41 protein-coding genes and 1 pseudogene are annotated in these 46188 nt (G+C 73.7%); 38 read left to right on the top strand and 4 right to left on the bottom strand.

Features of this window, described 5'->3' with window-relative positions; translation table 11 throughout:
- Positions 1-323 precede the first annotated feature (323 nt).
- The 19 genes from KBX37_RS16700 (at position 324) to KBX37_RS16610 (ending at position 23504) form a co-directional block, all read left to right on the top strand.
- Complete coding sequence (locus KBX37_RS16700) at positions 324-947, top strand: hypothetical protein (protein ID WP_210776868.1); 624 nt, start codon at positions 324-326, stop codon at positions 945-947.
- A 147-nt stretch (positions 948-1094) separates the two neighbouring features.
- The gene (locus KBX37_RS16695) at positions 1095-1556 is read left to right on the top strand and encodes a DUF948 domain-containing protein (RefSeq protein ID WP_179804301.1); all 462 of its coding nucleotides are present in this window, start codon (positions 1095-1097) and stop codon (positions 1554-1556) included.
- A 32-nt stretch (positions 1557-1588) separates the two neighbouring features.
- Positions 1589-1894: a hypothetical protein gene (locus tag KBX37_RS16690; protein WP_154938113.1), complete on the top strand. Its 306-nt coding sequence runs from the start codon at positions 1589-1591 to the stop codon at positions 1892-1894.
- Entirely contained in the window at positions 1891-4569 is a 2679-nt protein-coding gene (gene alaS / locus KBX37_RS16685; protein WP_210776864.1) for an alanine--tRNA ligase, read from the top strand. Before KBX37_RS16690 ends, alaS begins: the two co-directional genes overlap by 4 nt.
- 72 nt (positions 4570-4641) lie before the next feature.
- Positions 4642-5103 (top strand): Holliday junction resolvase RuvX, encoded by a 462-nt coding sequence (gene ruvX / locus KBX37_RS16680; RefSeq protein WP_210776863.1) that lies wholly within the window; start codon positions 4642-4644, stop codon positions 5101-5103.
- Positions 5100-6302 carry an endolytic transglycosylase MltG gene (gene mltG, locus KBX37_RS16675; protein WP_210776862.1) on the top strand — a complete coding sequence of 401 codons (1203 nt, stop codon included), beginning with the start codon at positions 5100-5102 and terminating at the stop codon, positions 6300-6302. Before ruvX ends, mltG begins: the two co-directional genes overlap by 4 nt.
- 48 nt (positions 6303-6350) lie before the next feature.
- Positions 6351-7178 (top strand): shikimate dehydrogenase, encoded by an 828-nt coding sequence (locus KBX37_RS16670; RefSeq protein ID WP_307849091.1) that lies wholly within the window; start codon positions 6351-6353, stop codon positions 7176-7178.
- Positions 7179-7280: 102 nt separating this feature from the next.
- Positions 7281-8792, top strand: coding sequence for a glycoside hydrolase family 16 protein (locus KBX37_RS16665; protein ID WP_210776861.1), 1512 nt, complete (start codon positions 7281-7283; stop codon positions 8790-8792).
- 121 nt (positions 8793-8913) lie between these two features.
- Entirely contained in the window at positions 8914-10155 is a 1242-nt protein-coding gene (locus tag KBX37_RS16660) for a hypothetical protein (RefSeq protein ID WP_210776860.1), read from the top strand.
- 301 nt (positions 10156-10456) lie between these two features.
- Positions 10457-11296 carry a phosphatase PAP2 family protein gene (locus KBX37_RS16655; protein WP_210776859.1) on the top strand — a complete coding sequence of 280 codons (840 nt, stop codon included), beginning with the start codon at positions 10457-10459 and terminating at the stop codon, positions 11294-11296.
- A gap of 82 nt (positions 11297-11378) precedes the next feature.
- Positions 11379-12320: a glycosyltransferase gene (locus KBX37_RS35620; RefSeq protein WP_210776858.1), complete on the top strand. Its 942-nt coding sequence runs from the start codon at positions 11379-11381 to the stop codon at positions 12318-12320.
- A 217-nt stretch (positions 12321-12537) separates the two neighbouring features.
- Entirely contained in the window at positions 12538-14463 is a 1926-nt protein-coding gene (locus KBX37_RS16645; RefSeq protein ID WP_374103764.1) for a delta-60 repeat domain-containing protein, read from the top strand.
- Between the two features lie 189 nt (positions 14464-14652).
- Complete coding sequence (locus KBX37_RS16640) at positions 14653-16287, top strand: Wzz/FepE/Etk N-terminal domain-containing protein (protein ID WP_210776856.1); 1635 nt, start codon at positions 14653-14655, stop codon at positions 16285-16287.
- On the top strand, positions 16280-17221 hold the full coding sequence (locus KBX37_RS35455) for a glycosyltransferase (protein WP_210776855.1): 942 nt from the start codon (positions 16280-16282) through the stop codon (positions 17219-17221). The genes KBX37_RS16640 and KBX37_RS35455 overlap by 8 nt, the downstream gene beginning before the upstream one ends.
- The gene (locus KBX37_RS34515) at positions 17214-19127 is read left to right on the top strand and encodes an O-antigen ligase family protein (protein WP_210776854.1); all 1914 of its coding nucleotides are present in this window, start codon (positions 17214-17216) and stop codon (positions 19125-19127) included. The genes KBX37_RS35455 and KBX37_RS34515 overlap by 8 nt, the downstream gene beginning before the upstream one ends.
- On the top strand, positions 19124-20680 hold the full coding sequence (locus KBX37_RS16625) for a lipopolysaccharide biosynthesis protein (RefSeq protein WP_210776853.1): 1557 nt from the start codon (positions 19124-19126) through the stop codon (positions 20678-20680). Before KBX37_RS34515 ends, KBX37_RS16625 begins: the two co-directional genes overlap by 4 nt.
- A gap of 10 nt (positions 20681-20690) precedes the next feature.
- Positions 20691-21581 carry a sulfotransferase domain-containing protein gene (locus KBX37_RS16620; RefSeq protein ID WP_210776866.1) on the top strand — a complete coding sequence of 297 codons (891 nt, stop codon included), beginning with the start codon at positions 20691-20693 and terminating at the stop codon, positions 21579-21581.
- Positions 21582-21784: 203 nt separating this feature from the next.
- Positions 21785-22963 carry a chorismate synthase gene (gene aroC, locus KBX37_RS16615; RefSeq protein ID WP_088962740.1) on the top strand — a complete coding sequence of 393 codons (1179 nt, stop codon included), beginning with the start codon at positions 21785-21787 and terminating at the stop codon, positions 22961-22963.
- 34 nt (positions 22964-22997) lie between these two features.
- Positions 22998-23504: a shikimate kinase gene (locus KBX37_RS16610; RefSeq protein ID WP_210776852.1), complete on the top strand. Its 507-nt coding sequence runs from the start codon at positions 22998-23000 to the stop codon at positions 23502-23504.
- 12 nt (positions 23505-23516) lie between these two features.
- Here KBX37_RS16610 and KBX37_RS16605 read toward each other — a convergent pair whose 3' ends face one another.
- Positions 23517-24245, bottom strand: coding sequence for an alpha/beta fold hydrolase (locus tag KBX37_RS16605; protein WP_210776851.1), 729 nt, complete (start codon positions 24243-24245; stop codon positions 23517-23519).
- An 82-nt stretch (positions 24246-24327) separates the two neighbouring features.
- On the opposite strand from KBX37_RS16605, the gene KBX37_RS16600 reads away from it, so the two are divergent.
- The gene (locus KBX37_RS16600; protein WP_210776850.1) at positions 24328-25308 is read left to right on the top strand and encodes a YafY family protein; all 981 of its coding nucleotides are present in this window, start codon (positions 24328-24330) and stop codon (positions 25306-25308) included.
- An 89-nt stretch (positions 25309-25397) separates the two neighbouring features.
- Here KBX37_RS16600 and KBX37_RS16595 read toward each other — a convergent pair whose 3' ends face one another.
- Both KBX37_RS16595 and KBX37_RS16590 read right to left on the bottom strand, forming a co-directional pair.
- Positions 25398-26165: a cytochrome c oxidase assembly protein gene (locus tag KBX37_RS16595; protein ID WP_210776849.1), complete on the bottom strand. Its 768-nt coding sequence runs from the start codon at positions 26163-26165 to the stop codon at positions 25398-25400.
- A complete protein-coding gene (locus tag KBX37_RS16590) occupies positions 26162-26683 on the bottom strand; it encodes a DUF2243 domain-containing protein (RefSeq protein WP_210776848.1) in 522 nt (173 codons plus the stop codon). The genes KBX37_RS16595 and KBX37_RS16590 overlap by 4 nt, the downstream gene beginning before the upstream one ends.
- Positions 26684-26830: 147 nt before the next feature.
- Between KBX37_RS16590 and aroB the strand changes: the two genes are divergently transcribed.
- The 4 genes from aroB (at position 26831) to nusB (ending at position 29847) form a co-directional block, all read left to right on the top strand.
- Complete coding sequence (aroB, locus tag KBX37_RS16585) at positions 26831-27907, top strand: 3-dehydroquinate synthase (protein WP_210776847.1); 1077 nt, start codon at positions 26831-26833, stop codon at positions 27905-27907.
- Positions 27904-28344, top strand: coding sequence for a type II 3-dehydroquinate dehydratase (gene aroQ / locus KBX37_RS16580; RefSeq protein WP_154938957.1), 441 nt, complete (start codon positions 27904-27906; stop codon positions 28342-28344). The genes aroB and aroQ overlap by 4 nt, the downstream gene beginning before the upstream one ends.
- Before the next feature lie 511 nt (positions 28345-28855).
- Positions 28856-29413, top strand: coding sequence for an elongation factor P (gene efp / locus KBX37_RS16575; RefSeq protein ID WP_088962732.1), 558 nt, complete (start codon positions 28856-28858; stop codon positions 29411-29413).
- Positions 29414-29436: 23 nt separating this feature from the next.
- Positions 29437-29847, top strand: a complete 411-nt coding sequence (gene nusB / locus KBX37_RS16570; RefSeq protein ID WP_210776865.1) for a transcription antitermination factor NusB — start codon at positions 29437-29439, stop codon at positions 29845-29847.
- Between the two features lie 99 nt (positions 29848-29946).
- Here nusB and KBX37_RS16565 read toward each other — a convergent pair whose 3' ends face one another.
- The gene (locus tag KBX37_RS16565; RefSeq protein WP_013285505.1) at positions 29947-30435 is read right to left on the bottom strand and encodes a transcriptional regulator; all 489 of its coding nucleotides are present in this window, start codon (positions 30433-30435) and stop codon (positions 29947-29949) included.
- A 288-nt stretch (positions 30436-30723) separates the two neighbouring features.
- On the opposite strand from KBX37_RS16565, the gene pyrR reads away from it, so the two are divergent.
- The 14 genes and pseudogenes from pyrR to KBX37_RS16495 form a co-directional block, all read left to right on the top strand.
- Positions 30724-31308, top strand: coding sequence for a bifunctional pyr operon transcriptional regulator/uracil phosphoribosyltransferase PyrR (gene pyrR, locus KBX37_RS16560; RefSeq protein WP_210776846.1), 585 nt, complete (start codon positions 30724-30726; stop codon positions 31306-31308).
- Between the two features lie 55 nt (positions 31309-31363).
- A complete protein-coding gene (locus tag KBX37_RS16555; RefSeq protein ID WP_154938070.1) occupies positions 31364-32290 on the top strand; it encodes an aspartate carbamoyltransferase catalytic subunit in 927 nt (308 codons plus the stop codon).
- The gene (locus KBX37_RS16550) at positions 32287-33564 is read left to right on the top strand and encodes a dihydroorotase (protein ID WP_210776845.1); all 1278 of its coding nucleotides are present in this window, start codon (positions 32287-32289) and stop codon (positions 33562-33564) included. Before KBX37_RS16555 ends, KBX37_RS16550 begins: the two co-directional genes overlap by 4 nt.
- A gap of 58 nt (positions 33565-33622) precedes the next feature.
- Complete coding sequence (carA, locus tag KBX37_RS16545) at positions 33623-34768, top strand: glutamine-hydrolyzing carbamoyl-phosphate synthase small subunit (protein ID WP_210776844.1); 1146 nt, start codon at positions 33623-33625, stop codon at positions 34766-34768.
- Entirely contained in the window at positions 34761-38108 is a 3348-nt protein-coding gene (gene carB, locus KBX37_RS16540; RefSeq protein WP_210776843.1) for a carbamoyl-phosphate synthase large subunit, read from the top strand. The genes carA and carB overlap by 8 nt, the downstream gene beginning before the upstream one ends.
- A 97-nt stretch (positions 38109-38205) precedes the next feature.
- The gene (locus tag KBX37_RS16535; RefSeq protein WP_210776842.1) at positions 38206-39243 is read left to right on the top strand and encodes a quinone-dependent dihydroorotate dehydrogenase; all 1038 of its coding nucleotides are present in this window, start codon (positions 38206-38208) and stop codon (positions 39241-39243) included.
- A gap of 43 nt (positions 39244-39286) precedes the next feature.
- Positions 39287-40561 carry an adenosylmethionine--8-amino-7-oxononanoate transaminase gene (locus KBX37_RS16530; RefSeq protein ID WP_210776841.1) on the top strand — a complete coding sequence of 425 codons (1275 nt, stop codon included), beginning with the start codon at positions 39287-39289 and terminating at the stop codon, positions 40559-40561.
- Positions 40562-40654: 93 nt separating this feature from the next.
- Complete coding sequence (gene pyrF, locus KBX37_RS16525; RefSeq protein ID WP_210776840.1) at positions 40655-41488, top strand: orotidine-5'-phosphate decarboxylase; 834 nt, start codon at positions 40655-40657, stop codon at positions 41486-41488.
- 170 nt (positions 41489-41658) lie between these two features.
- Positions 41659-41976, top strand: a complete 318-nt coding sequence (mihF, locus tag KBX37_RS16520) for an integration host factor, actinobacterial type (protein ID WP_088962722.1) — start codon at positions 41659-41661, stop codon at positions 41974-41976.
- Between the two features lie 25 nt (positions 41977-42001).
- Positions 42002-42535 (top strand): guanylate kinase, encoded by a 534-nt coding sequence (locus KBX37_RS16515; RefSeq protein WP_210776839.1) that lies wholly within the window; start codon positions 42002-42004, stop codon positions 42533-42535.
- 47 nt (positions 42536-42582) lie between these two features.
- Positions 42583-42846, top strand: coding sequence for a DNA-directed RNA polymerase subunit omega (gene rpoZ / locus KBX37_RS16510; RefSeq protein ID WP_007075826.1), 264 nt, complete (start codon positions 42583-42585; stop codon positions 42844-42846).
- 14 nt (positions 42847-42860) lie between these two features.
- Entirely contained in the window at positions 42861-44069 is a 1209-nt protein-coding gene (gene coaBC, locus KBX37_RS16505; RefSeq protein WP_210776838.1) for a bifunctional phosphopantothenoylcysteine decarboxylase/phosphopantothenate--cysteine ligase CoaBC, read from the top strand.
- A gap of 99 nt (positions 44070-44168) precedes the next feature.
- Positions 44169-45359 (top strand): methionine adenosyltransferase, encoded by a 1191-nt coding sequence (metK, locus tag KBX37_RS16500; RefSeq protein ID WP_179804331.1) that lies wholly within the window; start codon positions 44169-44171, stop codon positions 45357-45359.
- 65 nt (positions 45360-45424) lie between these two features.
- Positions 45425-46188: pseudogene (locus KBX37_RS16495) on the top strand (primosomal protein N'); the annotation flags it as partial.

Genomic DNA, 46188 nt, shown 5'->3' with positions numbered 1-46188 from the left:
GCGGTCCCCAGTCCGAGGCCGGGCCGCGTGCCGGGGCCCCGGGCCAGCCGGCGGTGGCCCGCGCGGCCGCCCCGGGCCTGCGCCCCGACGAGCACCCCGACCGGGCCACCGGTCCGCAGCGGCAGCCCGCTCGGCCGGACCCCGGTGGCACCGGGTCCGCCGCGCCGCGCCCGGGCGAGCCGGTGGGCGTCGCCCGCGCGGCGGTGGTGGTGCCGCCGGCCGGGCCGCGACCGGCCACCGAGCCGGCCGGCGGTCCGGGCCGGCCCGACGAGGAGGAGCCCGCCGGCGGGCTGCAGGGCGCCCGCTCCGAGCTGCGCCGGCAGATGCGCGAGCGGCGCCGGCTCCGGCTGGGCATCCTGGTGCTGGTCAGCGTGGTGCTGCTCGGCGCGATCCCGCTCTACTTCGGCATCCGTACGCTCAGCCGCGACCCGGTCTTCGACACCCTCGACGAGCTGGACGTGCCCGGCTGGGCGTCGGCGCAGACGGTCGACAACGTCAGCGGCAGCCGCTGGTGCCTGCAGGACTGCCGGCTGCGGGAACGCACCGTGGAGTCGGAGCGCGCGCCGGAGGAGACCGCCGGAGTGTACGAGGCGGCGCTGCGCCGGGACGGCTGGGAGCCCTGGCAGGTCAGCCGCTGCCCGGAGCAGAAGGAGAAGGGCCGGTACACCTGCTGGCGCCGCGACGAGCTCACCCTCGACCTGTGGGTACGCGAACCGACCTGCGCGGCGCCGCCGGCCGCCGGGCCGTCGGCGGTCCCGCCGTCCACCGAGGCGTCGCCCGCTGCGGGGACGTGTGCCGGGTCGTTGGTGTCGGTGAAGGTCCGCAACGCGATCGACGACGAACGGACCCGGCCGCAGCCGAGCACGGACCCGTCGCTGACCGGTGAGGATCCCTTCCCGACGTTCACGGAGGATCCGCTCGAGGAACTGACACGCTCACCGTCCTGAGCCGGTTTTCATCACGGACGGTAGGGTCTGGGGCTGGCGTGCCCGCCCGCTCCCGCCGGCCCCTCGTGGGCGCGGAGCGACGGCGGGCCCGGAGACGGTCGCGCGTTCCGGACGTTCGTTCCGGAACTCTGCTTGAGGAGGACATGCGTGGATGGTGGACAGATCGCTGCGCTGATCGCGGCCGGCGCGTTCCTGATGCTGGTGCTCGTGCTGGCGGTGCCGATCCTGCGCCTGCGGCACACCGTGGACGCCACGACCCGGATGATCAACGACATCAACGAGCAGACCACCCCGCTGCTGGGGGACGTGAACACCACGGTGAAGAACGTCAACACCGCCCTCGAGCAGGTGCAGACCTCGCTGGACGGGGTGAACCTCCAGCTCGCCAAGGTCGACACCATGACCAGCCACGCGCAGAACGTCACCGCCAACGTGGCGAACCTGGCGACCGTCGTCTCCGCCGCCGCGGCCAACCCGCTGGTCAAGGTGGCCGCCTTCGGGTACGGCGTACGCCGGGCCGCCTCGGCCCGCCGGCACGCCGAGACCGAGCGTGAGGTGCGCGACACCATCAAGCAGCAGCGCCGTGCCGCGCGGCGCGGCAACCGCTGAGCCGGTCGGCGACGAGCCGGAGGGATGAGAGCATGAGGCGACTGTTCTGGCTGGGCATCGGCCTGGCCGTGGGCGTGGTGGTGGTCCGCAAGGCGACCCGCACCGCGCAGGCGTACACCCCGGCCGGAATCGCGAGCGGGCTGTCCGAATCCGCTGGCAGCCTGGTCGAGTCGCTGCGTAGCTTCGTGGAGGACGTACGGGTCGGGATGGCCGAGCGCGAGCAGGAGATCCACGAGGCGTTCGCCCGGGGCGAGGCGTTCGACGACCAGTTCGCCGAGCTGCGGGAGGACCCGCGCATCGGCGACCGAGAAATCTTTCCGGAGGAACACCAGCGATGAAGACGGCGGAGATCAAGCGGCGGTACCTCGCCCACTTCGAGGCGAACGGCCACACCGTGGTGCCGTCCGCTCCGCTGCCCGCCATCAGCGACCCGAACCTGCTGTTCGTCAACGCCGGCATGGTGCAGTTCGTCCCCTACTTCCTCGGGCAGCAGACCCCGGCGTACCGGCGGGCGGTCAGCGTGCAGAAGTGCATCCGCACCCCGGACATCGACGAGGTCGGCAAGACCAGCCGGCACGGCACGTTCTTCCAGATGAACGGCAACTTCTCCTTCGGTGACTACTTCAAGGACGGGGCGATCCCGCTCGCCTGGGAGCTGGTCACCAAGCCGATCGCCGAGGGCGGCTACGGGCTGGACCCGGAGCGGATCTGGCCGACGGTCTACCTCGACGACGACGAGGCGTTCCAGATCTGGCGCTCGGTGGGCGTGCCGGCCGAGCGGATCGTCCGGCGGGGCAAGGCCGACAACTTCTGGTCGATGGGCATTCCCGGCCCGTGCGGCCCCTGCTCGGAGCTGTTCTACGACCGCGGCCCGGAGTACGGCCGCGAGGGCGGCCCGGCGGTCGACGAGGACCGCTACATGGAGTTCTGGAACCTCGTCTTCATGCAGTACGAGCGGGGCCCGGGCACCGGCAAGGAGAACTTCCCGATCCTGGGCGACCTGCCGGCGAAGAACATCGACACCGGCATGGGCCTGGAGCGGATGGCCTCCATCCTCCAGGGCGTCGACAACCTCTACGAGATCGACGAGGTCCGGCCGATCCTCGACCGGGCCGCCGAGCTGACCGGCAAGCGGTACGGCGCCCGGTCCGGGCACGTGGCCAGCGAGTCGCACCCCGACGACGTGCGCCTGCGGGTGGTCGCCGACCACGTGCGGACCGCGCTGATGCTGATCGGCGACGGGGTGACCCCGAGCAACGAGGGTCGCGGCTACGTGCTGCGCCGCATCATGCGTCGGGCGATCCGGGCGGTGCGTCTGCTGGGCTACCAGGACCGGGCGCTGCCCGAGCTGCTGCCGGTGGCCCGGGACTGCATGGCCCCGTCGTACCCGGAGCTGGCGGAGGAGTTCGACCGGATCTCCCAGTACGCGTACGCCGAGGAGGACGCCTTCCTGGCCACGCTGCGCGCCGGCACCACGATCCTGGACACCGCCATCGCCGAGACGAAGTCGGCCGGCAAGCCGGCCCTCTCCGGCGACAAGGCGTTCCAGCTGCACGACACCTACGGGTTCCCGATCGACCTGACCCTGGAGATCGCCGGCGAGCAGGGCCTGCAGGTGGACGCCGAGGGCTTCCGCCGGCTGATGGCCGACCAGCGCAACCGGGCCAAGGCCGACGCGCAGGCCCGCAAGACCGGGCACACCGACGTGTCGGCGTACCGGTCGGTGCTGGACGCGGGCGGGGCGGTCGAGTTCACCGGCTACACCGAGCTGAACCGGGAGTCCCGGGTCCGCGCGGTGCTCGCCGACGGTGCCCAGGTGGGCGCGGCGGTCGAGGGCGACACCATCGAGCTGGTACTGGACACCACCCCGTTCTACGCCGAGGGCGGTGGCCAGCAGCCGGACCAGGGCCTGATCACCGTGGGTGGCGGCCAGGTCGAGGTCTTCGACGTGCAGCAGCCGGTGCCGGGGCTGATCGTGCACCGGGCCAGGGTGCTGCGCGGCGAGGTGCGCGCCGGGGAGACCGGGTATGCGGAGATCGACGTGAGCCGGCGGCGGGCGATCTCCCGCTCGCACACCGCGACCCACCTGGTGCACCAGACGATGCGCAACTTCCTCGGCGAGTCGGCGACCCAGGCGGGTTCGCTGAACGCGCCGGGCCGGCTGCGGTTCGACTTCAACACCCCGACCGGGGTGACGCCGAGCGTGCTGCACGACGTGGAGCAGCAGGTCAACGAGGTGCTCCAGGCGGACCTGGAGGTGCACGCCTTCATCACCACGCAGGAGGAGGCGCGCCGGATCGGCGCGATGGCGCTCTTCGGCGAGAAGTACGGCGAGCGGGTCCGGGTCGTCGAGGTCGGCGACTACGCCCGGGAGCTGTGCGGCGGCACCCACGTGGCCCGCTCGGCGCAGCTCGGCCTCGTCAAGATCCTCTCCGAGGCGTCGGTGGGCTCGGGCGTGCGCCGGATCGAGGCGCTGGTCGGCATGGACGCGTTCGGCTTCCTGGCCCGCGAGCACCTGCTGGTCTCCCGGCTGGCGGAGCTGTTCCGGGTGCCCGGCGACCAGGTGGCCGACCGGGTCGAGCAGACCGTGACGCAGTTGCGCGACGCGGAGAAGGAGCTGGAGAAGCTCCGGGCCCAGCTGGTGCTGGGCGGCGCCGCGGCGCTCGCCGGGCAGGCGAAGGACGTCCGGGGCGTGGCGTACGTCGGCACCGAGGCGCCGGAGGGCGCGGCCGGCAACGACGTGCGGACCCTGGCCCAGGAGATCCGCGGCAAGATCGACCCGGCCCGGCCGGCGGTGGTGGCCGTGGCGGCCCGTGCCAGCGGCAAGGCGTCCCTGGTGGTGGCCGTGAACGCGGCGGCCCGGGGTCGCGGGCTGGCGGCCAACGACCTGGTCAAGGCGGCGTTGTCCGGCCGCGGCGGGGGCAGCCCGGACGTCGCCCAGGGGGGCGGCCTGCCGGCGGCGGAAGCGCCGAACCTGTTGCTCACGGTCGAGAAGGCGATCGCCGAGGCGTGATCACGCACCATGGAACCCAGGGCGGACCGACCCGGTCCGCCCTGGCCCGTTCCGCCGGGGAAGTGGTCCGCCGTGGGTGAGTTGACCCGGGGCGTCCGGCTCGGCGTGGACGTGGGGCAGGTCCGGGTCGGGGTGGCCCGGTCGGACCCGCACGGCATCCTGGCCACCCCGCTGGTCACCCTCGCCCGGGACCTGACGGCGGCGCCCGACGCGGTGCCCAGCGACATGACGCAACTGGCGCAGCTGGTCGCCGAGCACGAGGCGGTGGAGGTGGTGCTCGGCCTTCCGGTCAACCTCGCCGGTAAGCTCGGTCCGGCGGCGCACCACGTGACGGCGTACGCGAACCGTTTGGCCGATGTAATAGCGCCGGTTCCGGTGACGCTCACCGACGAGAGGATGTCGACCGTCGTCGCGTCTCGTAGGCTGGCGGAGCGAGGCGTCCGGGGGAAGCGCCAACGCGCGGTGGTGGACCAGGCCGCCGCGGTCGAGATCCTGCAGAGCTGGCTGGAAGCGCAGCGGAGGCGGACGGAATGATCGACGATCTGGACCTCGGGTTCGACGAGCCTGAGAGGGGTGAGAAGGGCCGGCACCGACGCGGCTTCGTCGAGCGACGCAAGGGCAGGTCCGGCGGCCGGGGGAAGACCATCTTCGCCCTGCTGATGGCACTCGTCCTGTTGGGTGGCATCGGCGGCGCCGCCTTCTACGGCTTCGACCGGGTCCAGAACTACTTCGTCACCCCCGACTATGACGGCGCCGGCACCGGCGAGGCGATGGTCGAGGTGAAGCAGGGCGCGCTGATCGCCGAGATCGGCGACACCCTCGTCGCCGCCGACGTGGTGAAGAGCACCAAGGCCTTCATCGAGGCGGCCGAGGCGAACGCGCTCAGCAAGAACATCCAGCCCGGCCTGTACAAGGTGCGCAAGCAGATGAGCGCGGAGAAGGCGCTCGCCATGCTGCTCGACCGGAAGAACAAGGTCACCAACCAGGTGACCATCCCGGAGGGGCGTACCGCCAAGGACACGTACAAGCTGCTCTCCGACAAGACCAAGATCCCGGTCAAGGAGTTCGAGGTCGCCGCCAAGGACCCGGAGGCGCTCGGCGTGCCGGACTGGTGGTTCGTCCGCAAGGACGGCAAGAAGGTCACCAAGTCGATCGAGGGCTTCCTCTACCCGGACACCTATGAGATCGCGCCGAAGGCGACCGCGGAGGGCCTGCTCAAGGACATGGTCGACAACTTCCTCAGCGTCACCGGTGAGATGAAGTTCGCCGAGCAGGTGCAGCAGAAGCGGGGCGGGATCAGCCCGTACGAGGCGCTGATCGTCGCCTCCATGGCCCAGGCGGAGGCGGGCAACGCCGACGACCTCGGCAAGATCGCCCGGGTCGCGTACAACCGTGCCTACACGGGCAAGTTCCCGTGCAGCTGCCTGGAGTTCGACGTGTCGGTGAACTACTACTGGCAGCTCACCGGCAAGAAGACCAAGGCGTCGAAGGACATGACCACCGCGGAGATCCGCGACCCGAGGAACCCGTACAGCACCCACGCCCACCCCGGCCTGACCCCGACCCCGATCAACAATCCGGGCAAGCAGGCGTTGCAGGGGGCGATGGATCCGCCGGAGGGCAACTGGCTCTTCTTCGTCGCGATCGACAAGGAGGGGCACTCCGCCTTCGCCCCCACCAACGCCGAGCACGAGCGCAACATCGCGAAGGCGAAGCAGAACGGGGTGCTCTGAGTCGCTACGCTGCCCTGGTCCGATCGTGGTCCGCGAAGGGGGAGTGGGGTGACGGTGCACAAGGCTGCGGTGCTCGGCAAGCCCATCGCGCACTCGCTCTCCCCGGTGATCCACAACGCCGGCTACGCCGCCGCCGGGCTCACCGGGTGGTCGTACACCCGGGTGGAGTGCGCGGCCGCGGAGCTGCCGGCCCTGGTCGCCGGCCTCGGCCCGGAGTGGGCCGGGTTGTCGGTGACCATGCCCGGCAAGGAGGCGGCGCTCGCGGTGGCCGACGCCGTCTCGCCGGTCGCCGCCGCCGTCGGCGCCGCCAACACCCTGGTACGCCGGCCCGACGGCTCCTGGTACGCCGACAACACCGACGTCAGCGGCATGGTCGAGGTGCTGACCTCCGCCGGGGTGGCCCCGGGCGGCACAGTGACCGTGCTCGGCGCCGGCGGCACCGCCCGCGCGGCGCTGGCCGCGGCGGCCCGGCTCGGCGCGGCCTCGGTGACCGTGGTGGCCCGCCGGGCGGCGGCGGTCGACGAGCTGCGACCGGTCGCCGGCGCGGTGGGGGTGGCCCTGACCGGCGCCGCCTGGGTGGACGCCGCCGCGCACGCCGGGGCCGACGTGGTCGTCTCCACCGTGCCGAAGGGCGTCGCCGATCCGCTGGCCGGCGAGATCCGCTGGCGGCCCTCGACGGTGCTGTTCGACGCCCTCTACGACCCCTGGCCGACCCCGCTGGCCGCGTCGGCGCTCGCCGCCGGTGCCCGGGTGGTCTCCGGGCTGGACCTGCTGCTGGCCCAGGCGGTCGGCCAGTTCGAGCAGTTCACCGGCGTACCCGCCCCCCGGGCGGCGATGGCCCGGGCGCTGGCCGCGCACCGGACCGGGCTTTCTTAGCTGCCGGTTAATTCGGCGGGGCAACCGGATGTCCGACGGACGACGAGCGTCAGGCGTCGATACGCTGCTGCCGGTAATCGTCGCCCACACGGGGAGTGTCCCTTGAGCCGGCACGGACTCCACCGCGCGGCATCCCGCCTCGGCGCGCGCCGCAAGGCCGTCGTCCTGGGTGTCCTCGGCGCCGGCATGGTCGCCGGCGTGGTGGCCACGATGATGCCGCTGGTGGCGGCGGAGGTGCCCCCGCTCGTCGTGGCCGCGGCGGCGGACACCACCGCCACGCAGGTCCCGCAGGACGGGGACAACGGCGTCAAGACCACCCTGGCGAGCTGCCCCCGGCTCTGCGGCGGCAACCGCACCGGCGAGCGGAACGCGCTGGTCGAGTTCGCGGTGCGCGACCTGCCGGCCGACGCGGTCGACGTCCGCGCCACCCTGCGGGTGTACGCCTGGCAGCCGTTCGCCTCCCGGGTGCACGCCCACCGGGCCTTCGGCTCCGCCGCCTTCACCGGTGCCTGGTCGCTGCGGCCGGAGCTCGGGCCGGCGCTGTCCAGCGTCGAGCGGGTCGGCCGGGGCTTCAACGAGTGGGACGTGTCCGGCTCGGTCACCGGCAACGGCCGGTTCGTCTTCGCCCTGACCCAGGAGACCTGGAACACCAGGATCTACTGGGCCTCCCGGGAGAACGCCAAGGTGGCCATCCGGCCGCAGCTGGTGCTGCGCTACGGACGCGGCGGCCGGCCCGCGCCGACCCGGACGACCGCGGCGCCCAGCCCGATCGCGACCACCGCCGCCCCCGCGCCGTCGCCGAGCCGTACCGCGTCGCCCACCCCGAGCCGGACCGCCCCGACCCCGGCGCCGAGCACCACCGCGCCCGCCCCGTCGCCGACCACCCGCCCCGGCGACCAGGTGCCCGGCTGGCGGCTGGTCTGGTCCGACGAGTTCGACGGCGCCATCGTCGACCGGTCGAAGTGGAACCTGCGCGACGACGAGGGACGCGACATCGACCGGGGCTGCAACGTGGACGACCCGGACAACACCTTCGTCGCCGGCGGCGTGCTGACCCTGCGCGCCCAGCGGGAGACCGCGGTGTGCAGCTCGCAGACCCGCGAGTACACGCAGAGCTACCTGGACACCATCGGCCGGGCGTCGTTCCGGTACGGCCGGTTCGAGGTGCGCGCCCAGTCGCCCAACGGGCCCACCGACTCGAAGGGCCTGTGGCCGGCGTTCTGGCTGCGCCCGGACGACGGCGGCCGGGGCGAGATCGACGTGGTGGAGCTGCCCGGCGGCGGGGCGTTCCACCAGGCCGCCACCCTGGGCATCTTCTACGACTACACCCCGGTCAAGCAGGACCAGCGGTACCCGTTCCCGACCGGCTACCCGGGTGACGGCTTCCACACGTACACCACCGAGTGGGAGCCGGACGCGATCCGCTGGTACGTCGACGGCCGGCTGGTCTGGCAGCGCGACCGGGCCACCACGCCCTGGTTCGACGAGGTCTTCCACAAGCCGTACAACCTGCGGTTGAACTTCCAGGTGGGCGGCTGGCTGGGCGACCCGGACGCGGCGACCCGCTTCCCGGCCGACTTCCGGGTCGACCACGTCCGCGTCTGGCAGCGCTGACCGCGGCCACCGGCACCACGCCGCCCGGCGGGCTCGCAGCCCGTCGGGCGGTTCCTTGCCCCCGGGACCTATCGTGTCCGCCAGCGCGGACCGGTGCAGGTCCGGGCGGACGGGAGACGGCATGGCGGCGCACCGGGCGGACGATCCCCGCGAACGCTCCGACGGCATCGGCTGGGTGAGCCGGGCGATCTTCGGTGACCCCCGGTTGTGGCTGGACGTCTCCGCCGCCCCGCCCCCGCCCGGGCACCGCGTCGCCGCCCGCTACGCGGTGGTGCCGTCGGTGGCGCGGGCGAAGTTCCTGCTGCCGCTGGCCTCCCGGCGGGTCGGGACCGCGTCGACGCTGGCGTACAACGCGCTGCGGCCGCGCCGGGTACGGGCCAACCGGCTCGCCGTCGGCGTGCTGGCCGGGCTCGGCGCCACCGGGCTGGCCCGGATGCCGGTGCTGACGGTCGCCGTGCCGGCCGGGGTCGAGGAGACCGAGCTGCTGCTGGCCGCGCACCTGGGCCGGCTGGCCGGCCGCCGGCTGCACGCGGCGATCGGCATCCGGCCGCCCGACCCGCACCACAAGCCGACCCTGCAACTCTTCGACGACCGGGGCGCAGCCCGCGGGTACGCGAAGATCGGCTGGAACGACGCGACCCGGGCGATGGTGGCGGCGGAGGCGGTCGCGCTGCGCGAGCTGCCCCGCGACGGCGGCGACTTCCCGGACGTGCCCCGGGTGCTGCGCGAGCTGCGCTGGGGCGACCTGGCGGTGACCCTGGTCGAGCCGATGCCCGCCCGGGTCCGCCGGCTGTCGCACCCGGAGCGTCCCGAGGTGGCCGCGATGCTGGCGGTGGCCCGCCGGGGTGGCCCGGCGGCCGCGCCCCGCCCGCTGCGCGGTTCGCCGTTCCTGGCCGACCTCGGCGCGCGCGCCGAACGGGCCGGCGGTCCGGTCGTCGACGCGGTCGGCGCACTCGTCGCCCGCGACGGCGACACCACACTGGAGTTCGGCCACTGGCACGGCGACTGGGTGCCCTGGAACCTCGGCCGGCACGGCGGCCGGTTGGTCGCCTGGGACTGGGAGAACAGCGGCGCGCACCGCCCGGTCGGGTTCGACCTGGCCCACCAGGGGTTCCAGAGCGCGCTGTCGCTGGGCGGCCGGCCGGTGCCGGAGGCCGCCGCCGAGATGGTCGCGGTGCTCCAGCGGCACGGCGAGGCGTTCGGGCTGGACGCGACCCGCCGCCGGCTCGTCGCCGACGCGTACCTCGTCGAGCTGTGGCTGCGCACGGCGGAGCTGGCCGCCGGGGGCGGCGGCTGGAGCGACCGGCTGCACCCCGCGCTGCTGCACGTCCTCGCCGAGCGGCTGTCCGACGGGACCGGCTGATCGGGCGCGCGACTGTCGGGGAGGCGACCGGCGAATCCGGGAAAAAGCCGCGTGAGGGATCTGCTCACTACCGCTCATCCGAATCGGTCCACTAGGGTGTCACCACTCGATCACCACCTGCCGGCGACGGCGTGGTCGATCCTGCCCGGCGTGGGGCGCCGCCGGGCTCCGTGTGGGGCGGCCGGCGGTGGGCCGGCGTGGCAGGGGGACGGATGGCAACGGCACGTGACGTCGGGCGCGGGGCCGCCCGGCCGACGGTGTTCGGCGGGTCGAGCGGCCGACGGAACGGCGGCGACCGACGATGACGCTCATCTACGCGCTGGGGCTGTTGGCGGTGCTGGTGCCCGCGGTGCTCACGCCGGTGGCGGCGACCCGCTGGGCGCCGGTGGTCCGCGACGGTCGGGCGGCGCACCGGCTGCGGGTGGCGGTGGCCGGGCTGACCGCCGCGTTCGGCCGGAGCGGGGCCGCGCTGGTCGTGCTGCTCGCCGGCTGCGCCGCGGTGGTGGCGATCTGCTGGCCGTTGGGGGAGGCGCTGGCCCGCCTGGAACCGCACGTCGACCATCCGGTCTTCGACTACGTGCGCGCCCGACGGGTCGACACCTGGGCGGAGTTGAACTCCTTCTACACCGCGCTCGGTGACCGCTATCCGCTGAAGTGGGTCACCGGCGTGGCAACGCTGGTCTTCGTCGTCCTGTGGCGGCGCCGCCGGTGGTGGGTTCCGCTGGTCGTGCTGCCCCTGCAGTTCATCGTCGAGCAGTACGTCCAGGCCATTCTGGCGACGATGGTCGACCGGGGCCACCCCCCGACCGACCTGGGAACCTACCCGTCGGGCGGGTGCGCGCGGATCATGATGACCTTCGGCACCATCGCCGTGCTGGCGATGTTGACCTGGCGCCTGCCGCGCGGCGTCCGGGTGGCCCTGGTGACCCTGGTGGTGACGCTGGTCAGCCTTGAGGGCTACACGCGGATCTACGCCGAGAAGCACTGGCTGACCGACGTGCTCGGCGGCTGGATCTTTGCCGCCCTGCTGTTCGCGGTGACGGCGCTGGCGGTGCTCGTCGCCGAGGGTCGGGTCCGGCCGCCGGCACCGTCCGGCGTGACCACGCCGGCGATCCCCGACCGCGTCACGACCGCCACCTGAGCACGAGCCCCGACGCCGCATCCGTTCCGCGGCGGCCGGGACGCCCGATCCACCACTCCTCACCACGGAAGCTGGCACCGACGTGACCACCCTTCTCGTCGCCTCCACCGGTGGACACCTCGCCGAGCTGCACGACCTGGCCCCCCGGCTCGGTGTGCAGGACGACTGCGTCTGGGCCACCTTCGACTCGCCGCAGAGCCGGTCGCTGCTCGACGGCCAGGAGGTCATCCACGTCCCGCCGGCCACCACCCGGGACGCGGTGGGCGCGCTGCGCGACCTGCTCGCGGCCCGCCGGGTGCTCGGCGGCGGACGGTTCCGGCAGGTGATCAGCACCGGCGCCAGCGTCGCCATGTCGTTCTTCCTGCCCGCCGTCCGCCAGGGCCTGGCCTGCCACTACATCGAGAGCGCCACCCGCACCGAGGGGCCCTCGCTCACCGGACGGCTGGTCGCCCGGGTGCCCCGCACCCGGCTCTACACCCAGTACCCGGGCTGGGCCGCCGGCCGGTGGACCTACGGCGGCTCCATCTTCGACGGATACCTCGCCACCCGGCGGGCGAAGCCTCGGCCGGTGTCGCGGATCGTGGTCGCCCTCGGCACCCACGACCGGTTCGGGTTCCCCCGGTTGCTGCGTCGCCTGGTCGACGTCCTCCCGCCGGAGGCGGAGGTCCTCTGGCAGGTCGGCTCGACGGTCGTCCCGGGGATGCCCACCGGCGCCCGCCGCCAGGTGCCGTACGCCGAGATGCAGCAGGCCATGCGGGAGGCGGATGTCGTCGTCACGCACGCCGGGGTCGGCTCGGCGCTGGCCGCGATGCGCGCCGGGCATCGTGCCGTCTACGTGCCCCGCCGCCGCCGGCACGGCGAGCACGTCGACGACCACCAGGTCGCGATGGCCCGCGAACTGGACCGCCGGGGGTTGGTGCTGGCCCGGGAGGCCGACGAGATCACCGTCGACGACCTGGCCGAGGCGGCATCGTGGACGGTCGGCGCGAGCGGCGCGCCGGCACCGTTCCGGTGGACGACGTGACGCCCGGCCCGGTTGGCGCGTCCACCGGTCGAGGCGCGATCCTCGTCCACCGTGGGCGGTGCCGCCGCGACCCGGACGACGGGACCGGACCGAGCCGCCGTCGGAGCGGACCGGTCGGTTGATGGTGCGACAAATCGGAACGCAGCAAGCTACGCAGGATCTCACTTCATCATTGGGGGCGCCCGTGCTTCTCAGAACGTCGTCTCGATCGCGCCGGGTGCCGGCGCTGCGGCGGTGGCTCGCCGCGCTCGCCGCGCCGGTGCTGGCCGTCGGCCTGCTGGCGGCGCCCGCCCGGGCGGACGGCCTGCCGCCGGTGCCCATGACCCTCACCTCGGCGAACCCGGCCGACAACATCCCGCACGCGCAGAACGGCGACGTGAAGGCCTTCGCCGAGATCGGCACCACCGTCTACGTCGGTGGCTCGTTCACCTCGATCAAGGCGGCCGGCGACGCGAGCTGGACGGCCCGCAGCTACCTGTTCGCGTACGACCGGGTGAGCGGGGCGCTGAAGGCGGGCTTCGCGCCGGTGCTGAACGGCGCGGTGCACGCGCTGGCGGCCAGCCCGGACGGCAAGCTGATCGTCGGCGGCGCGTTCGGCACGGTCAACGGCGTGGCCCGCAAGAACCTGGTCGAGCTGGACCCGACCACCGGCGCCACCGTCGCCTCCTGGGTCGGCCGCAGCGACGGCGGGCTCGTCCGGCGCACCGTCGTGCTGGGCAACAAGCTCTACATCGCCGGGGCCTTCCACTGGGTCAACGGCACCCAGCACTCGCTGCTGGCCCGGCTGGACGCCACCACCGGCGCCATCGACCCGACCTTCCAGATCGACGCCAGCGTCGCCCGCAGCAGCGCCGAGCTGGTCTGGGGCCTCGCCGTCGCGCCGGACGGGAAGACGCTGGTCGCGGTGGGCAACTTCACCCAGGTCAACGGTCAGGCGCGCAACCAGGTGGTGGTCGTCGAGAACCTGACCGGCACGCCGGCCGTCGCCAACTGGAGCACCCAGCGGTACGTGGCGCAGTGCGGCGCGGGCTTCCCGTTCTACGCCCGCGACGTCGACTTCTCCGACGACGGCAGCTACTTCGTGATCGCCGCGGACGGCGGCCGGGCCACCGGGGCGTACTGCGACACGATCGCCCGGTTCGAGACCGCCACCCGGGGCGCGGCCATCGACGGCACCTGGGTGGACGACACCGGCCACGACTCGGTGACCTCGATCGAGGCGGCCGACAACGTGGTCTACGTCGGCGGTCACTTCCGCTGGCTGAACAACGCCAACGGCAACGACTCCGCGGGCGCCGGCGCGATCAACCGGTACGGCCTGGGCGCGCTCGACCCGATCAACGGCATGCCGCTGGTGTGGAACCCGACCCGCTCGGGCGCGCCGGCCGGCACCACCGACTGGGGCCCGATCCTGTGGGAGCTGTGGCGCGGCAGCAACGGCCTGCTCGCCGGCTTCGACAACGACGGCCTCGGCAACGAGTACCACGGCCGGATGGGGCTGTTCCCGCTCGCCGGTGGCCGGACGGTCCCGGCGGTCAACGCGCCGTCGGCCGCCTCGGGCTACCTCTACGTCGGCACCGCCAACGGCCAGGCCACCAAGGTGCCGTTCGACGGCACCACGCTGGGCGCCCCGGTGGCCACCAGCCAGCCGAACCTCACCGCGGCGGGCGCGGCGTTCTCCGTCGGCAACAAGCTCTACTGGTCCAAGACCGACGCGACCGCGCCGAACGGCAGCTACCTGGACGTGTCGATCTTCTCGGGCGGCTCGGTGGGCGCGCCCTGGGTCAGCAGCGGCTACAACAACTGGTTCAAGGCCGCCACCATGAGCGGGGCGTTCTACCTCGACGGCCGGATGTACTACACGAAGGCCGGCACCAACAACCTGTTCTACCGCTACCTGGAGCCGGACGGCTACATCGTCGGCTGCACCGAGTTCACGCTGCCCAGCCTGAACCTCGCCTGGGGCAACGTCCGGGGCATGGCCTGGGTGAACGGCAAGATCGTGTACGGCAACGCCGACGGCTCGCTGCGGGCCGTCCCGTTCGACGAGACGGCCGTCGACGGCACCGCCTCGGTCCAGCTCGCGCCCGCCTCGGCCGGCGTGAACTGGTCCAGCCGGACGCTGTTCTTCGCCACCTCCTGACCCGATCCGGGTTCCGGGCGGTCCGCCGGTGTCCCCGTGACACCGGCGGACCGCCCGTACCGCAGGGGGCCGGTCGGCTGTCGACCGCGGGTGAACGGTCGGCGACAATGAGACGACCCACCGGGCCCGGCGCGGTCGTCACCCGGCCGGTGCCGGCCACCCTTCCTCATCGCGCAAGGACCTGACCTGATGGACGTGACCGACGTCGCTTCCGCCCGGCAACGCCCGGTCGGCCTCGTCGAGCTGGCCCGCATCCCGCTGCGGCGGTGGCGGATCGTGCTCGCCTCCGCGGCGCTGGTGCTGGCGGCCGTGCTGGCCTACCTGTTCGTGCTGCCGGCCACCTACACCGGGACCACGGCCGTGGTGGTCCGGCCGGTGGTGACCGACCCGTTCTCGGTGCCGTCCGGCGGCGCCGACCGTGCGGTGAACATGACGGCCGAGAGCGGGATCGCCACCAGCAACGACGTCATCGACAAGGTCGCCGGCATCACCGGGCGGGACACCAAGGAGGTGGCCGACGCCCTGGAGGTGGAGACCCCGGTCGGTGGGCAGGTGATGCGCTTCAGCTACGCCGGGCACAGCGAGCGCGAGGCGGTGGACGGCGCGAACGGCGCCGCCGAGTCGTACCTGGAACTGCGCAAGGGCATGTACGAGAACCAGCGCGCCGCGGTGCTCAAGTCGTACGACGACACGATCGACCTGGTCACCGCCCAGCGCACCACGACACAGCGGTCGCTGCCGGCCAACCAGAGCTCCAGCAACCCGTCCCCGCGCACCAGCGCCCTGCTGGACCAGCTGCGGGCGCTCAACGACCAGCTCGCCACCCTCGCCGAGCAGCGGTCCAAGGTGGCCTCCGCCGACCTGAGCCCCGGCTCGGTGACCAGCGCCGCCCGTACCCCGGTGCCCTCCAGCCGGGACGCGGCGCCGCTGCTCCTGGTCGCCGGCCTGCTCGGCGGGCTGCTCCTCGGCGGGCTGGTGGCCTTCGTCCGGGAGTCCCTGGACCGCCGGGTGCGCACCGCCGCCGAGGCCGCCGCGACGATCGGCGCGCCGCTGCTCGGCACGGTGCGGTACCGCCGGGGCGGCCAGCAGGACGAGTCGGACCTGCGCTACCTCGTGCTGGCCCTGGGCCGCTGGGTCGACGGGCCGCAGCGGACCCCGCTGGTGGTGCTCTCCTCGGCGACCGACGAGGGCCGCGAGCAGGTCACCGCCGGGCTCGCCGCGGTGCTGGCCGCCGCCGGCCACGACGTACGCCTCGGTGTCACGCCGGAGAGCCTGGACCGGATCCGTCCGCTGATGCTGGACGCGCAGCGCCGCCACCCGCCGGTGGAGCCGACCCGCTCCCGCCCGCTGCCCCGTCCCCGCCCGGTGCCCGCCACCACCCCGGCGACGACGGCCGCCGGGCCGGAGGACACCGCCGTGATCCCGGCGGTCCGCAAGCCCCGACCGTTCCCCACCGCCGCCGAGGCGAAGAACGGCGCGGTGTACCGCTCCACCACCACGCCGGAGGACAAGACGGAGATCATCCCGACCGCCCGGTCGGCCGCCGACGGCGCGGCGACCGACGGGCAGGAGCTGCGGATCGGCACCGGCAAGGTCCGCCTCGTCGACCTGGACGGCACCTCCTCGGAGGCACTCACCGTGCTGGACGCGCCGCCCGCGCTGCACGACGAGCGCGGGGTCCGGGCCGCCCGGGAGGGCCGGGCGCTGCTGGTCGCGGCCCGGGACCGGACCCGGACGGGTCAGCTGACCCAGCTGGTGGACCGGCTGCGCGCCGTCGGGGTGGAGCCGGTCGGATTCGTGCTGACGGGAGACGGCCGTGACTGACCGCGACCAGCCGGGCGCCGCGCCGGCGTACCCCCCGGTGACCGTGGTGGTGGCCACCCGGGACCGGCCGGGGCTGCTGGAGCGGGCCGTCCGGGCGGTGCTCGACCAGGACTACCCGGGGCCGGTCGAGTGCCTGGTGGTGTACGACCACACCGAGATCCGCCCGCTCGACCTGGCCGTGCCGGCCGGGCGCACCCTGCGGTACGTCACCAACACGCACCGGCGCGGGCTGCCCGGCGGCCGCAATACCGGCGCGGACGAGGCGACCAGCGACCTCATCGCGTTCTGCGATGACGACGACTTCTGGCTGGCGACCAAGCTCGCCCGGCAGGTGGAGCTGCTGGCGGCCCGCCCCGACGCCGCCGCCGCGAGCTGCGGCATCCGGCTGGAGGGCCCGGGCATCGCCAAGGAGCGGCGCTTGGACACCGCCGAGGTCGGCCTGCCCGACTTCGTCGAGGACCGGGTGATGGAGGTGCACTCCAGCACCATCCTGGTCCGGCGGTCCACCTGGGACGCGGTCGGCCCGGTCGACGAGGAGCTGCCGGGCGGCTACGGCGAGGACTACGAGTGGCTGCTGCGGGTGGCCGCGCACGGCCCGGTGGTGATCGTGCCGGAGGTGCTGGTGGTGGTGGACTGGCACGGCGGCTCGTTCTTCTTCGGCCGCTGGGCGATGATCGTCGAGGCCACCCGCTACCTGCTCGCCAAGCACCCGGAGCTGGCCGGCAGCCGCACCGGGTTGGCCCGCCTGCACGGCCAGATCGCCTTCGCGCTCGCCTCCGGGCGGCGGCGCCGGGAGGCGCTGCGCGAGCTGGGCCGGGTGGTCCGGCTCAACCCCCGCGAGAAGCGGGTGCTGGTGACCCTGCCGGTGGTGCTCGGCCTGCTCTCCGGGGAGCGGGTGCTCCGGCTGGCCCAGCGCCGGGGCCGGGGTGTCTGACCGGCGGCCCGGGGCGACCCCGCCGCCGCTGCCCGTCTGGCCGCTGACGGCCATGTTCGCCCTGGTGCCGCTCTGGTGGGCGCTGGGTGCGTTCTACCTCGGCTGGTCGGTCTTCGGAGTGGTGCTGCTCGCCCTGCTGGTCACCCGCGGCCGGGTCGCGCTGCCCCCCGGCAGCGCCGCCTGGCTGGTCTTCCTCACCCTGGTGCTGCTCAGCGCCACCCGGCTCGACCGGGCCACCGCCTACCTCACCTTCGGGCTGCGCTTCGGCTTCCTGGCGACCGCGCTGGTGGTCTGCGTGTACGTCTACACCCTGGTCCGCCAGGGCACCCGCTGGGACCGGGTGCTGCGCCCGCTGGGCTGGTACTGGCTGGGCGTGGTGGCGCTGGGCTGGCTGGCCGTGCTCGCGCCCACCTTCGCCCTGACCACCCCGGTGGAGATGGCGTTGCCGGACGACATCTCGGCGAAGCGGTTCATCCAGGCGCTGACCCACGTACGGGCCAACGAGTTCAACCCGCAGTCGCGCACCCCGATCTACCGCACCGCGGCGCCGTATCCGTACACCAACAACTGGGGTACCGCGTACGCGTTGCTGGTGCCCTGCGTGCTGGCGTACCTGACCTCGGTGCGTACCGGGCGGTTCCGGGTGGCGCTGTGGGTGTCGCTGCCGCTGTCGGTGGTGCCGGCGTTCCTGACGCTCAACCGGGGCATGTTCCTCGGCCTCGGCGCCGGCCTGCTCTACCTGGGCCTGCGCGCCCTGGTCAGGGGCAACGCCCGGCTGATCGTCTCGATCGGCGGGCTGGTCGTGCTGGTCTGGGTGGTCAGCCTGGTCGTGCCGGTGCAGGAGATGATCGACGCCCGGGTCAGCAGCACCGACACCAACGTCGACCGGATGGACCTCTACGTGCGGACCTGGCAGGCGGTGGAACGTTCGCCGCTGCTCGGGTACGGCGCGCCGAAGAGCGTGGACACCACCCTCGCCGAGGAGCCGCTGGGCACCCAGGGCCTCATCTGGCAGCTCCTCTACAGCCACGGCATCCCGGCGCTGGTGGTCTTCCTCGGCTGGCTGGTGCTGGTGGCCCGGCGGCTGGCCGCCGCGGTCTCGCCGGCCGGGCACTGGCTGAGCACCGTCCCGGTGATCGCGCTGGTGGTCATCCCGGTGTACGCCTACATCGACCCGAACCTGTCGGTGATCTTCTTCGCGGTCGGGGCCGGGTTGGCGGCGGTCGGCGGGCCGGTCAACCGGGTGCCGACCGGCCCGTCCACCATGGCCCAACCGGTGCCGCTGGCGCCCTGGCGTACCCGGGGGGTCGGCCGGGCCGCGGTGCCCGCGCCGCCGGTGCCCCCGCCCGCGCCGCCGCCGGCGACCGGGGTGGCCGCCGTCCCGCTGCGCATGCCGGAACCGCTGCCCCAGCCGTCCGCGCCGGTCCCGCCCTCGGCGCCGGCCGTCCCGGTCCCGGCCCCGAGCGCCGCGCCGGTTGTGCCGGCGCCGCGAACCGCGCCGGCCACGCCGCCCGCGCCGGTCCCGGCCCCGAATGCCGCGCCGGTCGTGCCGGCGCCGCGATCCGCGAGCGCCCCGCCTGCGTCGATCGCCCCGCCGTCGACGGCGGCGGAAGCCACGACTGCCGTGCCTGCGCCCCGAGCCGCGACCGCCCTGCCCCCGTCGGCCGCCCCGCCGGCCACGACGGCGGCGGAGGTCACAGCCGCCCTGCCCGCGCCCCGGGCCGCGACCGCACCGCCGCCTGCGCCGGCAACGTCGGCCGGCACCGCCGTGCCCGCGCCCCGGGCCCCTACCACTCCGCCTCCCTCGCCGGCCCCGACGGTCCCGGTGGCCGAGGCGGCCCGGCCGCCGGCGTCCGAGCCGGACCGGCCGGTCGCGGACGCGCCACGCCAGGGAGGGATGGCATGACCGATCCGGGTACGCGGCCGACCGGCGCGGCCGCCACGGCCGTCGCGGACGCCGGTGGGTCGGCCGGTGAGCGGGAGGTACGCCGCAGCACGCGCAGCGGGATGGTCGGGCTGGCCGGGGCGGCGGTCAACGGCCTGCTGGGCTTCGTGCTGACCGTGGTGATCGTCCGTGGGCTGGGGCCGGCCGGGTCCGGCGCGATGTTCACCGCGATCGGCGTGGTGATCATTCTGGGTGCGGTCTGCTGCGCCGGCGCCGACACCGCATTGGTCTGGGCACTGCCGCGACGCAGGGCCGGGGCGGATGGCGACGCGGCCCGGCTGCTGCCGGTGGCATTGCTGCCTGTGCTGCTGCTTACCGGGGTCCTTGCCGTGGTCGGGGAGTTGGCGGTCGACCACCTCGCCCCGGTCTTCTTTGAAGGAGCGGATGGTCCGGCACTGCTGCGCCTTGCCTTCGTGGCGTTGCCGGTCACCGCCGCGATGACAGTGCTGCTTGCGGCCGTCCGCGCCGTGCGGCCGGTGGTCGCGGTGATTGGCATCCAATACGTACTGGTGCCCCTTGCCCGCCCCGTGCTGTTGGTGGCGACGGTGGCGACCGGGGCCGGCGTGGTGGCTGGCTTCGGCGCCTGGCTACTGCCGATCGCCCTGGCCGTGGTGGCCGCCGCAGTCCTGCTGGTACGACCCCTGGGGCTGTCGGCCGGCGTCCGGCTGCGCCCGACCCCCACGGACTGGCGTGCGTTCTGGGGTTTCGCGTTGCCTCGGGCGGCGTCAGCGGCGATCGACGCGAGCAGCATGTGGGTGGGTGTCCTGCTCACTTCGGCGCTGGCCGGCGCGACCGAATCCGGCGTGTTCAGCGCCGTAGGCCGCTACGCCCTCGCCGGGCTGCTCGTCATGCAGGGGCTCCGGGTGGCCGTCGCGCCACAGCTGTCCCGGCTGCTCGGGCAGGGACGCAACGCGGACGCGGCGCTGGTCTACCGACGGGTGACGGTCGTGGTGATCATCCTGTCCTGGCCCGCCTACCTGCTCCTCGCGGTCTTCGCGCCGGGCTTCCTCAGTCTCTTCGGGCAGGAGTTCGCCGCCGGCGCGACCCCACTGGTGGTCCTCGCCGTGGCCATGATGGTGAACTCCGGGGTCGGCATCGTCCAGACGATGCTGTTGATGAGCGGCAACAGCCGCCGACACCTCTACGCCACCCTGGTCGGTCTGGCGCTCACCGTCGGCCTCGGTGTGCTGCTGATTCCCGACCACGGCGCGCTCGGCGCCGCCTGCGCCTGGGGTGCCGGGATCGTCGTGGAGAACCTGCTGGCCGCAGCGGCTGCCCGATCCGTGGTCGGCGAGCCGCTGCTCACCCGGTCCTTGGGCTGGGCGGCGCTCGGCGCCGGCGGCGGTGCGGGGGTGGTCGCGGTGGCGAGCGCACTGCTGGCCGGAAGGGGCGTAGCAGGCCTTGCCCTTGCCTTGGCGATGCTGGCGGTCGCTGCCGCCGCGCTGCTGCTGGATCGGCGAGTCCGTCGTGCGGTCCGTGTCGCCGTGACCATGCTCAAGCCGAGACCGGCGTGACGAGAGGGGAATCATGACGATCCGCGACCGGCTCAAGGGCGTGGTGCCGCACCAGGTCACCCACCAGGTGCGCAACTCACTGGTTCGTTACGGCGAGCGCACCGCCGACCGGCGGCCACTGCCGGACTTCCTGATCGCCGGCACGAAGCGCGGCGGCACCACCTCGCTCTGGCGCTACCTGCTGGAACACCCCTTGGTGCCCCGGCTCTTTCCCGCCTGGAACACCAAGACCTCGCACTACTTCGAGGAGAACTGGGGGCGCGGCGAGGTGTGGTACCGCTCGCACTTCCCCACGGAGCGTCAGCGCGGGGCGCTGGAGCGGCGGCACGGTGGACCCGTCCGGGTCGGCGAGGCGGCGCCGCTGTACATGTTCCACCCGCTCGTTCCGCAGCGGGTGGCCGACCTGCTGCCGGACGTCCGGCTGATCTTCCTGCTGCGTGACCCGGTGGAGCGCGCGTACTCGCACTGGAAGGAGCGGCGCACCGAGGGCAAGGAACCGCTGGACTTCGCCGAGGCGTTGGCGCGCGAGGAGGAGCGGACGGCGGGGGAGCGGGAGCGGCTGATCACCGACCCGACCTATTTCAGCGAGGCGTACGACTGGTACACGTACCGAGCGCGGGGCCGTTACCTGGAGCATCTGGAGCCCTGGCTGGCCCGCTTCGATCCCGCGCAGCTGCTCATCCTGCCCAGCGAGAAGCTGTACACCGAGCCGGCGGCCAGTTACGCCCAGGTGCTCGACTTCCTGGGGCTTCCGCCGCACCAACTGAAGGCGTACGAGGCCCACAATCACCGGCGCAGCAAGGCCATGGACCCAGACGTGCGAGCAGAGCTGAGCGCCTACTTCACACCGCACAACGAAGCCCTGTCGGAGCGCCTACGGATGCGCTTCGACTGGTCCTGAGGAATCACGGAGCCCTCCACCGATCGTGATCACCGTCAACCGGTGGCCCGTGCCGACCAGACCTCCCGTCGAGCGGACAGGACTGTACGGGTTGTCGGCCCTGGGTGCCGGGGAGCGGCCGCCTGCCGGGCACCCGTGTCCGCAGGGCGGGACGCGCCGGGCGGCACGTCGGGGCGGCGACCGACCGTGACAGACTGAGCGCTGTGTTGCGCTGGCTGACTGCAGGTGAATCCCACGGACCCGCCCTCGTCGCGATGCTCGAGGGGGTGCCCGCCGGGATCGAGGTGACCACCCGGGAGATCTCCGACGAGCTGGCCCGGCGCCGGCTCGGCTACGGCCGGGGCGCCCGGATGTCGTTCGAGCGGGACGAGGTCGAGGTCATCGGTGGCCTGCGGCACGGCGTCACCCTGGGCAGCCCGGTCGCCATCCGGGTCGGCAACTCCGAGTGGCCGAAGTGGCAGACCGTGATGGCCGCCGACCCGGTCGACCCCGACGAGCTGGCCCGGCAGGCCCGCAACGCCCCGCTGACCCGCCCCCGGCCCGGCCACGCCGACCTGGCCGGCATGCAGAAGTACGGTCACACCGACGCGCGGCCGATCCTGGAGCGGGCCAGCGCGCGGGAGACCGCCGCCCGGGTGGCCGTCGGCACGGTGGCGAAGGCGCTGGTGAAGCAGGCCCTCGGCATCGAGATCGTCTCGCACGTGGTGGAGCTCGGCCCGGTCGCCGCCAAGCCGGGCCTGCGGCCCCGGCCGGAGGACGCCGAGCGGATCGACGCCGACCCGCTGCGCTGCCTCGACCCGGAGGCGAGCGCCCGGATGGTCGCCGAGGTCGACGCCGCGAAGAAGGCCGCCGACACCCTCGGTGGCGTGGTCGAGGTGCTGGCGTACGGGGTGCCGCCGGGCCTGGGCAGCCACGTGCAGTGGGACCGCAAGCTCGACGCCCGGCTGGCCACCGCGCTGATGTCCATCCAGGCCATCAAGGGCGTGGAGATCGGCGACGGCTGGCAGCAGGCCCGTTCCCGCGGCTCCGAGGCGCACGACGAGATCATGCCCACCGCCACCGGCGTCCGCCGGGTCACCGACCGGGCCGGCGGCCTGGAGGGCGGCATCACCACCGGCGAGCCGTTGCGGGTGAAGGCCGCGATGAAGCCGATCTCCTCGCTGAACCGGGCGCTGGCCACGGTCGACGTGACCACCGGCGAGCCGGCCACCGCCATCAACCAGCGCTCCGACGTCTGCGCCGTGCCGGCCGCCGCCGTGGTCGCCGAGGCGATGGTGGCGCTGGTGCTGGCCGAGGCGGCCACCGAGAAGTTCGGCGGCGACTCGGTGGCGGAGATCCGCCGCAACCTCGCCGGGTACCTCGACGCGCTGGTGATCCGATGACCGGCCGGGCGGCGGCGGGACGGAGCGTGCTCCAGTGACGAAGCCGGTCTGCGTGCTGGTCGGGGCGCCCGGCTCCGGCAAGACCACCGTCGGCGAGGAGTTGGCGGCGCTGCTCGGGGTCGACTTCCGGGACACCGACGCCGACATCGAGCGCCTGGCCGGCAAGCCGATCCCGGAGATCTTCATCGACGAGGGGGAGGCGCACTTCCGTACCCTCGAACGGGCGGCGGTGGCGGCGGCGCTGGCCTCGCACGGCGGGGTGCTCGCCCTCGGCGGCGGCGCGGTCCTCGCCGAGGAGAACCGCGCCGCGCTGGTCGGGCACACCGTGGTGCACCTGTCGGTGGAGCTGCCCGACGCGGTGAAGCGGGTCGGGCTCGGCGCCGGCCGGCCGCTGCTCGCGATCAACCCGCGGGCCACCCTCAAGCACCTGATGGACCAGCGCCGCCCGCTCTACGCCGAGGTGGCGACCGCGACCGTGGTCACCGACGGGCGTACCCCGCCGGAGCTGGCCGCCGAGATCGTCGCCCTGCTCAAGCCCTGACCGGGCCGGCGGTCAGCCCCGGGCGATGGTGTCGAGCAGGTCCGCGAGGGCCTTCGGCTCGCTCAGCATCGGCCAGTGGCCGGTCGGCAGCCCGTGCAGCTCGGCGCCGACGAGACCGGCGAAGAACGGGTGCCCCTCGGCGATCATCGCGGCGGCCACCTCCACCGGGAAGGTGCACGCCACCAGCGCGGTCGGCACCGGCCGCCCCCCGGTACGCCGTACCGGGTCGGTCGCCGCGCCCAGCGGGTGCCCGGTGGACCGGCGTCGCAGCAGCGTCAGCGCGCCGTCGTCCAGACCGGCGAGGTTCTGCGGGTCCTCGGCCGGCTCCCAGGCCGGCGGCGGCAGCAGGTGCCCGTCGCCGATCCGCGCGCGCAGCCGCTCCTGCTCCTCCGGCGGGTGGACGTCGAACTGGGACATGCCGTCGGGCAGCGGCCCGCTCTCCACGTAGACCACCCGGGCGATCCGGTCCGGCATCCGGTCGGCCGCCTGGGTCACCGGCATCCCGCCGCCGGAGTGCCCGACCAGCACCACGTCGCGCAGCTCCTCCGCCTCGATGAGCGCGGTGAGGTCGGTGGTGTGCGTCTCCAGGCCCACCTCCGGGCCGGCCAGGTGGGCCCGGTCGGCCACCCCGGTCAGCGTCACCGCGTACACGTCGTGGCCGCGCCCGCGCAGGTCGGCGGTCACCTCCCGCCACGCCCAGCCGCCCAACCAGAACCCTGGCACCAGCACGAACGTCGCCATCTCAGATCTCCCTCGTCTCGATGTCCACGGACACCGTAGGCTGGAATCCGGACAGTTCCCGCCCGGTATTGCGAGGTGGCCCGTGTCACATCCTGCCGGTCGGGTGCTCGCGATGCTCGAACTGCTCCAGAGCCACCACCGGCTCACCGGCGTCGAGCTGGCCGACCGGCTCCGGGTCGACGAGCGCACCGTGCGCCGGTACGCCGCCACCCTGGTCGACCTCGGCATCCCGGTCACCGCCGAGCGGGGCCGGTACGGCGGCTACCGGCTGCGCCCCGGCTACAAGCTGCCGCCGCTGATGCTCACCGACGACGAGGCGGTCGCGGTGCTGCTCGGTCTGGTCGCGGCGGAACGGCTGGGGCTGGGCACCGAGGAGCCGGCCACCGCCACCGCCCTGGCCAAGATCCGGCGGGTGCTGCCGGCTCCCCTCGCGGAGCGGCTCGCCGCCGTCCAGGACCACCTCGGCTTCACGCTGCGCCGCGCCGACCCGGCGCTGCGCCCGGCCACCGGCACGCTGCTCACCCTCGGCGCGGCGGCTCGGCAGCGGCGGCGGGTGACGCTGGACTACCGCTCCTGGCGGGGTGACCAGTCGCGGCGGCAGCTCGACCCGTACGGCCTGGTCTTCCACGCCGGCCGCTGGTACGTCACCGGTTACGACCACCTCCGGGACGAGGTACGCACCTTCCGGCTGGACCGGATCGGCGCGGCCAGCACCGGCCCGGAGACCTTCACCGTGCCGAACGACTTCGACCCGGTGGCCCAGGTGACCCGTTCGCTGGCCGGCGTGCCGTACGCGCACTCCGTCGAGGTGCTGCTGGAGACCGATCTGGTTACCGCCCGACGCCGCGTCCCGCCCAGCGTCGGCGACGTCACCGAGGTCGCCGACGGGGTGCTGCTGCGGACCCGCGCCGAGCACCTCGACGGGATGGCGCAGCTGCTCGCCGGGCTCGGCTGGCCGTTCACCGTGCTCCGCCCGGACGCGCTGCGCGACGCCGTCCGCGCCCACGCGACCCGGCTGACTGCCTGGGCCGACCGGCCCGGCGAGGCCCCACCGTCCGACTGACGGACGACGGGACGCGGCGAAGCCCGCGCCGGCCGGGACCGGTGGTGCCAGCGACCGGCGGCGGCCGGGACCGGCGGACGGGTCCCGGTTCAGGCGGGCGACGGCGCCGGCTCGGATCGGGCGTGCCGGGCCGTCGGTCGCCAGGTGACCAACAGGGCGAGGGCGAGCAGGATCTCGGCCAGGTCGCCGCCGTAGTACATCAGCGTCGCCGCCGCCCGCAGCTGCGCCTCCGGCGCGGCCACGTCGACCAGGCCGGCGTACATGAGTTGGGCCAGGGTGGCGTGCGCGGCCACCGACAGCCCGAGCACGACCAGCCGCAGCGGCACCCCGGGGCGGTGCGGCCCCGGGTCGGGGCCGGCGATCGCCCAGGTGAAGAGGTACCCGCTGGCCAGGAAGTGCAGCAGCACCAGGCCGTGCAGCCCCGGGTGGGCCAGGATGGCCCGGTAGAGCGGGGTCAGGTGCAGCAGGTAGAGCCCACCGGCGGTGAGCAGCAGGCCGGTGACCGGGTGGGCGGCCACCCGCGGGACCGGGTGGCGCAGCACCCGCAGCGCCGCCCGCCCGACGTCGCGGCGCACCGTGCGCAGCGCGAGGGTGCCGGGCGCGCCGAGCACCAGCCCGAGCGGTGCCAGCATCCCGACCAGCAGGTGCCGCCACATGTGCCCGACCAGGTCGTGGCCGGGCAGCACCGCGGCCACCGCGAGCAGCGCGGCGCCCGCACCGAAGCTCGCGGTCCGCCAGTGGCTCCAGCCGCCGCGCCCCGGGTCCCGCTGGCGCAGCGCCGCGGCCAGATAGACCCAGAAGACCAGCAGCGGTACGAGCAGCAGCGGGCCGACTCCGGCGCCGTGCTGCCCGGTCATCGCCGGTCGGCGCAGGTGTCCACCGTGCCGGCGCGGCGCTGCACGGCCCAGCCCACGGCGATCAGCGCCGCGCCGAACAGCAGGAAGCCGACGTCCCAGGCCGTCTGGTGGGGGCCGCCGTGCACGTGGTGGATGCCCAGCAGGTGGTGGTCGACGAGCCCCTCGACCAGGTTGAACAGGCCCCAGCCCACCAGCGCCCAGCCCCACAGCGCCGGGGAGCGCCAGAGCCGGCCGCGGGACCGGGTCACCCGGGCGTAGAGCAGGGCCAGTCCGGTGAGCACCGCCACCCAGGTGACCACGTGGAAGATGCCGTCCCAGAGGGTGTTCACCTGCAGGCCGGAAACGGTGTCCACCGGGTACGCCCGGATCCCGACGTTGTCGGTGTCGGTGCTGCTGAGCAGGTGGTGCCACTGGAGCACCTGGTGCAGGACGATGCCGTCGGCGAAGCCGCCGAGCCCGACGCCGAGGATGGTGGCGGGCAGCCGGATGTCGGCGCCGTCGATGGTCGTGGTGGCCATGGGGAACCTCCGCCGTCGTGGGCCGGGCCCGCTTCGCCCTACGTCCGACCCTTATGAGCCGAACGTACCCGGTGGCCGGCAATGTCGCTTGCCACCAGGTGGACGAGCGCCGTCGCGGTGCTGCCGACTGCACTAGGCTCCCCTGCGATGGACGAGGTGACCCGGATTCCGGTCGGCGGCGAGCGGCCGTACGACGTGCTCGTGGGACGAGACCTGCTCGATCCGCCGCCGCGGCTGCTCCCCGGCGCCGAGCGGGTCGCGCTGCTCTTCGCGCCGCCACTGAAGGACCTGGCCGACACGCTGGCCGAGCGGCTGCGCGCGGTCGGCGTGACCCCGCTGCCGATCGAGGTGCCCGACGCCGAGGCGGGCAAGCGGATCGAGGTTGCCGCCGACTGCTGGGAGCGGCTCGGCGCGGCCGGGTTCACCCGTACCGATGCGGTGGTCGGCGTGGGCGGGGGTGCGGTGACCGACCTGGCCGGCTTCGTCGCCGCCTGCTGGCTGCGCGGAGTGCGCTGGGTGCCGGTGGCGACCTCGCTGCTCGGCATGGTCGACGCGGCGGTCGGTGGCAAGACCGGCGTGAACACCGCCGCCGGCAAGAACCTGGTCGGCGCGTTCCACCCACCGGCCGGCGTGCTATGCGACCTGGCGACGCTGGACAGCCTGCCCCCGGCCGACCTGGCCGCCGGGATGGCCGAGGTGGTCAAGTGTGGCCTCATCGCCGACCCGGTGATCCTCGACCTGGTCGAGCGGGATCCGGCCGCCGCCGTGGACCCGACCGACCCGGTGGCCCGCGAGCTGATCGAGCGGGCGATCCGGGTGAAGGCCGACGTGGTCTCCGGCGACCTGCGCGAGTCCGGGGTGCGCGAGGTGCTCAACTACGGCCACACCCTGGCGCACGCGATCGAGAAGGTGGAGGGCTACCGCTGGCGGCACGGGCACGCCGTCGCGGTGGGCACCGTCTTCGCCGGCGCCCTGGCCCGGCTGGCCGGCCGGCTTGACGCCGGCACCGCCGAACGGCACCGCACGGTGATGGCCGCGCTCGGCCTGCCCACCAGCTACCCGGCCGACGCCTGGCCCGACCTGCTGGCCGCGATGCGGGTGGACAAGAAGGCCCGGGGCAGCACCCTGCGCTTCGTGGTGCTCGACGCCCTGGCCCGGCCGGCGATCCTGGAGGGGCCGGACGACGAGCTGCTGCACGCCGCCTATCGGGAGATCGCCTCGTGAGGGTGTACGTGCTGAACGGGCCGAACCTGGGCCGGCTCGGCACCCGGCAGGTCGACGTGTACGGCGTGACCAGCTACGCCGACCTGGTGACGCTCTGTGTGGACACCGGCCGCGAGTTGGGGCTGGACGTGGTCGTCCGGCAGACCGACGCCGAGCACGAGCTGCTGGGCTGGCTGCACCAGGCGGCCGACGAGCAGGCGGCGGTGGTGCTCAACCCGGCCGCCTGGTCGCACTACTCGATCGCCGTCCGGGACGCCTGCGCGATGCTGCGCGGGCCGCTGGTGGAGGTGCACATCTCCAACATCCACGCCCGGGAGGAGTTCCGGCACCACTCCGTGGTCTCCGCCGTGGCGACCGGGGTGATCTGCGGGCTGGGCGTCGACGGCTACCGCCTCGCCCTGCGCCACCTGGCCACCGTCCTCGGCGCGACCGGCTGAGCGGTCGCCGCCGCAGGGTGCCCGACCGGCCGGCCGTCCCCGGCAACCGGCGCCGCACGCCACCGTCGCGGTGCCGGGCCACCGCGTGACCGGCGGCACGACCGCCGTCGACGGCCGGGCACGCCGCGCCCGCCGTGCCGTCGTTGACGATCACCGTGAGTGGTGGGCGAGTCATGCAACGCTCGGTAATGTGCGACTCCCCGCCGCCGGCCTCCCCTGACGCCTTTGCTCTGCTGTCTTCCCGGCAACAGGGGCCGTGAGCTGCTCAGATGGATCGTCGTGCGATCGACCCTCTATTCGGGCGCGGACACGCTCGGTGACTGTTGCGTCGGGGGCGGCAGAGAAAAGGAGGAGATGGGGGCCCCCGGGGGTGGCCCTGTTGGTGACGTACGGTGATCAGGAGGGCGGCGTTGGCCGGGCCGGGAGGGGGCCGGCCGGAGGTGGAGTCGCCGGTTGGACACAACTAGTAGACTTGCCAGGTCTGTCCGCCAATTGATGATCAAGGCAGGAAATGGCATCCACCAACGACCTCAAGAACGGCCTGGTACTCAACCTCGACGGGGAGCTCTGGGCCGTCGTCGAGTTCCAGCACGTCAAGCCCGGTAAGGGTGGGGCGTTCGTCCGCACGACGCTGAAGAACGTGCTGTCCGGCAAGGTCGTCGACAAGACCTTCAACGCGGGCACCAAGGTCGAGACCGCGACCGTCGACAAGCGCACCATGCAGTACCTGTACGCCGACGGCGAGGACTACGTCTTCATGGATCTGGAGACGTTCGACCAGATCACCGTCCCCGGCGGCACCGTCGGCGAGGCGGCCAACTACCTCCTCCCCGAGGCCGAGGCGACCGTCGCCACCCACGAGGGTGTCCCGCTCTACATCGAGCTGCCGACCTCGGTCGTGCTCGAGGTCACCTACACCGAGCCGGGTCTGCAGGGCGACCGGTCGACCGGCGGCAACAAGCCGGCCACCGTCGAGACCGGCGCGACCGTGCCGGTGCCGCTCTTCATCACCACCGGCGAGAAGATCAAGGTCGACACCCGCGACGGCCGTTACCTCGGCCGAGCCTGATGGCCGAGGGTCCCAAACAGCAGATGCCGTCGCGCCGCAAGGCGCGCAAGCGGGCGCTGGACGTGCTCTACGAGGCCGACCTGCGTGACCGGCCCCCGGTCGAGGTGCTCGCCGGCTACGTCGAGCGGATCGAGAAGCCGCGGCCGGAGCACCTGGGCTACGCGGTCGGCCTGGTCGAGGGGGTCGCCGCCCACCTCGACCGGATCGACGAGGTGATCGCCAGCTACGCCGAGGGGTGGACGCTGGACCGGATGCCGGCGGTCGACCGCAACCTCGCCCGCATCGCGGTCTACGAGCTGCTCTACGTCGACGAGATCGACGACGCGGTGGCGATCAGCGAGGCGGTGGAGCTGGCCCGGCAGATGTCGACCGACGACTCGCCGCGCTTCCTCAACGGCATCCTCGGCCGGATCGCCGAGTACGCCACCCGCTGATCCGGCGCGCCGTCGCTCCGCCGCCGACCGCATCCGATCACCAGTTCACACAGCAGGGGCCCGTGCCGGACGGCACGGGCCCCTGCTGCGAACAGTGGATCAGGACGCGAAGAACGCCCGCGGGTCGGCGACCAGCACACCGTGCTCGGTGAGCCGCTCGATCAGGCCCGACGGCGAGGCGTCGTACACGATGGCGAGGGCGCGCAGGTCGTCGGCGCGGATGGAGAGCACCCGGCCGTTGTAGTCGCCCCGCTGCTGCTGAATGGCGCGGGCGTACCGGGCGACGTAGGCGAGGTCCTCGGAGGCCTCGTCGTAGAGCCGCTCCAGGTCCAGGACGATCTTGCTGGTGGGCTCGTGCCGCACCCCGCTGCCGTCGGGCAGCAGCTCCGAGACGGGAACGCGGTAGAAGTCGGCCAGCTCCGCCAGGCGGGACACGGTGACGGCCCGGTCGCCGCGCTCGTACGAGCCGACCACCACGGCCTTCCACCGCCCGTTCGACTTCTCCTCCACACCCTGCAGGGACAGGCCCTGCTGCTGGCGGATGGAGCGCAGGCGGGCGCCCAGCGACTTGGCGTATTCAGAGGGCATTCGGACACTCCCAGTGCTGCTTTGGGGTTCTCCCAGCGATCGCTACGGAGCGTGACGGTACGGGGATTGCGACACGTGGTCAAGTGGTCGTGTCCTTACAGTTGGGGAGCGCGGGGAGACTTATCCCCATTTCACCGCCCTGATCCGGGGATCATTGGGTGCCCGGGGTCGTGCCGGTGACCGCTGGTAACGTGGCACGAAGCCCCGGTCCGGGCCGTTCGCGATCCGGCCGGAGTCCCCAGACGTCCTTTAACGACCCGTCCCGTGAGGCGGGGAAGGAGGTCCGCCGTGGCCTGCCCACCGGCTGCCCAGTCGTCGCCGCCGCGACAACCCTCGGTGAAGGTGATCCTCGCCCGTGCCGACGTCCAGCGCGTCGTCGACCGGATCGCCCACCAGATCCTCGAGAAGACCCAGGGCGCCGCCGACACCGTCCTGCTCGGCATACCCACTCGCGGAGCTCCACTCGCAAGGCGCCTCGCCGCCCGGATCAGCACCTTCGAGGACGTCGACGTCCCGGTCGGGGTGCTCGACATCACTCTCTACCGCGACGACCTGCGCCGGCACGCCACCCGCGCGGTCGGCCCGACCCAGCTCCCGCCGGGCGGCATCGACGGCAAGCGGGTCATCCTCGTCGACGACGTGCTCTTCTCCGGCCGCACCGTCCGGGCCGCGCTCGACGCGCTCAACGACGTCGGCCGGCCGGCCAGCGTGCAGCTCGCCGTCCTCGTCGACCGCGGCCACCGCGAACTGCCGATCCGCGCCGACTACGTCGGCAAGAACATCCCGACCGCGCTCACCGAGAGCGTCAAGGTCACCCTCGCCGAGACCGACGGTGCCGACGAGGTCAAGCTCTTCGGGGGTGCCCACCTGTGAGCGCGAGGAGTGCAGCGAAGCGGAGCCCCGCAGTCGCGAACGAAAGGCAGGCACAGTGATCCGGCACCTGCTCTCCGGGGCCGACCTGGACGCGGCCACCGCCACCCAGATCCTCGACACCGCCGCCGAGATGGCCACCGTCGCCGGCCGGGAGGTCAAGAAGCTCCCCGCCCTGCGCGGCCGGACCGTGGTGAACCTCTTCTACGAGGACTCCACCCGGACCCGGATCTCCTTCGAGGCGGCCGCCAAGCGGCTCAGCGCCGACGTGATCAACTTCTCGGCCAAGGGCTCCAGCGTGGCCAAGGGGGAGAGCCTGAAGGACACCGCGCTCACCCTCCAGGCGATGGGGGCCGACGCGGTGGTGGTCCGGCACCCCGCCTCGGGCGCGCCGCACCGGCTGGCCAACTGGGTGGACGGGTCGGTGGTCAACGCCGGCGACGGCACCCACGAGCACCCCACCCAGGCGCTGCTCGACGCGTACACGATGCGCTCCCGGCTGGGTCGGCTCGCCGGCCTGCACGTCGCGGTGGTCGGGGACGTGCTGCACTCCCGGGTGGCCCGCTCCAACGTCCTGCTGCTCTCCACCCTCGGCGCCAAGGTCACCCTGGTCGGCCCGCCGACGCTGATCCCGGTGCACATCGGCCAGGCGCTCGCGCCCGGCACCGACGTCTCCTACGACCTGGACGCGGTGCTGCCGCAGTCGGACGTGGTGATGATGCTGCGGGTGCAGCGGGAGCGGATGAACGACTCCTACTTCCCCTCCGCCCGCGAGTACGCCCGCCGCTACGGCCTGGACGGCCCACGCATGCGCCGGCTGCCCGAGCACGCGATCGTCATGCACCCGGGCCCGATGAACCGGGGCATGGAGATCACGCCGGAGGTCGCCGACTCGCCCCGCTCCACCATCGTCGAACAGGTCGCCAACGGGGTCTCCGTGCGGATGGCCGTCCTCTACCTGCTGCTCGGAGGGAACAACCTGTGACCTCGTACCTGATCCGCAACGTGAGCGTCGTCGGCGCCGCGCCGACCGACCTGCTGATCCGCGACGGCGTCGTCGCCGAGACCGGCGCCGGGCTGACCGCGCCGGAGGCCACCGTCGTCGACGGCACCGGGCTGGTCGCCCTGCCCGGCCTGGTCGACCTGCACACCCACCTGCGCGAGCCGGGCCGGGAGGACGCCGAGACGGTCGAGTCCGGTTCCCGCGCGGCCGCGCTCGGCGGCTACACCGCCGTCTGCGCGATGGCCAACACCTCTCCGGTCGCCGACACCGCCGGCGTGGTCGAGCAGGTCTGGCGGCTGGGCCGCGAGGCCGGGCTGGTCGACGTGCAGCCGATCGGCGCGGTCACCGTCGGGCTGGCCGGCGAGCGGCTGGCCGAGCTGGGCGCGATGGCCGACTCCGCCGCCCGGGTCCGGATCTTCTCCGACGACGGGTTCTGCGTCGCCGACCCGAAGCTGATGCGCCGGGCCCTGGAGTACGTCAAGGCGTTCGACGGGGTCGTCGCCCAGCACGCCGAGGAGCCCCGGCTCACTGAGGGCGCGCAGATGCACGAGGGTGAGGTCTCCACCCGGCTCGGGCTCACCGGCTGGCCGGCGGTCGCCGAGGAGGCGATCATCGCCCGGGACGTGCTGCTGGCCGAGCACGTCGGCAGCCGGCTGCACGTCTGCCACGTCTCCACCGCCGGCAGCGTCGAGGTGCTGCGCCAGGCCAAGGCGCGCGGGGTGCGGGTCACCGCCGAGGTGACCCCGCACCACCTGCTGCTCACCGACGGGCACGCCGAGACGTACGACCCGGTCTACAAGGTCAACCCGCCGCTGCGCACGGCCACCGACATCGCCGCGCTGCGGGCCGCGCTGGCCGAGGGCGTCATCGACGTCGTCGCCACCGACCACGCCCCGCACGCGGTGGAGGACAAGGAGTGCGAGTGGGCGTACGCCCGGCCGGGGATGCTCGGCCTGGAGACGGCGCTCTCGATCGCCCTGGAGGTGTTCGGGCCGCAGTGGGACCTGATCGCCGAGCGGATGTCGCGCACCCCGGCCCGGATCGCCGGGCTCGACGGGCACGGCATCGACCCGGCGCCCGGCGTGCCGGCCAACCTCACCCTGGTCGACCCGGCCGCCCGTCGGGTGATCGAGCCCGCGGAGCTGGCCAGCCGCAGTCGTAACACCCCGTACGCCCGCATGACGCTGCCGGGTCGCATCGTGGCGACCTTCCTGCGCGGCGAGCCGACGGTCCTGGACGGAAAGGCTGTCAGGTGAGCGCGAGGAATGCAGCGCGGCGGAGTCCCGCAGTCGCGAACGAAAGGCCGGCACAGTAATGGCTAAGCGCAGGCCCGCGATCCTCGTTCTCGAGGACGGGCGCACGTTCCACGGCGAGGCGTACGGCAGCGTCGGGGAGACCTTCGGCGAGGCGGTCTTCAACACCGGCATGACCGGCTACCAGGAGACCCTGACCGACCCCTCGTACCACCGGCAGGTGGTGGTGCAGACCGCGCCGCACATCGGCAACACCGGCGTCAACGCCGAGGACGACGAGTCCGGCCGGATCTGGGTCGCCGGGTACGTCGTGCGCGACCCGGCCCGGATCGGCTCCAACTGGCGCGCCACCGGCGGGCTGGAGGACCGGCTCGCCGCCGAGGGTGTGGTCGGCATCGCCGGCGTGGACACCCGGGCGCTGACCCGGCACCTGCGCGAGCGTGGCGCGATGCGGGTCGGCATCTCCAGCGTCGACGACGACCCGCGCGCCCTGCTGGCCCGGGTCCGCCAGTCGCCGCAGATGGTCGGCGCGGACCTCTCCGCCGAGGTGACCACCGCCGAGCCGTACGTCGTCGAGGCGGTCGGCCCGCACCGGTTCACCGTGGCCGCGCTCGACCTGGGCATCAAGCGCAACGTGCCGCGGCGGCTCGCCGCGCGCGGGGTCACCACCCACGTGCTGCCGGCCGGCTCCACCATCGAGGACCTGCTGGCCACCGGCGCGGACGCGGTCTTCCTCTCGCCCGGCCCGGGCGACCCGGCCACCGCCGAGGGGCCGGTCGCGCTGGCCCGCGAGGTGCTGCGCCGCGAGGTGCCGCTGTTCGGCATCTGCTTCGGCAGCCAGATCCTCGGCCGGGCGCTGGGCTTCGGCACCTACAAGCTCGGCTACGGCCACCGCGGCATCAACCAGCCGGTGCTCGACCGGGCCACCGGCAAGGTCGAGGTGACCAGCCACAACCACGGCTTCGCCGTGCAGGTGCCGGGCGCCGGGCAGGGCGCGGTGGTCCCCGACCAGGTGATCGACACCGAGTTCGGGGGCGTCCAGGTGTCCCACGTCTGCCTCAATGACAACGTGGTCGAGGGGCTGCGGGCCAAGGACGTGCCCGCCTTCACCGTCCAGTACCACCCGGAGGCGGCGGCCGGCCCGCACGACGCGGACTACCTGTTCGACCGCTTCGCCGAGCTCATCGAAGGCGGGAAGAATGCCTAAGCGCACCGACCTCAAGCACATCCTGGTGATCGGCTCCGGGCCGATCGTCATCGGGCAGGCCTGCGAGTTCGACTACTCCGGCACCCAGGCGTGCCGGGTGCTGCGCAGCGAGGGCATCCGGGTCAGCCTGGTCAACTCCAACCCGGCGACGATCATGACGGACCCCGAGTTCGCCGACGCCACGTACGTCGAGCCGATCACCCCGGAGTTCGTCGAGCTGGTCATCGCCAAGGAGCGCCCGGACGCCCTGCTGCCCACCCTCGGCGGGCAGACCGCGCTGAACACCGCGGTCGCCCTGCACGAGGCCGGCGTGCTGGACAAGTACGGCGTGGAGCTGATCGGCGCCAACATCGACGCCATCAACCGCGGCGAGGACCGGCAGCTGTTCAAGGACATCGTCGCCAAGGCCGGCGCCCGGATCGGCGTCGACGACCCGACCGGCCTGGTGCCGCGCTCCCGGGTCTGCCACTCGATGGCCGAGGTCGAGGCCACCGCCGCCGAGCTGGGCCTGCCGGTGGTGATCCGGCCGTCGTTCACCATGGGCGGTCTGGGCTCCGGCATGGCGCACAGCGACGAGGACCTGCACCGCATCGCGGGGGCCGGCCTGGCCGCCAGCCCGGTGCACGAGGTGCTCATCGAGGAGAGCGTGCTCGGCTGGAAGGAGTACGAGCTCGAACTGATGCGCGACCGCCACGACAACGTGGTGGTGGTCTGCTCGATCGAGAACGTCGACCCGATGGGCGTGCACACCGGCGACAGCGTCACCGTCGCCCCGGCCATGACGCTCACCGACCGGGAGTACCAGCGCCTGCGCGACCTGGGGATCGCGGTGCTGCGCGAGGTCGGGGTGGACACCGGCGGCTGCAACATCCAGTTCGCGGTCAACCCGGCCGACGGCCGGATCGTCGTGATCGAGATGAACCCCCGGGTGTCGCGCTCCTCGGCGCTGGCCTCCAAGGCCACCGGCTTCCCGATCGCCAAGATCGCCGCGAAGCTGGCCATCGGCTACACCCTGGACGAGATCCCCAACGACATCACCCTGAAGACCCCCGCGGCGTTCGAGCCGACGCTGGACTACGTGGTGGTGAAGATCCCCCGGTTCGCGTTCGAGAAGTTCCCCGGCGCCGACCCGGAGCTGACCACCACCATGAAGTCGGTCGGCGAGGCGATGAGCCTCGGCCGGAACTTCACCGAGGCGCTCAACAAGGCGATGCGCTCCATGGAGACGAAGGGCGCGGGCTTCTGGACCCAGCCCGACCCGGCGGGCGCCACCAAGGAGAACACCCTCGCCGCGCTGCGGATGCCGCACGACGGCCGGCTCTACACGGTGGAGCGGGCGCTGCGGCTGGGCGCCACCATCGCGGAGGTCGCCGCGGCGTCCGGCGGGATGGACCCCTGGTTCCTGGACCAGATCGCCGGCCTGGTCGAGCTGCGCGCGGAGATCGTGGACGCCCCGGTGCTCGACGCCGAGCTGCTGCGCCGGGCCAAGCGGGCCGGCCTGTCCGACCGGCAGCTGGCCGCGCTGCGCCCGGAGCTGGCCGCCGAGGACGGCGTACGCACCCTGCGGCACCGGCTCGACGTGCGGCCGGTCTACAAGACCGTGGACACCTGCGCGGCCGAGTTCGAGGCGACCACGCCGTACCACTACTCCAGCTACGACTCCGAGACCGAGGTCGCGCCCTCGGACCGGCCCAAGGTGCTCATCCTGGGCTCCGGGCCGAACCGGATCGGCCAGGGCATCGAGTTCGACTACTCCTGCGTGCACGCGGTCATGGCCCTGCGTGCGGTCGGCTACGAGACCGTCATGGTCAACTGCAACCCGGAGACGGTCTCCACCGACTACGACACCGCCGACCGGCTCTACTTCGAGCCGCTGACCTTCGAGGACGTGCTGGAGGTCTGGCACGCGGAGGACTCCTCCGGCCGGGCGGCCGGCGGCCCGGGCGTGGTCGGCGTGATCGTGCAGCTCGGCGGGCAGACCCCGCTGGGGCTGGCGCAGCGGCTCAAGAACGCCGGCGTGCCGGTCGTCGGCACCTCCCCGGAGTCGATCCACCTCGCCGAGGAGCGCGGCGCGTTCGGCGCGGTGCTGGCCCGGGCCGGGCTGCGCGCCCCGGCGCACGGCATGGCCACCTCGTACGACGAGGCGAAGGCGATCGCCGACGAGATCGGCTACCCGGTGCTGGTCCGGCCGTCGTACGTGCTGGGCGGGCGGGGCATGGAGATCGTCTACGACGACCCGACCCTGCGCGACTACATCGGCCGGGCCACCGACATCTCCCCGGACCACCCGGTGCTGGTGGACCGCTTCCTCGACGACGCCATCGAGATCGACGTGGACGCGCTCTGCGACGCCGACGGCGAGGTCTACCTCGGCGGCGTGATGGAGCACATCGAGGAGGCCGGCATCCACTCCGGCGACTCGTCCTGCGCGCTGCCGCCGATCACCCTCGCGGGCTCGCACCTGACCCAGGTGCGCCGCTACACCGAGGCGATCGCCCGGGGGGTGGGCGTCAAGGGCCTGCTCAACGTCCAGTACGCCCTCAAGGACGACATGCTCTACGTGCTGGAGGCCAACCCCCGGGCGTCCCGGACGGTCCCGTTCGTCTCCAAGGCCACGGCGGTGCCGCTGGCCAAGGCGGCGGCTCGGATCGCGCTCGGCGCCACCATCGCCGAACTGCGCGCCGAGGGCCTGCTGCCGCCGACCGGGGACGGCGGCGTGATGCCGGCGGACGCCCCGATCGCGGTCAAGGAGGCGGTGCTGCCGTTCAAGCGGTTCCGCACCCCGTCCGGCAAGGGCATCGACTCGCTGCTCGGCCCGGAGATGAAGTCCACCGGCGAGGTGATGGGCATCGACACCAACTTCGGGCACGCCTTCGCCAAGAGCCAGTCGGCCGCGTACGGGTCGCTGCCCACCGGCGGTCGGATCTTCGTCTCGGTGGCCAACCGGGACAAGCGCGGCATGATCTTCCCGATCAAGCGGCTGGCGGACCTGGGCTTCGAGATCGTCGCCACCACCGGCACCGCCGAGGTGCTGCGCCGGCACGGCATCGCCTGCGAGCAGATCCGCAAGCACTACGAGGCCGGCGAGGGCGAGGACGCGGTGTCGATGATCCTCGGCGGCGACGTGGCGCTGGTGGTGAACACGCCACAGGGGTCCGGCGCGAGCGCCCGCTCGGACGGCTACGAGATCCGCAGCGCCGCCGTGACCGCCGACATCCCCTGCATCACCACCGTCCCCGGCGCCGCCGCCGCGGTCATGGGCATCGAGGCCCGCATCCGCGGCGACATGCAGGTCCGCCCCCTCCAGGAGCTCCACGCCGCCCTGCGAGCCGGCGAGTGACCCGCTCCATCCCCGCGTCGATCATGAAGCTGTCGCCCCGACCCGCCGCTGGAGGTGGCGACAACTTCATGATCACCGAGCCGGGGGGAGCCGGGGCGTGATCTTCGAGAAGGTGGTGCGGCCCCAGCTGTTCCGGGTCGGGGGCGGGGACGCCGAGGCGGCGCACGAGTGGACGTTGCGGCGGCTGGCGGCGCTCTCCCGGCGGCCGGCGGCGCTCGCGGCGCTGCGGGCCCGGTACCAGGTGCGGGCGCCGCGCACGGTGTTCGGGGTGCAGTTCCCCAACCCGGTGGGGCTGGCCGCGGGGATGGACAAGAACGGCGTGGCCCTGCCGGCCTGGCCGGCGCTGGGCTTCGGCTTCGTCGAGGTCGGCACGGTCACCGCGCACGCCCAGCCGGGCAACCCCCGGCCCCGGCTGTTCCGGCTCCGCGGCAGCGAGGCCGTGGTCAACCGGATGGGCTTCAACAACGCCGGCGCCGAGGCCCTGGCGGCCCGGCTGGCGGCGCTGCCCCGCCCGATCGGAGCGCCGCTGGGCATCTCGCTGGGCAAGTCCAAGGTGACCCCGCTGGCCGACGCCGTCGAGGACTACCTGGCCTCGTACCGGGCGCTGCGGGAGCACGGCGACTACTTCGCGGTCAACGTCTCCTCGCCGAACACCCCCGGCCTGCGCTCGTTGCAGGACAAGTCGCACCTGGACGCGCTGCTGGCGGCGCTGGTGGGGGAGAAGCCGGTGCTGGTGAAGATCGCCCCGGACCTGACCGAGCCGGCCATCGCCGAGCTGCTGGAGGTCTGCCTGGCCCGCGGCGCGGCCGGGGTGATCGCCACCAACACCACGCTGGCCCGCGCCGGGCTCGCCCCGGCCGACGCCGGCCGGGGCGCGGAGACCGGCGGTCTCTCCGGCCGCCCGCTCGCCGCCCGGGCCCGCGAGGTCGTCGCCTTCGTGCACCGGGAGACCGGCGGCCGGCTGCCGGTGGTCGGCGTCGGCGGCATCCTCGACCCCGACGACGCCGCCCGGATGTTCGACGCCGGGGCCAGCCTGATCCAGCTCTACACCGGCTTCATCTACCGGGGCACCGGCCTGGTCCGGGCCGCGGCCCGCGCGTCGGCGGGGGCCACCGCGCCGGTGCCGGCCGGGTGACACCTCCCGGCCGGGCAAGCCTCGACGGTACGAAGGAGAGCGCGTGACGCCCGAGGAGATCCTGGCCGCCGACCGGGCCCACGTCTGGCACCCGTACGCGGCGCTGCCCCCGGCCCACCCGCCGTACGTGGTCCAGAGCGCCCAGGGCGTCCGGCTGCGGCTGGCCGACGGCCGGGAACTGGTCGACGGGATGTCGTCCTGGTGGGCGGCGATCCACGGCTACCGGCACCCGGTGCTGGACGCGGCGGTCACCGACCAGCTCGGCCGGATGAGCCACGTGATGTTCGGCGGGCTCACCCACGAGCCCGCCGTGCGGCTGGCGCGGACGCTGGTCGAGCTGGCCCCGGACGGGCTGGAACACGTCTTCCTGGCCGACTCCGGCTCGGTCAGCGTCGAGGTCGCCGTGAAGATGTGCCTGCAGTACCAGCGGGCCACCGGCCGGCCGGAACGCCGCCGGCTGGGCACCTGGCGGGGCGGCTACCACGGCGACACGTTCCATCCGATGAGCGTCTGCGACCCGGAGGGCGGCATGCACCACCTCTGGGGCGACGTGCTGCCCCGGCAGGTCTTCGCGCCGGTCCCGCCCGGTGGCTTCGACGACCCGCCCGACCCGGCGTACGTGGCGGCGCTGACCGACGCGGTGGAGCGGCACGCCGACGAGCTGGCCGCGGTCATCGTCGAGCCGGTGGTGCAGGGCGCGGGCGGGATGCGCTTCCACCACCCGGAGTACCTGCGGGTGCTGCGCGAGGTGACCCGGGCGCACGGGGTGCTGCTGGTCTTCGACGAGATCGCCACCGGCTTCGGCCGTACCGGCGCCATGTTCGCCGCCGAGCACGCCGGGGTGAGCCCGGACGTGCTCTGCGTCGGCAAGGCGCTGACCGGCGGGTACCTCACCCTGGCCGCCGCGCTGTGCACCCCGCGGGTGGCCCGGGGCATCTCCGCCGACGGGGTGCTGGCGCACGGTCCCACCTTCATGGGCAACCCGCTGGCCTGCGCGGTCGCCAACGCGTCCCTGGAGCTGCTGCGAGCCGGTGACTGGGCCACCCAGGTCGCCCGGGTGGGCGCGGGCCTGCGGGCCGGCCTGGAGCCGCTGCGTGGCGCGCCGGGCGTGGCCGACGTGCGAGTGCTGGGCGCGATCGGCGTGGTGCAGCTCGACCACGAGGTGGACATCGCGGCGGCCACCGCCGCCGCCGTGGCGCAGGGCGTCTGGCTGCGCCCGTTCCGCGACCTGGTCTACACCATGCCGCCGTACGTGACCGACGACGCCGACCTGGCCCGGATCGCGGCCGGGATCGCCGCGGCGGTGAAGGCCGGCTGAGCCGGCGGGCAGGACGGGGCCGGCTGAGCCGGCGGGCAGGACGGGGCCGGCGCGGGCCGGCCACCGAGCGCGAGCGTGAGGAGAGGAACGCCGATGGAGAGTTTCGGGACCCGGCTGCACCGCGCCGTCGCCGAGCGGGGGCCGCTCTGTGTGGGCATCGACCCGCACCCCGGGCTGCTGGCCCGCTGGGGGTTGCCGGACGACGTCGACGGGTTGGACCGGTTCGCGCGGACCGTCGTGGGAGCGATTGCGGACCGGGTCGCGGTGGTCAAGCCCCAGTCGGCCTTTTTCGAGCGGTTCGGTGCCCGAGGTGTCGGAATTCTTGAGTCAACTATCCGACAGTTACGAGATTGTGGCGCGCTCGTTCTGCTGGACGTGAAGCGCGGCGACATCGGCTCGACCGTCGCCGCGTACGCCTCGGCCTACCTCGACCCGTCCGGTCCGCTGCACGTCGACGCGGTCACCGCGAGCCCCTACCTGGGGGTCGGATCGCTGGCCCCGATGTTCGAGCTGGCGGCCACCCATGGCGGCGGCGTCTTCGTGCTGGCGCTCACCTCCAACCCGGAGGGAGCCGCGGTCCAGCGCGCCCGTACGGCCGATGGGCGCACCGTCGCGCAGACCGTCATCGACGAGATTGCCCAGCTCAACAGGGGTGCGGAGCCGCTCGGCAGCTTCGGGCTGGTGGTCGGCGCGACGATCGGCGACACCGGTCACGACCTGTCCAAGGTGAACGGGCCGCTGCTCGCCCCGGGGCTCGGCGCCCAGGGCGCGACGGCCGCGGACCTGCGGACGGTCTTCGGCTCCAGCCTGTCGTCGGTGCTGCCGTCGTACTCCCGCGAGGTGCTGAACGTCGGCCCGGACGAGGCCGCTCTGCGAGCCGCCGTGGACCGCGTGCTGGCCGACTGTCGGGACGTTCTGGCTGACTGACGGCTCGGTCACTTTTTCCGATCTTGGCGCGCCCACGTTGCCGAAACCGCCCGCGACCGCTAGTTGTCCCCGCGCTGGGAACCACGGACCCCTTTGGTTGCCAGCGACACCACGTTTCACGACAGCGGCGGTGCGCCCCGCCCGTCGCGATAGGGACCTGAGGAGAACTGGTGCCGCTCCCGTCACTGACCCCCGAGCAGCGCGCTGCCGCGCTGGAGAAGGCCGCGGAGATCCGCAAGGCCCGTGCTGAGCTGAAGGAGCAGCTCAAGCAGGGCAAGACCACCCTCGCCGCCGTCCTCGAGCGGGCCGAGTCCGACGACGTCGTCGGCAAGCTGAAGGTTTCGGCCGTCCTGCAGGCGATGCCGGGCATCGGCAAGATCCGGGCTACCCAGATCATGGAGAAGCTCAAGATCGCCGACAGCCGTCGCCTGCGCGGGCTGGGCGAGCAGCAGCGCAAGGCTCTGCTTGGAGAGTTCGCCGCCAACTGAACGCCGCAACGTGTAGAAACAAGCGGTGAGCACGGATGACGAGGCGCGCCCGGCGGCTCGGCTCACTGTCCTGGCGGGGCCCTCGGGCACCGCGCGGGAGAGTGTCGTCGAGCTGGTCCGGGCGCGTTCTCCGTCCGTGTGGGTGCCGGTGCCGGTGACCACCCGGCCCCGTCGCCCCGACGAGGTCGACGGCGTCGACCGGCGCTTCGTGGACCCGGTCGGCTTCGACCGGATGGTCGCCGCGGGCGAGCTGCTGGAGTGGTCGCGGATCGGCGGGCACCGCCGTGGCACGCCCCGCGAGCCGCTGCGGTCCCGGCTGGCCGACGGCCGGCCGGTGCTGCTCCCGCTCGACCTGCCCGGCGCGCTCGCCGTCCGGGAGGCCCTGCCGGACGTCCGGCTGGTCCTGCTGACGCCTCCGGGCCACCGTCCGGACCCGGCGGTCCGCGCGGCCGTCGGACACACCGTGGTCCACGACCTCACCGAGCGGGTCGTGGCCGAACTGGTAGGCTTGCTCGGTTCTTCCTATCTGGCTCCCGCCCAGCCGCGACTGCGCGGTTGAGCGACCAGCCGCGCTCGCGCGGACACTTCAGACGCAGAGGGTATTTCGTGGGATCCATCGCCAACCCCGAGGGCATCACCAACCCGCCGATCGACGAGCTCCTCGAGAAGACCACCTCGAAGTACGCGCTGGTGATCTTCGCCGCCAAGCGTGCCCGCCAGGTCAACGCCTACTACAGCCAGCTCGGTGAGGGCCTGCTGGAGTACGTCGGCCCGCTCGTGGAGACCACCCCGCAGGAGAAGCCGCTCTCGATCGCGATGCGTGAGATCAACGCGGGCCTGCTCACCGCCGAGCCGACCGACCAGCCGTAACACCCGCTCCGCCGATGCCCGCCGAGATCGTCCTCGGGGTCGGCGGCGGCATCGCCGCCTACAAGGCGTGTGAGCTGCTGCGGCTCTTCACCGAGTCGGGCCACCGGGTCCGGGTCGTGCCGACCGCGTCGGCGCTCCGTTTCGTCGGGGCGCCGACCTGGGCGGCGCTCTCCGGCCAGCCGGTCGCCGACGACGTCTGGTCCGACGTGCACGAGGTGCCGCACGTCCGGCTCGGCCAGCGGGCCGACCTGGTGGTGGTCGTCCCGGCGACGGCCGACCTGCTCGCCAAGGCGGCCCACGGCCTCGCCGACGACCTGCTCAGCAACACACTGCTCACCGCGCGCTGTCCGGTGGTGCTCGCCCCGGCGATGCACACCGAGATGTGGGAGCACCCGGCCACCGTCGCCAACGTCGCGACGCTGCGCTCGCGCGGCGTACGCGTGATCGAACCGGCGGTCGGCCGGCTCACCGGCGCCGACACCGGCAAGGGGCGGTTGCCCGACCCGGCCGAGATCTTCGCCATCGCCCGCCGCGCCCTGGCCCGCGGCCTGGACGCCCCCGCCGACCTGGCCGGCCGGCACGTCGTGGTGACCGCCGGCGGCACCCGCGAGCCGCTGGACCCGGTCCGCTTCCTCGGCAACCGCTCCTCCGGCAAGCAGGGCTACGCCTTCGCCCGCGCGGCCGTCGCCCGGGGCGCCCGCGTCACCCTGATCGCGGCGAACGTCGCCCTGCCCGACCCGGCCGGGGTCGACCTGGTCCGGGCGGGCACCACAGAAGAACTGCGCAAGGCCACCCTGGCGGCCGCCGCCGACGCCGACGTGGTGGTGATGGCCGCGGCGCCCGCCGACTTCCGGCCGGCGACCTACGCCCCCGGCAAGATCAAGAAGTCGGAGGACGGCAGCGCGCCGACCATCGCCCTGGTCACCAACCCCGACATCGCCGCCGAGCTGGGGCGGCAGCGCCGCCCGGAGCAGCTGCTGGTGGTGTTCGCCGCCGAGACCGGCGACGCCGAGGCCAACGGCCGGGCGAAGCTCGCCCGCAAGCGGGCCGACCTGATCGTCATCAACGAGGTGGGCGTGGACAAGGTCTTCGGGGCCGAGACCAACGCGGCGACCGTGGTGGGCGCGGACGGCAGCGTGACCACCCTTCCCGAACAGTCCAAGGAAGACCTGGCCGACCGGGTCTGGGACCTCGTGGTGACCCGGCTGGCCGCGTTGTCCTGAACGCTGGTCACCTTCGCGTTGGCTGCGGCACCCTGGAACGGGGTGACTAAACTGCCGCGGAGCGACCTTTCCAGAGAGACTCAAGTGCTTAGGAGTGCCGTGACACGTCTTTTCACGTCCGAATCGGTCACGGAGGGCCACCCGGACAAGATCGCCGACCAGATCAGCGACGGCATCCTGGACGCCCTGCTGGCCAAGGACCCGCACAGCCGTGTCGCGGTGGAGACCCTGATCACCACCGGGCAGGTGCACGTCGCGGGCGAGGTGACGACCAAGGCGTACGCCGACATCCCGACGATCGTCCGGGAGACCATCCTCGGGATCGGGTACGACTCGTCGAAGAAGGGCTTCGACGGCGCCTCCTGCGGCGTCAGCGTCTCGATCGGCGGCCAGTCCGCCGACATCGCCCAGGGTGTGGACAACGCCTTCGAGCTGCGTACCGGTGAGTCGGAGAGCGCGCTCGACGCGCAGGGCGCCGGCGACCAGGGCATGATGTTCGGCTTCGCCTGCTCGGAGACCCCCGAGCTGATGCCGCTGCCGATCGCGCTGGCGCACCGGCTGGCCCGCCGGCTGGCCGCCGTGCGCAAGGACGGCACCATCCCCTACCTGCGGCCCGACGGCAAGACCCAGGTCACCATCGAGTACGACGGCCTGCGTCCGGTCCGGCTCAACACCGTGGTCGTGTCCAGCCAGCACGCCGCGGACATCTCGCTGGACTCGCTGCTCACCCCGGACGTGCGCGACCACGTCATCGCCCCCGAGCTGGAGAGCCTCGGCCTGGACACCGAGGGCTACCGGCTGCTGGTCAACCCCACGGGCCGGTTCGAGATCGGTGGCCCGATGGGCGACGCCGGCCTGACCGGCCGCAAGATCATCGTCGACACCTACGGCGGGTACGCCCGGCACGGCGGCGGCGCGTTCTCCGGCAAGGACCCGTCGAAGGTGGACCGGTCGGCCGCGTACGCGATGCGCTGGGTGGCCAAGAACGTGGTGGCCGCCGGCCTCGCCGAGCGCTGCGAGGCGCAGGTCGCCTACGCGATCGGCAAGGCCCACCCGGTAAGCCTGTTCATCGAGACCTTCGGCACCGAGACCGTGCCGGTCGCCTCGATCGAGAAGGCCGTCACCGAGGTCTTCGACCTCCGCCCGGCCGCCATCATCCGGGACCTCAACCTGCTCCGCCCGATCTACCAGCAGACCGCCGCGTACGGCCACTTCGGCCGCGAGCTGCCGGACCTGACCTGGGAGAGCACCGACCGGGCCGCCGACCTCAAGTCGGTAGCGGGAGCCTGACCGGCACCAGGCGCAGCGACCGGCGACCCGCTGAGGGGTCGCCGGTCGCTCGTGTCTGCGTCGACGTGCCGCTGCCGCACCTCGACCGCCCGTTCGACTACCTGGTCCCCGCCGAGCTGGACGCCGACGCCGTGCCCGGGGTGCGGGTGAAGGTGCGCTTCGCCGGGCAACTGGTCGACGGCTGGCTGCTGGAGCGCGCCGACGACTCCGGGCACACCGGCCGGCTGGCGTACCTGGAGAAGGTGGTCTCCCCGGAGCCGGTGCTGGCGCCGGAGATCGCCCGGCTGGCCCGGGCCGTCGCCGACCGGTACGCCGGCAGCCTCGCCGACGTGCTCCGGCTCGCCGTCCCGCCCCGCCACGCCCGGGTGGAGAAGGAGCTGCGCGCCCAGCCGCCGACCGCCGACGCCGACACTCCCGCCGCCGGCACCGCCACGACGCCCGACGAGGTCCGCGCGGCCCCGACCACCGACCGCGCGCCGCCGCACGTGGTCGCCGCCGCGCCGGACGCGTCCGAGACGCGCGGCGCACCGGCCCCGCCCGCCGTCGACCCGCGCGGCTGGCGGGACTACCCGGCCGGCCCGGCGTTGCTGCGCGCGCTCGCCGAGGGCCGACCGCCCCGCGCCGTCTGGTCGGCGCTGGCGGGGGAGGACTGGGCCGCCCGGTACGCCGACGCCGTCGCCGCGACCGTGGCCGGGGGGCGGGGCGCCGTCGTCGTGGTCGCCGACGCGCGGGACCTGGACCGGCTGGACGCCGCGCTGACCGGCACGCTCGGCCCGGGCCGGCACGTCTGCCTCTCCGCCGCGCTCGGCCCGGCCCGCCGGTACCGGGC

The organism is Micromonospora sp. U56 (genome assembly GCF_018070095.1).
GTDB lineage: Bacteria > Actinomycetota > Actinomycetes > Mycobacteriales > Micromonosporaceae > Micromonospora > Micromonospora purpureochromogenes.
Note: the sequence above shows the minus strand (reverse complement) of the source record. Positions and strands in the feature narration are given on the sequence as shown.

Coding starts and splice junctions, on each gene's coding strand:
- KBX37_RS16565 (WP_013285505.1), bottom strand. CDS start 30,435: ATGCCCTCTGAATACGCCAAGTCGCTGGGCGCCCGCCTGCGCTCCATC.
- alaS (WP_210776864.1), top strand. CDS start 1,891: ATGAAGACGGCGGAGATCAAGCGGCGGTACCTCGCCCACTTCGAGGCG.
- carB (WP_210776843.1), top strand. CDS start 34,761: ATGCCTAAGCGCACCGACCTCAAGCACATCCTGGTGATCGGCTCCGGG.
- nusB (WP_210776865.1), top strand. CDS start 29,437: ATGCCGTCGCGCCGCAAGGCGCGCAAGCGGGCGCTGGACGTGCTCTAC.
- carA (WP_210776844.1), top strand. CDS start 33,623: ATGGCTAAGCGCAGGCCCGCGATCCTCGTTCTCGAGGACGGGCGCACG.
- aroB (WP_210776847.1), top strand. CDS start 26,831: ATGGACGAGGTGACCCGGATTCCGGTCGGCGGCGAGCGGCCGTACGAC.
- KBX37_RS16640 (WP_210776856.1), top strand. CDS start 14,653: ATGGACGTGACCGACGTCGCTTCCGCCCGGCAACGCCCGGTCGGCCTC.
- coaBC (WP_210776838.1), top strand. CDS start 42,861: ATGCCCGCCGAGATCGTCCTCGGGGTCGGCGGCGGCATCGCCGCCTAC.
- KBX37_RS16655 (WP_210776859.1), top strand. CDS start 10,457: ATGACGCTCATCTACGCGCTGGGGCTGTTGGCGGTGCTGGTGCCCGCG.
- KBX37_RS16605 (WP_210776851.1), bottom strand. CDS start 24,245: ATGGCGACGTTCGTGCTGGTGCCAGGGTTCTGGTTGGGCGGCTGGGCG.
- KBX37_RS16590 (WP_210776848.1), bottom strand. CDS start 26,683: ATGGCCACCACGACCATCGACGGCGCCGACATCCGGCTGCCCGCCACC.
- KBX37_RS16595 (WP_210776849.1), bottom strand. CDS start 26,165: ATGACCGGGCAGCACGGCGCCGGAGTCGGCCCGCTGCTGCTCGTACCG.
- KBX37_RS16660 (WP_210776860.1), top strand. CDS start 8,914: ATGGCGGCGCACCGGGCGGACGATCCCCGCGAACGCTCCGACGGCATC.
- KBX37_RS16690 (WP_154938113.1), top strand. CDS start 1,589: ATGAGGCGACTGTTCTGGCTGGGCATCGGCCTGGCCGTGGGCGTGGTG.
- KBX37_RS16625 (WP_210776853.1), top strand. CDS start 19,124: ATGACCGATCCGGGTACGCGGCCGACCGGCGCGGCCGCCACGGCCGTC.
- KBX37_RS16700 (WP_210776868.1), top strand. CDS start 324: ATGCGCGAGCGGCGCCGGCTCCGGCTGGGCATCCTGGTGCTGGTCAGC.
- efp (WP_088962732.1), top strand. CDS start 28,856: ATGGCATCCACCAACGACCTCAAGAACGGCCTGGTACTCAACCTCGAC.
- pyrF (WP_210776840.1), top strand. CDS start 40,655: ATGGAGAGTTTCGGGACCCGGCTGCACCGCGCCGTCGCCGAGCGGGGG.
- mltG (WP_210776862.1), top strand. CDS start 5,100: ATGATCGACGATCTGGACCTCGGGTTCGACGAGCCTGAGAGGGGTGAG.